Origin of the sequence: Microcoleus sp. FACHB-68, assembly GCF_014695715.1 — a bacterium.
Taxonomy (GTDB): domain Bacteria; phylum Cyanobacteriota; class Cyanobacteriia; order Cyanobacteriales; family Oscillatoriaceae; genus FACHB-68.
This window is the reverse complement of record NZ_JACJOT010000003.1, coordinates 173,015-230,685: the sequence shown is the minus strand read 5'-3', so window position 1 is coordinate 230,685 and position 57,671 is coordinate 173,015. Positions and strand designations below refer to the sequence as shown.

The following is a 57,671-nucleotide window of genomic DNA, read 5'->3' as shown; positions in this document are numbered from 1 at the left end:
TTAAACCGACATCTGACAGAGAAATTGCCTTCTCAATCGTGTTCAAGCTACCGCGATCATAGGGTTGAATCGTGATTGTGCTTGAATCTGGTGTGCTGATATTCGCCAATGATTTGAGCGAGGTTGGCGTGCCGTAATACTCTACCGTCACCCGATCAAGCAGCGACGCATTCGCGCGACCTGTGCGAATCGTATTAAACGAGCGTTGAGTTGACTCAACGGCCTTTTGCATATGGCTTTCAACGTCAGCTAACTTCACAAGAACCTCCCACAATTGTTCCGACAGATTCACCCATAACTGCTCGGCGGATATTACCTCCGACCGAAATATCAAAGACCATGATAGGAATGCTGTTTTCTTTACACAACGCGATGGCTGTACTGTCCATCACCCGCAGATCATGGGTCAAAACGTGGCTATACGTCAAGCTTTGAAACCGGCGAGCGCCCGGATTGAGATGAGGATCGGAATCATAAATCCCGTCTACCTTGGTCGCCTTAAAAATTACATTCGCATCAATTTCAGCAGCGCGTAAAGCGGCTGTTGTATCCGTGGTAAAGAAAGGATTTCCAGAGCCGGCACCAAAAATCACAGTCCGTCCCTTTTCTAAATGGCGAATCGCACGCCGCCGAATGTATGGCTCTGCCACTTCCTGCATCGCGATAGCTGTTTGCACTCGCGTTGGCACCCCTATTTTTTCTAGGGCATCTTGTAAAGTCATGGCATTCATGACGGTGGCAATCATGCCAATGTAGTCCGCTGTGGCCCGATCCATCCCCGCAGAAGCCCCTTTGACTCCCCGAAAGATATTACCGCCACCAACTACAATGGCCATTTGGACGCCACTAGCCACCACATCGGCCACCTGTTGAGCGATTTCATGAACCACTACTGGATCGATGCCATAGCCCAGGTCGCCCATTAGGGCTTCACCGCTCAGCTTCAGCAGAATCCGCCGATAAACTATCCCCATGCTGCGACTATGTTATTAACGTCAAATTCCTCCACCTTAAGATAGCAGTAGAGGGGCATTTTGCAACGTTTCTACTCAAAATCCCAAAGAAAAAATAGGGGCTAGAGGAGAAATCTCTCTAATCCTCAATGCCCCATGCCCCATTCCTCTAATTACTGTCTCCACTTTACAGAGCAACCAATGGCTTCGGTGAAGGCAACACTCACCGGCTCTCCCTGAAGCAATTGTGTCAGTGCGTTCCGTAAATAAGGCACCCCCACTGCTTCTGGGTCATTGGCATTATCATCAATTTGTCCCCGGTAACGCACGAGGCCGTTTGTGTCTAACAAAAATACCTCTGGGGTTTTCTGTGCTCCAAAGCAGTGAGCCACATCTTGCGTGACATCCCGAATATAGGGAAAATTCAGTTGATTGCTGGCTGCGAAAGTTTTCATGTTCTCAAAGCTATCTTCGGGATACTGGATCGCGTCATTGGCGTTAATCCCGATTAAAGTAAAGCCTTGAGCTTGAAAATCCGCTTGAATTTGTTTGAGCCGGCCAAGATACAGGCGCACATAAGGGCAGTGATTGCACATGAATATGACGCCTACAGCCCGAAAACTTTCAAGATATCGGGCTAAATGATGTACTGTATCGTCAATTCCAGGCAGTTCAAAATCGGGAGCGTAGCTGCCAATCGGAGTATCTGTCATTTCCATGAGAACTCACATTCCATAGCGCGTAAATCACAATAACTCATGTCACTGTCATCGGCCATCGTCGGTTTTACGCAATTGACCGATGACAAATGACAAGCTACCAGCCTTGAGCCATCGCTTGGTATCCAATAAGTTTATAGACCAGTTTGGCTGCGGTAAATTCCGAAACCACCGAATCGGTAACCGGCGCTAATTCCATCACGTCACAGCCAATCACTTCGTGAGACTCGCACACTCGCCGCAAAAAGGTTGTCAGGCTGTACCAATTTAACCCGCCCGGTTCAGGGGTGCCAACGCCTGGGATTAAGGTGGGATCAAGTCCGTCAAGATCAATGGTGAAAAACACCCGTTTCGTTGAGATGCTGGCAATCGCGCGTTCCATCCAATCGGGTTGGCTGACAATATCGCGTGCTCGGAACACCGGCAGCTGTTTTTCTTTGATCAAATCGGCTTCTTCTTTACAAATGCTGCGAATGCCGATTTGTACTGTCGGCAAACCCATGTCTACGATCCGACGCATTACACAGGCGTGGTTGTGAATCGAGCCGTGGTATTCATGGCGTAAATCCCCGTGAGCGTCGATTTGAATGACGGTAAACGGTTCATCTGGATAAGCCATCCGATAAGCTTCTACAACGCCGGTGGTGATGCTATGTTCGCCACCCAAGGCAATGACAAATTTACCTTCTTGAATCAGATGGTAAATGGTCTTACTGGTAACTTCTAACATCTCCTCAGAGGAAACGGATTGGCCATTGCGGGTATCTGCGATTGCGGAATGAGTAAAAATTCCTACTTCATAGCAGATTTCCCGATCTAATTCCTCGTCGTAGCATTCAAGCTGATCCGAGGCATTTAGAAGGTGAGCCGGCCCGTTTTCGCAACCTCGCCGATAGGTGGTTGTTGCTTCGTAGGGAATGGGCAAAATGACAACGCGGGACTCATCGTAGGCAACCTCGATCTCAGACCCAAGAAATGGCTGCAAAGCAGCAGGAGTTTGAACCGGCATGGCAGAAGTAATAAAAAGCGAGTTGCAACATTTTGATCCTTACATACTGTGCTGCGGTTGGCACACCCTCCTGATACCCCCAATACCCATGTGCGGTTGCCTAATCGCAATCAAAGGGGTGGGGCGGCTAATGGCATTCTTTTGGAATTTATTACAAAATCTTAAGAAGACGCCCGCTGACGATTGGCCATTAGCTTTTAGATAATTTTTCTCCCATGACTTTCTCTGCTGCAACCCCATCCACTCCTGCTGCCGGCACGACAGTAACCAATTACACCTGGACTTGGCGAGGCTTTCCCATCTGTTACCAAACCCAAGGCGAAGCCGGGCCGATTGTTGTGCTTATACATGGTTTTGGCGCTTCTTGTGGTCACTGGCGCAAAAACCTGCCGGTGTTGGCTGCCAATTGCCGTGTCTACGCCTTAGATTTAATTGGCTTTGGTGGTTCAGCTAAACCTACTCCAGGCGTTGATATTTCCTACACCTTTGAAACGTGGGGACAGCAAATTGCAGATTTCTGCCGCGAAGTTGCCGGCACTCCCGCTTTTTTAGTCGGCAATTCCATCGGCTGTATTGCCGCAATGCAAGCGGCTGTGGCTCATCCCGATATTGCCTTGGGGGTGGCGCTTTTAAACTGTTCCTTGCGGCTGCTGCATGATCGCAAACGCGCCCAACTTCCCTGGTATCGCAGCTTGGGCGCACCGATTGCACAAAAAATTCTAGCGATCAACTGGATAAGTCAACTATTTTTTAACCGGCTTGCCACACCGGCAACGGTGCGAAAGATTCTTTTACAAGCCTACAAGCGCCCTGAAGCCGTGACGGACGAACTCATTGAGATGCTCCTCGTGCCGGCCCGCGATCCGGGTGCGGTGGGCGTATTTGTGGCGTTTACCGCCTATTCTCAAGGGCCGTTGCCAGAGGATTTGCTGCCTCAGTTACCTTGTCCGGCGCTGATGTTATGGGGAACCGCAGATCCGTGGGAGCCGGTGGCGTTGGGGCGAGAGTTGGCCCAGTTTTCCACTGTCCAGAAGTTCATTCCCTTGGAGGGAGTGGGCCACTGTCCCCAGGATGAAGCACCAGAGCTGGTTAATCCTATTTTGCAGCAGTGGATTTTGGAGCAGTCAGAGTTGCTAGATGCGCGTAATTCAGGTCACTTTTGATTGATTAACCACTCTACTAACTAAAAAGATTTCGGAAGCCAGCTATCAATCCTGACATTGATGTTTCAGGATTGACGGATCGGTTCCCAAAAATTCATTTATGAAGCTTCAAATTACTTCTTATCAAGAATTCAATGAATTGAGCAAAATTAACAGATTATTTATTTAAATGTCTGTTTTTTTGTAATTTTACTTTTCATGACTAAAAAGAGCTTGTTATTAAACCCCTAAAAATTTTGCAAAATCAGAATAATTTAGCAATCTAAACTTGAAACGATTTACTTTGAAATGCAAGAATCTGCCGATTGGTAGACGGAGAGAGCCGGCAAAATAGAGTATCTTGTTGGGAACTTTATCATAGTGAGGAAAAGCAACTGTGGTTCCCTTACGCGATGTAAATCCAGTCCGCATCACCCCATACGTTACTTACGGGTTGATTATCGCCAATATCTTGGTATTTATTTATGAGATAACTTTGCCCCCGCCTGTGCTTGAGTCATTTTTCAGGACTTGGGCGGTTGTTCCTAGGGACTTAACAATGGTCTTGGAAGGAACAAGAGTGGGATCTTCCCCTTTTCCGGAATGGCTGACCTTGATTAGCTCACAATTTTTGCATGGTGGCTTTCTCCACATCGCCGGCAATATGCTATTCCTCTGGATTTTTGGCAACAACGTAGAGGAATCTTTAGGTCGTATTAAATACCTGATTTTTTACATCGGTTGCGGTGTACTTGCTGCCCTAACTCAATGGTTTTTTGCCAGTGGCTCTGACATTCCTTCCCTCGGGGCGAGTGGCGCAATTGCCGGCGTTATGGGAGCATATATTCTCAAATATCCCAAGGCTGAAATTGTCACCTTAATTCCCCTTGGTTTCTTCTTACCCGTGGCTCGCATTCCTGCTTACTTCTTTCTGGGTTTTTGGTTTGTGCAGCAAGCATTTAACGGGATTGTGGGTCTCAATGCGCCGGCAGATATCGGGATGCAAGGCGGCGGCATCGCTTATTGGGCACACGCCGGCGGCTTTGTTTTTGGAGCCATTTTAGGGCCGGTACTTGGCTTATTTAATGATTCAAAAGAGTCAAGGGTTGAACAACTTTAGATTTTAGATTTTAGATTTTGGATACGTTATCTAGAATCTAAAATCTATTATTTAAAATTCCTAACGTTATGCACTTCAGCTTGAGGGCGTTGTGGTTTGCGTCCATCTTGAGGAGACTGTGGCCCACTCATCGGCACATAATCAGCCGGCTCAGGGAACGCTGCAGTGCTGTAAACTTCCACTGTCGTATCCGCGCCGTTGATAATAGCTCCCAAAAGCTGAATTTCTTCCGATTCAGTTAATGAATCAACATACTCAGCCATTAAACCCGATTCTGTGTAAAGCGGTCGAGCCACCAACACCATGCCATCGGTGTGAGGTTCCAGCAATAGGGCATCATTGCACGCACTCAGCGCCGGCGTATCTATAATGACAAAATCAAACCGGCCCCGAACATCTTTGAGCAAGCGGTGCAACTCACTGGATTCTAAAATCGCACTCGGTTGCCGAACCGGCCCTGGTGACGGCACTACATAAAGGTTTTCTACTTCCGGAACCAAGCGAATGCAGCTATTTGGCTGGCCATAGTAGCGCAGAGGCTCAATCGAATTTTCAGGATCGGTAGCCACCTTCAAACATTGTGCCTGAGAAGGCGAACGCAAATCCGCCTCAATCAGCAGTGTGCGTTTGCCGGCTCTTGCTGAAGCAATTGCCAAATTATAAGCACAAAACGTCTTACCTTCCTTTCTGCCAACACTGGTTAGCAACAACACCTTCACAGGTTTCTCACTAACGCGGCGCAGATTCGTCCGCAACCGCTCGTAAAATTCCAGATAAGGAGAATCCAACTCCACCATCACCGGCATCTCGTGATGATCCAAGTCAAAAACCATCACTGCCGGTAAAATTCCCAAAAGCGGCACATCCCGTTCCTGCAAAGATCCGCGCACCTCTTCCATCGTGTAAAACTTGCCATCTAGCATAGACAGCAAAAAGATCAGCACGCCACCGCTGAAAATTCCCACCACAGCGCCGGCTGCCAGCGTCATCACAATCCCCATTCCCGGTTTATTGTGGCGAACCACCTTGATCCCTTGCGGCGCAATACTCAAACTGCTCACCGTTTCCGCCCCTGCGGTTCGCGTATCGGCTAACAGCGTTTGCATCTGATCGTAAAGCGCCTTTTGAATCGCTACCTGCTGCTGCCGGCGATCACGTTCTAGCTGCTTATTCGGAATACTCGCGTATTCATTCCTGAGTTCCTGTTCTGTACGAACTGACGCCTCCAATTGCTGTTGCAGCCGCTCTCGCTCGGTTTGCAAACCCATTAGTGACCCTGCCACCTGCTGCCGCGCCGGATCTAAACTGCTGTTTTGCCGGATTTCCGAACCGCTCATCAGGGGTGCCGCCGCTCCATTTCCGCCGATCACTTCAGCCGAGCGCTGGCTTAACAACTCCTCATAAGCTTGTAGCTTGCGGCGCAACTCCACCATCCTGGGGTGATCGTCGCGCAAATCTCGCTTCAAAATTTCCATTTCCGACTCAGTAGTGTGCATTTGCACGTGCAGGTTCGCCAGAATCGGATCGGCACTCAGCGCTTGAGAGACATAAGCCTGATCCGGCGTTAATCCCAGCCGGCTAGACAAGCTACGAATTTGCGCGTCAGTTCCCTCTATTGCAAGTCGTAGTTGCCGTTGCTGTTCTTGAGAAGTCGCAATCGCACTTGGCAAAGCCCCAATCCGGGCCACCGATAGCGCCGCCCCTTCAATGCGATCAAACTGTTCGAGTTCTTGTTCAGCCGCCTTCAGCGTCTCTGTTACCGGCACCAACCGTTTTTGAATTTCTTGAACAGTGACATCCACGCGGGTTGAGTTGACCTTGTTGCTATACTCAACCATTGCCTTCATCAGCGCAGCCACCATTGCTTTTGCTTTATCTTGATCAGGCCCGATGTACTGAATTTGAATAAACGGCGGTGCCCCTTCCTTCGGCAGCCAAATTTTGGCATTTTTTTGAATATTATTCGGAGGTTCCTTCATCTGAGCTGACACTGATTGGATCACCTCAGGAGATAACAGAAACCCCTCCGTAATTGTCGAGCCTTGCTCTTGAATTTGAGGGGTTGTTTTTGCAAAAGTCACCAGAGGCCGGTTAGAAGTCAGCAATCCTTCAGCGAGATAGATAGGAGCCGGCTCGGGCTGGATCGCCACGACCCCTGAAGCGCCGCACACCGCAACAAAAGCAGCCACTCCAAACCATTTGTATTTGCCTACGGCAATCAGATAACGCTTAACAATTGGTGGGGTCATAGCAGCCGGCTCCGGAAGATTTTAGATTTTAAATTTTGGATTTTAAATCGCTGATTTATTCAAACGTAAACCATTAATTAAATTATGACGCGAATGAGTATTTAACTTACCAATTTTTCCTTTAATTCCCGATTTCTTGATCTATCTCCCCCTCCCCCACTCTTCTACTCTCCCACTCTTCCCTCTCCCACTCAGGACTCAGCACTCAGGACTCAGAACTCATCGCCGGCTTCCCGGAGGGGCAAATATATTTCCAGCGCTATTTTGTAAAGAATCAAAAAATAGGAGAAAACCGAGAATATCGCGGAAAGGCTGAGTAAACGTATTGAGGGCGTAGGTAATTCGAGAAACAAAATTCCGACCAATAACAATTACATCATTATCTTGTAGGAGAGGATTTTGAGCCGGCTCGCCTCGAAGTGCCTCTTTGCCGTCAATTTCCAGGGTGACTGCTCTGCCTTGTTCTGGATCAAACCGAATCAGGGCGATTTTTCGCAGGTTGGCGGTGTCTAGAGGAACGTTGTTCAAGGCATCGACAAAGGTACTGCCACTGGGAAGCGTAACTGTACCCGCCGCACCACTAGCGTAACTTAAAACTCGAACGTTGATTGTGGGTTTGGCCAGAGTCGAGCGGCTAACGAGCTGCCGGTCATAGGCCCGATCTTGGCCCGGTTCCAGTCTGGGGACGATCACTGCATCGCCGGTTGCCAAGCGCAAATCGGGTAAAGCGGCTGAAGTTTGCAGGGGGGTAAAAAGGTCGAGGGTTTCCTCGCTGAAGCGCCCATCGCCGAGTGCCCGACGCACCCGCACCACCCGCAAGTCTGCATTTTGGGTAATGCCACCGGCGGTGAGTAAAGCGTCTGAAACCCGCGTTGCGCCGGCTTGTAGCGGGTAAAAACCGGGCTTTGCGATTTCGCCGGTGATGGTGACTTGAACGGGTGCCTGGGATGCTAATGTCGAATTGGCAACTAACTCGCTGACCTGATCGCTATCTGAGCTGATAGCCCGTTTGGGCACAATAATCGCATCGCCTTCTGCCAGAGGAAATGCCGGCAGAACGCCCCCTTGCAAAGCGCTGAGCAGGTCAATATTTTGCTCAATTACAGAACCATTTCCTAGGGCACGGCGCACCCGCACCTGTGCTAAATCTGAGGCGGCTGTAGCCCCACCGGCAGCCAGCAACGCGTCATACACGCGCGAGAATCCGGGCTGCAGGGCATACAAACCGGGTCGCCCCACTTCTCCGGTAACGCTGACGGCAACGGGTGTTTTAGCCGCCAAATTCGAGTTAGCGAGCGCCGCAGTGTCGTAATCCTGAGCTTGAGGAATTGTCTGTTTTGGCACGACGATTGCATCGCCGTCTTCTATCCGAATACTGGGGGGGGTGCTGCCGGTTTGCAAAGGCGTGAGCAAATCAATATTTTGCTCAACGACGGAACCGTTGGGTAAGGTTCGGCGCACCCGCACAAAGCGCAAATCTGCGGCGGAGGTAGTGCCGCCGGCTAGAAGGATCGCAGAAGATACCCTCGGTAAAATATTGGGTGGAATGACATAAAAACCCGGTTGGGCAACTTCACCAACGACTGTTACATCCACCGGACGCGGCACCACTAATGCCAGGGAAATCACCGGATCGACCACATACTGATTGAGCCGCCCGCGAATTTCTGCCTGGGCTTCTGCTAAGGTTAACCCGTCTAAAAATACGCTTCCTATTAAGGGCATGACAATGTTCCCTTCCGGGTTAATCGCGCCCCCAAAATTTAGGTCGGGAAAACGCTGCACTTGAATTTGAATTTGATCCCCCGGCCCTAAGCGATAGTTAGTATAGTCCTCTGCTCGACCGGCATCAAAGGTTGATCCTGGTAAAGGCGCGTTCTGGATCGGTTGGAGTGGTGGCTGCCGGGGAATTTCCAGGGGCGGTGGCGCTGGTTGGGGGTAGCTGGGAATCGGTGTTGGGGAAGCCGGAATATTCGGCCCGATTTGAGCCTGGATGCTGGCGGGGTAAGCTTGAGATGGGGCGATCCAAACAAGGCCGGTAAATAATAGAGTTGTGGTGCCGGCATATAGTCCGGCAAGGGAAAACGCGGTTAACTTCTGAGTGGAAACAGCGGACGGTTTCAACATAAATAGATGCAGACAATTAAAAGTTTATTTTTAGCTGAAATTATTAATAATTTATTTTTAATTTTGAGTCTATTTTGTACCAGATTCGTGTTAATTTTTCGACTTTTTAGAGAAGCCGTGAGCGTCAATCCACTTCACAAAACCCGACATCGCAAAGGAATTCAAGGCGCTAGGTTTAGGCATTTTACGGTTTATTATGCCCATTTTTTATAAATTCTCTAAAGGGCCGGCCATCAATGCCGCTTGAACCGTTTTACCTAAAGATTCAGCCAACTGTCGGGATCGCTCAATATTGCCAAAAGGTTCGATAGAAATCTGAATGCTCACTGCCACCCAAGGAACGCGCCGGTTCGATAACTGCGCCCTACGATCTGCCCAAAACCAATGACTCGGTGCCGGATGGCCACCGTTAGGCCAAGCGTACCATTGCAAGACTGCATAAGTTTGCCGCTCGTTCCTCGCTCGCAAAAAACGGGCTTGGACGGTTGCAACCTGTTGTGCTGTAAATTTAGCCTCCCCACGGCTGTCGGCATCGTGGGGAACTGCAACGGTAAACTGCATCTGACTATAAGAATCTAAGATCCAGCGCTGCAACCCGCTGACGTCTGTCCACTCAACTTGCGGCTGATCACTTGGATCAGATTGAGGTAGTAACAGAATCAATGCTTTAGTCTGGGGAGCGTGCTGAACTTCCAGCAGTAACCAATTGCGACCGCCAATTAAGACAGTATCTTGCTGTAGTGTCTGCCAACCGGCAATGGTTAAACCTGTTTTCCGCAACCCTTTTAGCTGTTCAAGAGTGGGGACTGGAGGGGGACTTGCCCAGCGCCAGTTTCCTGCAAAATAGCCAGGAACTGCCCCTATGCCGATCAGTCCTAGTAGGAATCCCAGCAAGATAATTTTAGACAGTGGATATCGATGCAGTAGTTTAGACAGGGGCATAGCTAGAATTTTAATTTTCACTTGACTGTAATCTGTCAGCTCTTTGCTAACAGCTAACGGTGGAGAACTGAACCCTAACAAAATGCCCACTGGTTAAGGTGATTCTGAGGATCAATCGGAATCTATATAAAAATTCTCTTTAAATTTTTCAATTCCATTGAGCAAGACCATTAACAGTGCTAGCATACCGGCAGAATAAAGATCGCCGCCCCATCCTTCGTGCAGCCAATCAAATGCCTGTTCTTGGCCGGTTCCATAAAATAAGGTAAGCAGGGTGTTGCGAAGAATATTGGCAGTGACGCTAACCACCACAGTTAGCCACAAAAATACGAGGGTCGTTCCACGGGATCGATAAGTGTCAGTCCAGTAAAGCAGCATTAAGCTGACATAAAGACTGGTGAACAACATTTTAAGACCGGCACAGTGGGGAGCGACTTCAACAATGCGTCCTCCTACAAATAGATTAATGTTCTGCACCGTAACATTCAGCCCAAATTGCGTCAAGATAAAGCCTGCGGTGCCGGCGATGAAGCTTTGTAGGGGCAAGGTATAAGGAGCAATTAAATAGGGAATTTCTGTGGGAGTGGCTAGCAAGACTAACAACAAGGGGAAGGCTTGCAGCCGGATGCCTTCCTTGCCTTTGATCCACAGACAAACGCCGGCAAGAACCGTTGGAAAAGACAAATTAACCAGATCCGGAAGCCCGCTGAGATAGAGGACACCCCCCAATCCCAGCAAGAAGCCACCCAAAGGATGGGTGTGATCGCTTAGTTTGACCCATCGCTCTCGGTTGATCCAGCTGATGTAAGCGGCAAAGGGCAACCCGATCAACCCGTGGCTGAAATATTCGTGTTCGAGGCTAATTTTAATGATTTTCAGCCAGCCAGAGTACCAGTGCATCAGCAAGGGTACATAGAGAATGGCCAGTAGGCTGAAGATCAGCCCGGTGAACAGGTATCGCTCAACAGCATCGGGAATTTTGCGCTCAATATGCATGATGTCAACTCAGGGAATTTTGGCTTGTCTTGTCCATTGCCAACAACTAAGGACAAAAGACAAGGGACTCTTGAACCCTCTAAAATCAGCGAAGGGCTGCAGGTTGGCGACTGGTGAAAGATTGAATACCGGCAGCGACTTGGGAAATTTGTGTCTCCTCCAGTCCGGGATACATTGGCAACGAGAGAATTTCCTGGCACAGGGCTTCTGCATGGGGAAAATCGCCGGGTTTGTAGCCCAAGTGTTGGTAAGCCGGCTGTAGGTGGCAAGGAATGGGGTAATGGATGCCGGTTTGGATGCCGACTTTGGCGAGTTCTTCTTGAAGCGCGTCGCGACTGACAGAACCGAGGGTGCGGATCGTGTAGAGATGGTAAACGTGGCCGGCACCGCTTTGGTTTTGGATAGGACTAATGCCCTCAAACTGGGAAAGTAACGCGTCATACCGCTGGGCAGCTTCGTTGCGGGCGCGGTTCCAGCCGGCTAAATAGGGCAGTTTGACCTTGAGTATAGCGGCCTGTAAGGTATCGAGCCGGCTGTTTGTCCCGACTTCGGTGTGTAAATATTTCTGCGGTGCGCCGTAGTTGCGAAGGGTTCGCATTTTTTTTGCCACGTCTGGATCGCCGGTGACAACTGCGCCGCCATCTCCAAAGGCACCCAAATTTTTACTGGGGTAGAAGCTAAACGCTGCCGCAGTGCCGATTGAGCCGGCGCGGTAGCGTTCTCGTTCCGCTAAATGAGCTTGGGCAGCATCTTCAAAAATCACTAGGTTGTAGGTGCCGGCGAAGTCTCGTAGTTGGCGCGGGGAAACCATTTGTCCGTAAAGATGGACGGGTAAGATCGCGCGTGTCTTCGGTGTGATGGCGGCTTCGGCGGCTGCCAGGTCTATCAGAGCAGTTTGCGGGTCACAATCGACTAAGATTGGCGTCGCGCCGGCACGTAGGACGCCGATTAAGGTGGCAATAAACGTGTTGGCCGGTAAGATGACTTCATCGCCGGTGTCGATGCCACAGGCTTGCAATCCTAGGGCAATGGCATCGGTTCCACAGGCAACCCCAATGCCATAAGGCACACCGCAGGCTGCTGCAAAGGCGGACTCAAATTCTGCCAGCGCCTCACCCAGAACGAAATCTCCCCGCCGCAACACAGTTTGGATCGCCTGTTCTATCTCAGCTTGAATGGGCTGGTGTTGCAGTGTGAGGTCAACAAACGGAACTTTGACAGAGGCGCTAGTCATAGGGGGAGAATCTAAAAATCAACGGTCTTGCTCATCTCAAGTAAAAGACCTGGATATTACTGTTATGCCGGATCGCCACGGTGTTCACCACATCTGAGTTATGAAGAATCTGTAAAGGTTTTCACTTTTTTTTAAAGATCAGCCCTGTTTAACCTTTGGTTAAGGCGATTCACGTTGAAGAAACTACGATTGTCAGGAAACATTTCTCGCGGCGATCAGATGAAAAGGCAAGCACTTCTGTTTTACGGTTAATGCTGCTAAGAACAAAGCGCAGATCCGCTTCAGGCATTAGACCCTGTGAATGTAACAGTTGCGTTGCCCTGGAAAAATAGCCGCACCCTAATTCTTGTAAAAATACGCAGTTGTTCCACTAGACATTGGGTAATCGGTTAAAATCCTTTCTGGTGTCTTAGAAGAGAACAGCAAATGCCTGATTTTACACGCCGGAAATTTATCATTACGAGTGCTTTGGCGGCTGGGTTTGCGTTGGCAGTTCGCCCAATTTCTGCTCAAGTGATCACGACAGATAGTGAAAGTTTGGTGGCGGGTGAGGTGATGATTCCTGTCACCGATGGTGAAATACCGGCTTATCGGGCAATGCCGGCAACGGGTGAGAATTTTCCCATTGTACTGGTGGTGCAAGAAATTTTTGGGGTGCATGAACACATTCAAGATGTTTGCCGCCGGTTTGCAAAGTTAGGATATTTAGCCATTGCGCCTGAAATGTTTGCCCGTCAAGGCGATGTTTCCCAACTTAGTGATGTTCAAGAAATTATTTCTCAAGTTGTTTCTAAGGTTCCAGATGAGCAAGCACTATCTGATTTAGATGCGGCGGTTGCTTGGGCAAAAACATCCAGCAAAGGCAATGCGGATAAACTTGCAATTACCGGCTTTTGTTGGGGGGGTCGAATGGTTTGGTTATATAGCGCTCATAATCCCAATGTTAAAGCTGGAGTGGCATGGTATGGGCGTTTAGTGGGGGAATCTAAGCCGTTAACGCCCCAGCATCCGATTGATATTGCTGCTGATTTGAAGGTGCCGGTTTTGGGGCTTTATGGCGGCAGTGATCAGGGAATTCCCAATGAATCTGTTGAGAAAATGGAGGAAGCGTTGAAAGCCGGCAACAGTGGTTCGGAAATTATTCTTTACCCGGATGCGCCCCACGCTTTCTTTGCTGACTACCGTCCTAGTTATCGCCAAGAGGCGGCTGAGGATGGCTGGCAGCGCTTACAGGCTTGGTTTAAGCAGCATGGCGTTGTTTGATTGGGTTTAATTGGGGTTGCCGGTTTAACCTCAATTCTTTCTCTTTTTTGACTTCTTAAGCGACTTCATAAACCCTTCAGCAAGCTGCTCTAAAAGAAAATAGTTATCAAAAAAGTTAGGGATAATTATCAAGCAACTATCGCTGTAGTGGCATAGCATTCGGTTCATATATGTTTAATTTAAGGCATACTTATTGAACCGAATGCTATGATCTCTGGGCTACTTTCCGAGAAAGGTTATCGGTGATTGCCGAGCATTCGATCTCGCAGATTTTTAATGCGATCTCGATACTTCGCCGCTTCCTCAAATTCCATTTTCTTCGCCGCTTCTTTCATCTGCGCTTCTAATTGGCCGATTAATTCAGGAATCTGCTCTAAAGAAAGCTCATCAGCCTGTTCGCAAGCGGTTTCCAACTGCTGGGAGTTGAGCCGGCGCGACAAATCCAAAAATGACAAAATGGCATTTCCTGATTTCTTGGCAATTGACTGCGGTGTAATTCCGTGCAGCTTATTATACGCGGTTTGAATTCCCCGCCGGCGATCCGTTTCGTCAATCGCTTTGATCATGCTGTCGGTGAGATTATCGGCATATAAAATCGCTTGTCCCTGCACATGACGCGCCGCCCGCCCGATGGTTTGAATGAGGGAACGCGCCGCCCGTAAAAATCCTTCTTTATCTGCATCCAAAATCGCCACGAGAGAAACTTCTGGCAAATCTAATCCTTCTCGCAGTAAATTGACGCCAATTAGCACGTCAAATTCACCCTCACGCAACGCTTGGAGAATCTCAATGCGCTCAATCGATTGAATTTCAGAATGCAGATACCGGACTTTAATTCCGCGCTCTTGGAGATATTCTGTCAAATCCTCCGCCATGCGCTTGGTTAAAGTTGTTACCAGCGTGCGTTCTTTCCGGTCAACTCGGTCTTTAATTTCTCCTAATAAATCATCTATTTGACCGGATGTTGGCCGCACAAAAATTTCTGGATCAATCACGCCGGTGGGCCGAATCACTTGCTCTGCTACATGACCTTCTGATTTTTCTATTTCCCAATCTCCGGGTGTAGCGGAAACAAAAATACACTGATTGACCTTTTCCCAAAATTCATCAGCTTTGAGGGGTCGATTATCGGCTGCGCTAGGAAGGCGAAATCCATGCTCAATTAACACTTTTTTACGCGCTTGGTCGCCATTATACATCGCCCGGATTTGTGGGACTGAAACGTGAGATTCATCAATCACGAGTAGCCAATCTTTCGGGAAATAATCAATTAAACATTCTGGGGGTTCACCGGCAATCCGCCCTGCTAAGTGACGAGAATAGTTTTCAACGCCATTGCAGTAACCCACTTCTCGCAACATCTCCAGATCGTAGCGGGCGCGTTGTTCTAAGCGCTGGGCTTCTAATAATTTCCCTTCTTTTTGCAATTCTTCCAGCCGTTCTTCTAGTTCCGACTCAATGGCTTGGCAAGCAATATCTAGGCGATCTTGTGGGGTAACAAAGTGACGCGCTGGGTAAATATTTAGGGCTTCTACGCTTTGCAAGATGTTGCCGGTTACGGGGTCAAGATAACGAATGGCGTCAATTTCATCGCCGAAAAACTCTACTCGAATAATTCGGTCTTCATAGGCAGGGCCAATTTCTAAAACATCGCCTTTAACCCGAAACCGCCCTCGACCTAAATCTAAATCGTTGCGCGTATATTGCACGCCGGCTAAGTCTCGCAGCAATTGACGTTGATTAACTTCATTTCCCACTTTTAAAGGGATAGAAGCTTTCAAATATTCAGAAGGGATTCCTAAGCCGTAAATGCAGCTAATTGAAGCAACGACAATCACATCCTGGCGCTCAAATAACGAACGAGTGGCTGAGTGCCTCAGCATATCAATTTCATCGTTAATTGAGGCGGTTTTTTCGATATAGGTGTCGGTGACAGGAATATAAGCTTCCGGTTGATAGTAGTCGTAGTAACTGACAAAGTATTCAACGGCATTGTTCGGGAAGAAATCCCGCAATTCGTTGCAGAGCTGGGCAGCCAGGGTTTTGTTGTGGGCGAGTACGAGGGTGGGTTTGCGGATTTGCTGAATCACTGAGGCGATCGAGAAGGTTTTGCCGGTGCCGGTGGCCCCTAGCAGGGTTTGATAGGGGTGGCCGGCTTGAATGCCCTTAACCAGTTGTGCGATGGCTTGCGGCTGGTCGCCGGTGGGTTGAAAGGGGGCTTGGAGATGAAATTGCACCATAACGTCTTTCGCAGTGGCTTCCAAATTGGATGTTAACACCGGCAGCCCGATACAGGGCCGGCTGGGAGAATGTTTTACTTAATATAGGCAAAGAAAGCATTTCAGGCCGGCAGACAAATTCAGATTCTGCTTTTATGAACTTTTTTAACAATTATCAAGCGTAAAAACTTTAATACAATCATTCTCTTATTTTAACAGAAAATTAATAAAAATTCCTGAATTTAATCAGCCTTCAGGTAGAGGGCTGGCTCAACTATATTGCTTAAGCTAAGAATAGACTTAATATTAAAGTTGCAACTTTCACTTAAGTTCAAAGCGCTCAAAAATAAGGAGAAAGCTTATGAGCATCCAAGAAAGAGCAAAAGTGGCTGGAGAGAACCTTGAAGGCAAAGCTCAAGAAGTGGTAGGTGAAATTACTTGCGATCCTCAAGATCGAGTTGAAGGTAAAGCCAAGGAACTTGATTTGCAAACTTGTCATGCTGCGGAAGAATTGAAAGAAGAGATCGACCACAAGCTGGACTAACTCTCATACTTTGACTGGAGGGTCTGGGTAACTCATTCGCTACCCAGACCCTTATTGTATTAAACAGAAGATTTAGAAGCTCAGCTAAAGCGCATTTGATTCGTGATTTATATCGGATGCAACCAAATCTCCCATTCCTCTCCCCTTATCCCGTTCAATCTGGACAAAAAAAATAAATGCGTAGCAGAGGAGGGCGGCTGCCGCTAAATCTCGAGCCTACAGCTTTAAAAAAACTTGATATCTTTAATTGATGGCTAACTTTAGCAGATGATTAGCAGAGATATTCTGCTTTTTCATTATCTTGTCCTGCAAACTCACAAGGAAACACGCGATCCCCAGCTATCCCCCAAGAGTCGGAGACAGCGTTTGTCTTGAATCCGCCTGCGGGTAGATGGCTTGATGAAGCTCAGCCAATACGATGAAAGTAGATAAAACAATATCAAACGAATACGGAGTAACAAAATGAGCTTAGAAGATAGAGCCAAAGCAACAGCCAGCAATCTTGAAGGCAAAGCTAAAGAAGCGCTGGGTGAAGTCACCGGCGATCCTCAAGATAAAGCTGAAGGCAAAATGAAACAAGCAGAAGGGCAAACCCGCCACGCTGGTGAAGATCTGAAAGATAAAGTCAAAGACACCATTGACAAGCTATAAGCCTTGCTGTCGAGGCCGGCTGGATAGCTCATTTCTTATCTAGCCCTTCGACTTTTTTTAGTGCTTTAAATACACGGTGGTCTAAAAGTCAATTTACAAACACAGTTTTAAGAGGAGGTTAATGTGGGTTTCTTTCAACAAATTCGGAAAGCTTTGATAGCGCTTGTTTTAGTATTAGTTCTCAGCACAGCAACAGCTTGTGGGGGAGCAACGACTGCCCAAAGTCCAACGAGTTTACCGGGCAACACCGGCAGCTTGGCTTATTCCCAATTAGAACGGGGTAATAGCGCAGCCGGTCAAGAGTTTGGTGCTTGGGTGGTGCAAACTGCCAAAGGACTGGTTCAAGATGCTTACGTGCGTGACGACAACAAGCTGGGTGTTGTAATTACACCGCAAGTAAATCCAAACGAAGTAAAAGATTTAGCGCGTTCCTTAGCCCAAGGCTTTCATCACAATTTCCCTAATCAGGATGTCAGCGTGTTAGTTTACGCCCCTGATAAGAAACTAATTTTGACAGCCAAGTACGATCAACAGTCAAACAAAATTGACTATAAAGCCGGCTAATGACAGGCAGTTTCAGACATTTTGAAAAGCGGATCAAGAAAGTTGCCGCAATTCATGGAAAGTTGATGTCTGAGCAAAAAACAATTGACTCAAAGCAGGAGAAAAATAAAATGAGTACAAGCGACCAATATAAACGCCATATCATGAGTGATTTGGCACAGGGCGATAGCGAAATGATGAGCGATGCCCCAACCCAAGATTACCAAAATTTTGACGATTTCGCTCAACGCTCAACGCCTAATGAGCGTCGCCAATTGTTCGGTAAGTCTCTTCAACACAGTAATATTCCTCCCAGCCAGTTGGAACCCGAACTGCAAAAAGCAATCGCACAAATTAAGCCCAACGAACGGGATGATGTTGCTCGCGAATTCTTCAAGCATTTGGAAAAGAGAGGTCTTAAGGACAAGCAGCTAGAGCAACAACTGGGACTTTCAACCCATCATGCCAGCCGCATGACTTCTGATGATGTTGCTAAACTAGCATCCTTTACCTATCACTCTCACCCCGATGTTTTCCAAGAAGTATTAGCGGATAAGCCAGATTTAATGAAATTCCTGGGCAATCCCCTCGTGGCTGCTATCGTGGGTGTAGTTGCCGCTAAGTGGTTGGGCAATCGTCACTAAGCTCAGCTTCCGAAGCGGTCAAAAAAAGTTGTTTTTCTGGGTATTTAAGGGAGATCATGAATGATCGCCCTTTTTTTATTGCCGGCATCCAATCCTCAAATTCATTTGCGTTTATCAGCGGTTAAAAAACAAATATTGTCGTGTCCGAAAAGCAGTAGAATTCTAACCACTGCGTGATGAACTTAAAGCATTGCGATCACTAATTTTGTTCAAAAGATCCGTAAAAGTTTTGTAATCAACCGGCTTGATCAAATATTCCGCCGCCCCCAGAGCAAATCCCTGATTTTTATCTTCCACAAACGTCAGCACAATCACCGGAATATCAGCCAGATTCGGATTGGCTTTAAGGGCTGAAAGTACCGCCCAGCCATCCATACGAGGCATCATCACATCCAGAATAATCGCATCTGGGCGCAATTCCTGTGCCAGTCGCAATCCCACCTCGCCACCTGCCGACGCCACCACGCGAAACCCTTGTTTAGTCAAGCAACGCGCAATCAGTTCTCGTGCGTCCGGATCATCATCAATCACCAGTACAGTAGTAGAAAGACTCAGAACACGGCTATCCCAAACTTGAGACTTCACTTCCGCATCACCCGGCTCAGTTTCTTCTTCAGTTTTCACTACCACCGGCAGGCGAATCGTAAAAGTAGAACCACAACCGGCTTCGCTTTTAACAGAAATTTCCCCGCCTTGCATTTGGCAAAATTTCTGAGTAATCGCAAGCCCTAAGCCGGTGCCTCCATAGGTGCGCGACATGGAGGCATCTGCTTGGGTGAATGGCTGGAAAAGATTCGCCATCTGTGCCGGCGTTATGCCAATGCCGGTGTCGCTGATAGAGAAAACAATGAACGATGAATCCTCAGTATCGCCCTCTTCTGCACTCACTGTCAGCGTAATTTTGCCCTGGTGAGTGAACTTAGCCGCATTACTAAGCAGATTGAAAAGTGATTGCCGCAGTTTCGTTAAGTCAGCATACATCGTGCCGAGGTTGTGGTCGCAATTGACCGTCAAAGTGTTACCATTTTTTGCAATCAAAGGCCGGAAACTCACCGCAATCTCATCAATTAAATCCGCTACATCAAACGTTTCTGGGCAAAGAATCATTCTGCCGGCTTCTATTTTCGAGATATCGAGAATATCGCCGATCATTGTTAGCAAGTGTTTTCCAGCGATGCAAATCCTATCGAGATCGGGTTGCATCTCCCCATAGCCTGAATCTATGGCTTCCTCTTGTAGCATCTCGCTGTAGCCAATAATGGCGTTGAGAGGCGTGCGTAACTCATGACTCATATTCGCCAAAAATGTGCTTTTGGCGCGGCTGGCAGCTTCGGCTGCGTCTTTAGCAGCTTGCAACTCAAGGCTACGTTCTTCAAGTTGCCGGCTTCGCACTTCTAAACCCTTAAGCAAGCTGCCTACTTGCTGAGCCATTGTATTTAAAGTTGAGGAAAGCAGCCCGATTTCATCCCCAGAAGTCACCGGCGATCGCACGTTCAAATCGCCACTCGACAGCAGTTGAGCCGTGTGCGTCACTTCAGCCAAGGCACGGGTAATCCGAGAGACGACAAGCAGCGCCACCGGCATCCCCACCACATTTAAAAGCAGCGCCAGCAGCAACAAAAACTGACTGTGATTTGCCGCTGCGCTCGCCTCTAGCACCAGCTTCCGCGCTGTCTCGTCATTTGCCACTGAGAGCGCTGCACTCGCGCTTTTGAGTTGCGTTGCGCTGATCCACCCAACCCACACCGCCAGCGAGGTGAGCATTCCCAGGGCGCTAAACAGCGCGATCAAGGAGGTGCGAATTCCTCCCCGGAACCTTCGGTTAGAAAATCCTGCCGCCCAGGGATAAAGTTTGAGGAACGGATCGGGGCACACCGGCTCTCCAGAATTCCAGATTTCCCCGATCAAACCATCTGCTCTCACCTTACCGACGCGCACAATTTTCCAAGTATGCTGGGTTTTGCCATCTATCTTAACAATGCCTCCCGGCGCGGCAAACTCGATATTTTTAGCAGCCGCCTTCACCTTCGCCACGTCTGTTGAACCCGCCTTCTCTACGGCTTGCTTCCACAGATAAACGCCCAAATATGCCGCCTCGATGGGGTCATCTGTGACGCGATTTTGACCGTATTTTTCCTTGTAAGCTTTGACAAACTGCCGGTTTTCTTCTGTCTCAATGGTTTGGAAATAGTTCCACACCACCAGATGTCCAGCAATATTTTCAGCCCCCATGTTTCGCACTTCTTCTTCTGCCAAACTCACAGACATCACCGGCAAGTCTTCGGCTGTGAAACCGGCTTCTCTCAACTTCTGGAAGAAAACGACATTACTATCGCCATTGAGACTGTTGACAATTGCATCGGGTTGTGAGGCTTGAATATGGGCGATTGTCGTGCTGAAATCTGTGCCGCCAAGGGGGATATAATCTTCTCCCGCCAACTCTCCCCCCTGTGCCGCCAATTGCGCTTTGATAACTTGGTTGGCGGTACGCGGAAAGATGTAATCTGAGCCAATCAGGTAAATTTTCCGCTTGCCCTGAGCGAATAAGTAATCCACCGCTGGAATAATTTGCTGGTTGGGCACAGCGCCGGTGTAGAAGACGTTTGGAGATTGCTCTAAACCTTCATACTGTACGGGGTAAAAGAGCAATCCATTCAACCCTTCAAACACCGGCAGCACGGCTTTGCGACTGGCAGAAGTCCAGCAGCCAAACACGACGGCTACCTGTTCCTGTTGCAGCAATTTCTTCGCCTTCTGGGCAAAGGTTTGCAAATCGCTCGCCCCATCCTCAATAATTGCTTCGAGCCGGCATCCTAAAACTCCGCCTGCGGCATTAATTTCATCAATTGCCAGCAAGGTAGCATCTTTCACGGAAATCTCACTGATCGACATGGTGCCGGTGAGGGAATGCAGCACGCCAATTTTAATCGGGGTAGTGCCGGTGTTCAGTTTCCGGGTAGGGTGAGTGCTGTTTGCTCCCATACGGTTTTCTATTAATTTTATGGCTCTAACCCTGAAATTTTAATTCAATCTCGCCAAATCTGGGTTTTAAAGCAATTTGCACAAATCTCTAAATCGAATATACAATCTAAAATTTAAAACCGAGAACTGACAGGTGAGCATTTATCGCTTACAGTCAATCCGTCAAACTGTTATGAAACGACTGCCGGCTCAGAGTAGACTTCTGATAAACGTAAATTTTTTGATTGCAAAGCTGTAGATGTTGGCCCAATCTGACGTGCCGGTATCCAAAAATAGAAAACTCGAATCAATATCCTTTCTAAGATAACGGCAAACCGGCAAGATGTCTGCACTCCACATTTAATCAAATGACTTAGGCTCGTCGGCTATCCTAAGATCGGTTAATTTACCCGGTTTCTATTCTATGACGAACCAATTATTTTACGGTGATAATCTTGAAATGCTGCGTCAGTTTATCCCAGATAACTCTGTAGATTTATGCTATATCGATCCGCCTTTTAACTCCAACCGCAGCTACTACCAACTTTATAACAACCAAGGAAATCAGTGGAAAACGCAAGCCTTTACAGATACTTGGGCTTGGGATGATTTCGCAGATGCCGGCTTTTCCCAGATCATTGATAATTATCAAAATAAATTTACAACTCAAACGATTGATTTAATGGCCGGCTTATCAAAAGTTCTAGGCAAAGGCAGCTTACTTGCTTATTTAGCCAGTATTACTCTGAGAGTTACTGAAATTCATCGTATTTTAAAGCCAACTGGGAGTTTTTACCTCCACTGCGATCCGACTGCCGGCCATTATCTTAAGCTACTGCTTGATGCCGTTTTTTGTCCTAGCGGTGGAGATTTTAAAAATGAAATCGTTTGGTGTTATTCAATTGGCGGTAAAAGCAATAAGAAATTTGCAAAAAAGCATGACATTATTTTTTTTTACACAAAAAGCGCTGAAAGATATACCTTTAATGAAAAAGCTGCATCAATTTGTAGAAAACCAAACTCTCACATGAAAGTTAGGACAGATGCAGCAGGCCGGCAATATCAACAAAAAACTGATAAAATCACAGGTAAATTATATAAATACTATTTAGATGAAGGAAAAATTGCTGAAGACTATTGGACAGACATCGAAACATTAAATCGGCAAGATAAAGAACGGTTAGGGTATCCAACCCAGAAACCAGAAGCGCTCTTAGAACGGATTATCAAAGTTAGCAGTAATGAAGGTGATGTTGTATTAGATGCTTACTGCGGTTGCGGGACAACTTTAGCCGTTGCTCAGCGCCTTAACCGGCAATGGATAGGAATCGATATTACCTATCAAAGCATTAGTCTGGTTCTTAAACGCCTTGAAAATTCTTTTGGCAGTCACATACTATCCCAAATTCAACTAATGGGTATTCCCAAAGATAGGGAATCGGCAATCGCACTGGCAAGCGATCAAAGCCATTGCCGGCGCAATGAATTTGACAAATGGGCGATTCTTACCTATTCAAATAACCAAGCGCTTATCCAAGAGAAAAAACGTTCCAACCAACGAATAGAAGGTGTTGTCTATTTTTTAGGAGAACATGGAGAATTTCATAAAATAATATTGCAATTTAAACAAAATAATATAAATTTTTCAGATATTGAAGAAATGCATGAAATTATAATAAGTCAAAAAGCTAGTCTGGTTATTTACATTGTCTTAAAAAAAAGTATTGCTCTTGTAGAAAAAGCTCAAACTTATGGATTTCATCATGATAAAACCAAGGGAAATAGTTACCCTCGCTTGCAACTTGTCACGATTCAAGAAATCTTGGAAGAAGGAAAGCGTCTTAAAATTCCTTAAAATGTCAGATTTATGAAATTTATCTAAAAAGTCGTCGAATAGGAATCGAATTAGATAAAATTGAATAGGTCAAATTGTAGTTGTACAATCTCTAAAATTATTCCAGGCCGGCTGCAAGATGCCAGTAAAGTATTAAGAATTGCCGCTCCCCAAGTCTAAAATCTAAAATCGATCCGAGGTTTTCTATGCGCCGGTTTTTCTTGAATAGCCTTGCTACCCTTCGCCTTACAGTTGGGCATTTATCCCGCCCTCAGCGCTCATTCTGGCTGGCTGGAGTGCTGGCAATCTCCCTATCCTTAATGAGTTGCACAGCCAACAAGCCGGCAGCCAAATCAACGCCGGCAGCAGATTCAGCGTTAAAAGCGCAAGTTTTACAGATCATTCGCGAAAACCCGCAAGTGGTTGTAGAGTCAGTTCAGGCGTACCAACAGCAACAACAGCAGCAGGTTCAGCAGGCACGCCAAACATTTTTGCAGCAAATGATCGTCAATCCTGCCTCAGTGATCGGGGATTCCCCCGCCACCGGCGCAGCGGATCGAAAAGTCGTACTCGTGGAGTTTTCAGACTTTCAATGTCCCTTTTGCTCCAAAGCTCACACAACTGTGAAGCAGTTTATGGACAAGCATAAGGATAAAGTCACGTTAACCTACAAGCATTTGCCCCTAACTCAGTTGCATCCAGAGGCGCTACCGGCTGCCAAAGCCGCATGGGCAGCACAGCAGCAGGGCAAATTTTGGGAGTATCACAGTGCCTTGTTTACCCAACAAGACAAGTTAGGCGAGCCGTTGTATGGAACAATTGCAAAAAACTTGAAACTTGATGAAGCTCGGTTCAACAAAGATCGTCAAAGCGCGGCTGCCGAGGCTGCCATTCAAAAAGATGTCCAACTCGCTGAAAGTTTGGGCATTTCTGGTACGCCTTTCTTTACCCTCAACGGCGAAACGCTTGCCGGTGCCATTGAGCTACCAGAATTAGAAAAAGCTTTAGAGCGCGTCGTCGGTGCAACTCCAGCACCGGCACAAACAGAGCAGCCGGCTGAACCCCAAACAGAAACCCCATAGAAAAGCATTCTCGTTCCCAGGTTTAGTCTGGGAACGAGACATTCAATTAAACTGCCGCCAATTCAGGGGTAGGACGCTTGCTATTGCGAATTCCCTCAATCGCTTCAGCATAATCCTTCGCTTTAAATACAGCAGAGCCGGCCACAATGGCATTGGCACCGGCTTCCAAAACCTGCCAAGTGTTATTGCCCTTCAAACCACCATCCACCTCAATCCACGGATCAAGTCCGCGCTCATTGCACATTTGGCGAAGCTTTTGAATCTTAGGCACCACAGCCGGGATAAAACTCTGACCCCCAAAGCCGGGGTTGACGCTCATAATCAGCACCAAATCGCAGACTTCGATCACATACTCAATCAACTCCAAAGGCGTAGAAGGATTGAGTACCACACCGGCTTGCTTGCCGAGTTCCCGAATTTGGCACAGCGTGCGGTGCAGGTGAGGCGAAGCGTTATGCTCTGCGTGAACCGAAATAATATCCGCGCCGGCTTTAGCAAAATCTTCAACGTACCTTTCTGGTTCCACAATCATCAAGTGGACATCCAGCGGCTTTGTAGTCACAGGACGAACGGCTTCCACAATCAGTGGCCCAATTGTAATATTAGGGACAAAGCGACCATCCATGACATCGATGTGAATCCAATCTGCCCCAGCCTTATCCACCGCTTGAATTTCTTCTCCTAGACGGCTGAAATCGGCTGATAAGATGGATGGAGCGATCACAATAGATTTGCTTGAGGGTGTTTGAGTCATGGCTGGCGGTGTCTCCTGCTTCCTGTGTGGTAATAAGTTTAACAAAATATTTATAGTTATCAGAATTGAGTGAATTACCTAACTTTAGAAATTTTTGGAAATGGCAGCCTTAAATCAGCGGCAGATTGTTAAAAAACTGGTGTGGACTGTTTGGAGTCTGGGCGCTGCCGGCTTATCTGTGCCGGTTTTAGCCCTAGAAACCTCAGTGGGAGAAGCCGGGATCGATGCCACTCGCTTACAGAACCCCCCCTATAACTTGCTCGGTCGCAAAATCGCCATTGGCCAAGTGGAAATAGGCCGGCCTGCCCAGTTTGGCATAGACAAAAAGATGTCCCAAAATACCGGGATTGCCGTGACGCGAGTTTTTCAAGGCAATAACCGGCCTAAATCAGATACCAATGTTGATCCCCACGCCCAAAGCGTTGCCGGTGTCATGATCGGCAATGCCAAAGCTCTGCGGGGAGTCGCGCCGGCAGCCAGACTTTACTCCTCATCTGCCATTAGTACGCGCACCAAAAACCGGCAGTTCCTCGAATGTTTAGCCACCCAGCACGTCGCCCAGCAAAATAGCGGTGACGTGCGAGCCATTAATTTTAGCTTTGGCGAACCCTTAACCCTTGATCCCCGACCTGATGCCGTCTTAGATGGCAATGCCCCACTCACTCAATGCATCGATTGGTCAGCCCGCGTCCACGATGTCCTTTATGTGATTGCCGGCAATCAAGGTAAAGGCGGAATTCCGATTCCCACGGATAACTTTAATGGCGTCAATGTTGCCTTTTCCAACCTCGATCAAGGAATATTTTCCAAAGTTGATGTCGCCAACTTGGGCAGCACATTTACAGGATTTGCCAGCCGGCTGGCCGGTTTAGAAGGAAATGTTGGAGATCGCCGGTCTATCAGTCTGGTGGCACCCGGTCGGGATATCTCCATGCTCAACCCAGACGGCAGTATCTCCCGCACCACCGGCACCAGTTTTGCGGCCCCTCACGTCACCGCTACGGTCGCTCTGCTGCAAGAATTCGGCGATCGTCAGCTCCGCAGCCGGCAGCCTCACTGGAGCCTAGATGCGCGACGCCAGGAAGTCATGAAAGTCGTGTTGCTCAACTCAGCAGAAAAAGTCAAAGACAGTGGCGACGGGCTGCTGCAAAATATGACCCGCACCGTCACAGACAAAGACAACCGCGACTGGTTAAACTCCGATGCCTACAAAGACCCAACGATTCCCCTGCACGCCCAAATCGGAACCGGACATCTTAACGCCTTCCGAGCTTACCAGCAGTTCAATCCGGGCCAGTGGAAGCCAGATGCTCCCGTACCAATAGTGGGATGGGATTATAACACAGTTAACGCAGTTTTAGACACTTCTGAGAACACTCAAAACTCGACACTCAAAACTGGGGATTCCTTCCGAGACTATAGGCTGAAGGAACCCTTAAAGCAGGGAAGTTTTGTCGCGATTACCTTAGCCTGGAACCGGCGGGTTGAGCTAGAGGATACCAACAAAAACGATCAGTATGATGAAGGGGAAGAATTTCGTGATCGCGGCTTGAACAACCTCGACCTTTACTTAATGCCAGAGGGTGAAAACGACATAGCAAAGAGCATCCGAGCCTCCATTAGTTCCGCAGACAGTGTGGAACACATTTTTTACCCCATTCCCCAAGCCGGTCGCTATAAGATCCGCGTGCAATTTCGCCAGCAAGTCAATGAAGCAACCCAACCCTATGCCCTCGCCTGGTGGACAGTGCCGGCACCCTAGTCATTTCTCATCGTCATTGACTCTTTGCTCACCACCGAAAATAAATGACAAAAAACAAAAAACCTAAAAGCCAAACGCAAGTTGAGAATATTTTTATGAAAAAAGACCCCGATCCATTTGACAATCCCCACACACAACATTTACATCTATATCTGTATTTAATTCCAGTGCTGGGCTTTTTTCCATCCCTCTGGACTTTGTCCCGGCGTCAGGGCAGCCGGGAACAGCTGGCAGCAAGTCGATTAGCCGTTACCTTAGCCCTAGTGTGGCTCTCGACTTACATTTTGTTAGAAACAGGAGCCAAATCTTCGGAAACCTTGACGCTTCCCCTGTTAATAATAAGTAGCGTCCTGACCTCTAGCTATTTTGTGGTCAGTATTGGCTTAATGATTCGTCTGTGGAAACGCCAGCCTGTATGGTTGCCGTGGTTCAGCCGGATGGGCGATCGTCTCCCTTAGAACCTAGAGGCTAGGAACTAGGAAGAGGGCGTGGGTACAGAGCATTTTTAAGAGAGTGGAAAGTCGGTCTACAAAAGTGCGGACTTGCCAAAGCGCCCCTCTCCCTCTCTCCCCCTATCCCCCTATCCCCTTCTCCCCCTAACCGCTAGCCCCTAGCCCCTAGCCCCTATTTTTGTGTGTGAGGAATAAGCGTGCCAGCTCAGAACATACCCAATCAGCATTCAACCGGGGAAGCCGCCTCTAATAGCCCCATGCCCAAATCCATTGAAGTAACCCGTGGACATTGGCTGTGGCTGGGGCTGGGCTTGACGGGTGTGGCCATGTTGTCGGCTACAGCAGGTGCACTGCTAGCTGTGTCGCTCTCAAGTACGCCGCTAATGCAAAGCCGGCTTAGTGCTGAGGATGCGGCAGTGTTTAGCCAAGGCGAACGCATCTCAACTTCAATGAGTATGCAGATGCCACAACTGACCCGCTCAGTCAATATTCTCATTCTCGGCACCAAAGTGCTGACTTCAGACCTCGAAGACGACAAGCAGCAGAATCAGCTGGGGTATCACGCCCTGGTGAACTCCTTGGACGGTCTTACAGATAGCAATCTGTTGGTGCGGTTTAGCCCAGAAAACCACAAGTTAGCTGTACTTTCAATTCCTCGCGATACGCGAACCTTTGTTGAGGGAGTTGGCCTCACCAAGATTAACGAAGCGAATTATTATGGTGGGCCGGCGCTGAGTGCGAAGACAATCAGTGACCTCTTGGGAGGCATCGGCATTGACCGCTATATCCGAGTGAATGTCCAGGCAGTCGAAAAATTAGTCGATGCTTTGGGGGGTGTGACGGTCTACGTTCCCAAGGACATGAAATATCAGGATGACAGCCAGCATTTATACATTAATCTGAAAGCCGGCAAACAAAAGCTCAACGGCAATCAAGCGCTGCAATTTATGCGCTTTCGCTACGATGACATGGGAGATATTGGTCGGATTCAGCGGCAGCAGATCCTGATGAGAGCTTTGATGGAACAGACTTTAAGCCCAGCCACGGTGGTTCGACTGCCCAAAATTCTCTCCGTGATCCAAGAATACATTGACACCAACTTGACGATTGAGGAGTTGGTGGCTTTAGTGGGTTTTGCCTCCCAAACTCAGCGGGCGAATGTCCAGATGTTGATGGTGCCCGGTGAATTCAGCGAGGCAAAAGACTTTCAAGCGAGTTACTGGTTGCCTAGCTATGAGGGGATCGATGCTCTGGTAACGCAGCACTTTGATATGAACCAGGACTCTGCCGGCTTCCAAGCCATTGAACCAAGCCGAATTAGGGTGGCAATTCAAGATAGCACCGGCCAAGATAGCGCAGTCGATGCGTTAATCACAAACCTGCGTGAGGCCGGCTATCGGAATGTGGATATAGCCAAGCCTTGGACTGAACCGCTACAAGTGACGCGCATCGTGGCTCAATCTGGAGATATGGAGAGTGCAAAATCCCTGCGCGACTCTCTCGGATTTGGAGAAGTGCGGGTGGAAAGCACCGGCAGTCTGCGTTCAGATATCACGATCCAACTGGGCCAGGATTGGCTGACCCAGCAAGATCAAATCAAACCCGGTCAAAATTGGTAAGTCAAGCGTCCTTTGTCAGTGTGCCAATGACAAAGGACGCCAAACCATTTAGCGGAAATTGTCCGGGTTCAGGCTGGGAGAGGGCCGGCTGGGCGTGCCAGAGCGTAATCTGGTGCCAGTGCCACCATCCTCACGATCAAGGAAAGGCCGCAAATTAATTCCGTCAGGTCTTAGCTGGGAATTGCTCCGTTCTCCTAGTTTAGAGGGGTCTACGCCTAAAACCTGTTCTAGTAGTTCGCCGGCCTCGCCACCATCTACGAAGGTGTTCACCGCATCAGTTTGCCCGCCACCGTCGGCAACTGTTAAGTTCTGGAATACGCGATCTCGCGTGATCTTGGGATCTTGGCCAGGAGGAACTGTCAGCACAATCCGACAGGCAGAATTATTCTGAGTCGTTACACAAATTGTGTTGTAGTTATTTTCAACCGCAGTCCGCAACTCCTGCAACCCATCAGGCCGGTAAGCCTCTAACCGGCGGCTAATTTCGTTGCATCGAGCTTCCGGTGTCCAGCCACCTCCCAAAGCAGTTGGGGTTGCCCAAGCGTAAGATTCACCATCTTGAGTCTGTGGGTGGTACATCACTGTGTATTCCCCATTAACTAACTCACAGGTAAACCGAGCGCCGTCAGCCGTTTGGCTACCAGCTTCCGGATTTGAAGGATCGCCGGCTTGTGGTTCTTCCGGAATTCGCACATTGGAGCGTGTAGACTGGGCGATAAATACGGGTGCAGTTGCGCTAAACGCAGCGCCGGCACCACCGGCAACCAGCAACATCCCTGCGCTCAACGATAAACTGATATTTCTAATAGCCGAGACCGAAAAACCATTACGGGATCTAAGCTGTGGGGACATAATAAAAAACCTCCAAGATTCGGGACATTAATCGCTACATCAAACCACTCGAAAAATCTGGAGATGCCCCTTTCTCTCACTTTAATAGCATTTACAGCACTGAGCCGGCATCGTTAAAAGCCTTAGAGCAACGGGGGAGCGGTACTCTTGAGAATAGTCCAATGCTGAGATTTCCGGCAGGAGCGATCTTTAAATGATGACGTAATTTTGGAAAAAAAGATTCTGCTGGCGCTGCCGGTGTCACCAACACCAGGCTACTCAGTGGTTCAGAGGTTCAGCCTGCCGGTTCTACATCTCGCAATGGAGAAACGTTAGTGACTTGACCGAAGAGGGCGTTTTCTTGGGACAAATCTAGCTGCTGTGCTACTGATTAAGGATCTAAAGTGTTGTTGGCTTTTTCAGAAACAAGCTATTGTTCTATTTTTTACTCTTCTTGAGCAATTGTTGTAAAAAAAAATTAGGAGCTGTTTCTGTATTTGCCGGCACCGTCTCTTAATTTATTTGCGGCTAAGATAATTCGGAAGCGTTTGTAGTCGTAAAACCTACAGCTTCTTGGTTTGGTAAAAAGGAATATGATTAAAAATTTTCTAAAGACGAGTCTTCTAGAAATGAATTCAACAAAGATAGGTTATAAAGGAATTTAAAATAGCGAGGTATGGGTTGCTGACAAAGTTAGTTGAGGGATTATCTGGGCTTGAAATTTATTCAAACTGATAAAATATCATTAATTAAATATTTTGTCAAGATAATTAAATTAAAATATCATTGAGCCGGCAAAACAAAGAGAGTGAAAAGTCAAAAGACAAAAGCCAGAAAACACTAACTCTTCCCCTTTAACCTTTCACCCTCAGCGTCACTGGTAACAGCGAAAGCGAGCGCGACTTACCAGCCTTTTTCTGTTTGTTCTAAAACGTAAGTGGCGACATCTTCAATTTGCTTCTCATTCAGACGTCCGCCAAAGGCCGGCATGGCATTTTTACCATTCTTCACCTGAGTGGTGATTGCTTCTAGAGAGTTCATGTTGTACTTCTCCAGAGCTTCCTTCTTCAGGGTTTTGTTGGCCATAACCACGTTACCGCCGCCCATGTGGCAAGCGGCACAGTTGGCGCTAAATACTTTGGCACCGCTGGCGGCGTCACCGGCAAGGGCGGGACGGCCTAGGAAAAAGGTTAGCGTTGCGAGGGCTAACACGACAACAGATAATAATCTTTTCAACGGAGTTCTCCTCTATTCAACAAATTTCGCACAAGCTTCATTTTATCTTGCTTGTTGACACCGAATGCGCTCTTAATTCGCCTAAGGGCAATCGCGGGGGATCAGAACAAGCACAGTGCTATTGAGTGCCGGCCTCATTTTCTCTTCTTAAGAGACGGTTTTGTGTTCTGCCGATTAGAGGCCAAACGTTTCCGTCCCCCATCCCGGAGCTTTTTGGGCAGCCCTGAGAACAAAAGCTGCTAAATTTTCCACCTGTTCCTGAGACATCCAACTTTCGGGCACCTCGCGACACCAAAAGGTTGGTTCGCTGCCATCATAAGTCATGGGCTGGCGAAAATAGGCAACCAAGGCGTTGATGTGGTCGCGCGGTGGCGTCGCTCCTTTAAGATCGCTCAAGGATAGAGACACTGTGGGATCGGGCAGAGTGACTCCCCCGACATGGCAGTTTAAGCAACTTTGCGTAAACAGACGTTTGCCGGCAGACAAATCTTCTGGAGAGAACAGACGCGTGTTGCCCTGATCATCCACCTCTAGCGGCACCGGCTCAGTTGCTTTTAGATACCGGCTCACGTAGGCATCGACACCGGCAGCCTGAGCCGGCAAGCAGCTCACCATCAATATAAGACTCGCAGCTAAAACCGTTAACAGCGTGCGAACTGAAAACCATCGGCGCAGCATGGGGGTGAACCTCTTTTCATGTTGGATGAGCAGAGCCAGGATGAGGGGCATGATTAAGGGAAAAGGGATAAGGGAGAAGGGAAAACACGTTTCCCACTTCACACTTCACACTTTCCCCAGTCGTCAATTGCTGACAGATCAAGTGTCAGCGGATAGCTTTACCGCCGCCCCATTGTTCGCCCACAATCTTCGGCTGTATGAGAATATGACCCGCGATTTCAAACAAGTCATTGTCTGTGAGATTTCTCATCTCTGGGAAGATGTCAGCGCTTTCGATGCTGGGGTGGTATTCAGAAATGTCCTGAAACCCATCGTAGGTGGTGGGCTTTTTGATGTAGTCTACCAGCGCTTCAATGTTATCGCGCGGCGGTGTAGCGCCGGCTAGGGCATTTGGCCCCAGTCCCACGTTGGGATCTGTCTTCGTAGCGCCTCCTATGTGACATTGAGCGCAAGTATCGTTAAACAGGCGTTTGCCCTTCTCTACTTGTTTGACGCTCAGCACAACCGTTTCACCGTTGTCGTTCAGGGGGATGGTGCGAGTTGCTTTGTCCAATTCGACAGCACCGGCTTCACTAACAAATATTTGAAACGTGAAGAATACAGTGGCCACAACAAGCCAGATGTACCTTTTCAGCATGGTTTTCCTCAAAAAATTCGGCGAGAGTTTTGGATGCTCAACACAGCTATGATTCAAAATTCGCTCAACCGCTGTTATGGAAACGCCTTGCATCTGCTCACGTCTCCAGAACAGTTTTGAAAGCCGGCCCATCGTTGCAGCAGGGACAAGGATTTTACCGGAGAAACTCAGCGGTAGAACGTCCCAGCAAGGCATCGCTCAGGCTTCCCCATCAGAACCGGCATCTTGGCGTTGAGCCATGATGTTAGCCATAATTGCCTTGGCATCCTCCAAAGCAAGACGGGTCTGAGGGTTTTTATAAGCAATACCCAACTGGTCGCACAGACTACAAACGTCCTCGACAGGTAGGTTGTAATCCTCTGCAATTTCTGCAATTGACAGGTCTGCAAACCCCATAACAATGATGGTTGGCTAAAAGGTTAAGTAAGATTGAGCCACGTTAATATCAATATCATGCCACCGAGCGGCACCTTTCTTAAAACAACCTGTATCAGAAGTTACGAGAGGGTGGGGAATGGGGCATGGGGGATTGGGCATGGGGGATTGGGCATGGGGCATGGGGGATTGGGCATTGGGCATGGGGCATTGGGCATTGGGCATTGGGCATGGGGCATTGGGCATCGGGCATTGGGCATTTTGTCCCCACTCTTTTAGCCCCTAGTCCCTAGTCCCATGCCCCTAGTTCCTAGATCCTATTCACTTCTGACTCTTCGGGCACCGTCATACTCAAGCAGATGGGTGTGTGGAAGTGGTACGAGGTGGGATGCGGGTGGCAGGGGAGTTGAATGCAGGCGAAGTAGCTGGGCGAGGGTGTTTTTCAACTGGGTGCGGGGCACAATTGCGTCAACAAAACCGTGCTGCAAGAGATCCTCGGCACTTTGAAAATTTTCGGGCAGCTTTTCACGCAGGGTTTGCTCGATCACTCGGCGACCGGCAAATCCGATGGTGGCTTTGGGTTCTGCTAGGATCATGTCTCCCAACATGGCAAAGCTTGCGGTGACGCCGCCGGTGGTGGGGTCAGTTAAAACCGGGATGTAAAGCAGTCGCGCTTGCCGGTGTTGCTCTAAAGCGCCGGAGATTTTGGCCATTTGCATCAGGCTTAACATCCCCTCCTGCATTCTGGCACCACCGGAGGAGCAGACAATCACCACCGGCAAGCGTTCTCGCGTGGCGCATTCTATTAAACGGGTGAGTTTTTCCCCCACTACTGAACCCATACTGCCGCCCATAAACCGAAAGTCCATGACGCCCAGTGCGACTGGAAGGCCATCGAGTTGACCGATGCCGGTTTGCACGCCATCTTTCAGGCGGGTTTTTTCTTGGTACTCTCGCAAACGATCCGCGTAGGATTTGCGGTCGAAAAACTTCAGGGGATCAGTCGGGGAAAGTCCCTCGTCTAAAGGCATCCAACTGTTGGCATCAATGAGCTGCCGGATGCGTTCATCACTAAATACTCGTGTGTGATGGCCACACTCTAAACAGACTTTTTGGTTGGCCCGTAAGTCTTTGGTGTAGGTAAGTACGCCACACGCTTCACATTTGTTCCACAGCCCGTCGGCTATTTCACGTTCGTGCCGGTCGTTACTAATAGGGCCGGCTTTTCGTCGATTTGCAAACCAATCAAATAGAGACATGAAAACGCCTAATTCCTCACTAAATCCTTATACCTTTTTGGTTTTTATGCGTGATCGCTCGTTCCACCTATCGTTCCCCTTAAAAAAGCTGAAATAAGGCTTTTCCCTTTTTAAGGCGATCAGGTCGGATCTTTTACTGACCAAAGAGAAAATGGGATTCGCACTGCCACTATCCATTCAGCCTTTAGACTTTCTATCCTATAGCTGTTAGGGGCATCTGGTTAAAAGGATTGTTTTTAACGGCTTATGGGGGTTTTGGGCGCTACTGTCTTGTGCTATGCCGCTAGAGATAGGGCAGTGTGACGCCCCGAAGGAAGCGACAATACACAACGTTTAGCTAACTCAACCGGCACTCCACCCGCACAGAAAGCGCCGGCAAGGATATTACTCTTCTGTCTCAATTGGACTCAGCAGGAGTAGCGCTGTCCATTGATCTTGTGAGCGAACTTGCAAGGCGGCAGGACTTCCCATTCCTAGATAAGATACCGCCCCCAAATCAATAATGCGGCTGGGAATTTGATGCGCGGCGAGGACTTGCTGCATTAATTCAGCTTCCCATCGGTGAAGTGTGGTTTTTAGGGTAATCCAAGACACAACGGCATCCTGAAAAGAGGAACTGGGGAAATGCGGGCAAGTTGGATAAAAGATTGCGTTTTGAAACTTAGGTAATTGGGAAAAACAGCCGCAGGTAGGTACTCAAAATCGCTTCGCCCCAAAGTGCTGTGACACCGGCACCAATGGCGAGGAATGGGCCAAATGGCATGGGTTTATTCCGTTCTAGCCAACCTAGAGCAATTGCGCCGCCACCGGCAAAGGCACCGACGGTACAGGCGAGGAAGCCGGCGATGAGCAAATACTTCCAGCCCAACCAAGCGCCCATCATGGCGGCTAGTTTAGCATCACCGGCACCCATTGCTTCTTTGTTGAAAATTCGGGAACCGACTAAGCGGATAATGTCTAAGAGCCAGACTCCCACGACTGCGCCGATGATGCCCGCCATGAGTTGTTTGATCGTATCCGTTGGGGAGTTCGCCGGCAGAAAACCGGCAATTGCTTGAAAGGCTAAGCCGGCAACGACTCCCGACTGGGTGAGGGGGTTGGGTAGCGTCATTGTGTCGAGATCGATGAGTGACAGCGCTAGCAACCAGCTAAAAAAAGCCCAGTAACCCACGGTTTGCCAAGAGGCGTCAAATGTCCAGAAAACGAGTAAAAATAAGATGCCGGTGGCGGCTTCTACGATCGGATAGCGCGGGGAAATTGGGCTGCGGCAATGGCTACAGCGCCCTCGCAGCCGCAACCAACCGAAAACCGGCACGTTTTCCGAGGCTTTGAGCCGGTTCAGGCAGTGGGGACAGCGAGAAGGTGGCCAAAGCAGTGATAAGCCTGCCGGCAGCCGGTAAACGACGACATTTAAGAAGCTGCCAATCGAAGATCCCAACAGGAAGACAATCAGACCCGATGCAACCGCAACGAATGTATCAATAAACACACAAATTTTAAATGTAAATGATCAAAATGCGACGGTAAGATTTTTTGTCAAGACCTAGCTTAAGCGCTCCTAATAGATTTCTGATTCCATTTGCTCAAAAGGCACAAAACATTCATCGGGCAGCAGGATCGGCTTGCCGGCGAAAATGAGCTGTCCCCGATAAGTAAATCGATCAAGTGCGACTCCGAGGGGACGCTGGCTGTATTCGGGATGAACTTCCAGGTAAGCGCGATAGATTTTTCTCGCTGCTTTAAGTATGGAAGGATCGAGCAACTTGGGAACATCCAAAGTCGCTAATGGAGGTTGTGACCATTGCTGTGAAGCGTACACTACCCCTACCTCTAATTTTTTAGTTTGTACTTAAACCATATATATGAAAATATAGCAAGACTTTACCAAAGTTTTGAGGGGTGATACCCACCGCCGGTTGCGAGATCAAGTAACAGTAGTTTTACCCATCAACCAGATTTTTCTTACTTTCGCAGAGGTTTCACCTCAATCGGTTTGCGAGTGGGAAGGAGTTGGAGGCGCTTGGGTGGGTTGTGGGATTGAGGCGCAGAGGTTGCGGGAAATCTCGCCTCTGCAGGGAGTTGGGATGAAGTGCGATCCGATTCGGTGGATAGAGTGGCAGTTTTAGCCAACATAGGGGTGTGATCGCCAGATGTGATCGCAAATATTTTATGCTCGCGGATTTGTATTTGAAGCTTTTGAAAAATTCTTGAACAAGAATCGCAGGGGTTACGTTTTTAGGTCATGTGCTAAGATTGGCACATTTTCTTATCAGAATTTATCGCTTTGCGTATTCTAAATCTATGGCCAAGCCGTCTAAACAGGGTTTATTAGCTTTGCTGAAATTAGCCCTCTTGGGTGTTTCTTTTCCCTTAGTGATAACAAGCTTTTCCCTGGTAAACGCCGGCACTAAGCTGGATAATAGTCTGGACTACGCTCAAGCAACGACCAAGTCTACGCCTCAACCGAGTCAAAGCGCTACACCGGCATTAGTTAAACCCGCTACACCTAAACCAAGTGCTTCTGCTGAGTTAAAAGAGAAAAGTCAACCGGCTGAAGAGAAAGTAGAGGAGAAATCGGAAGAATCTGATGAGGAGAAAGAGCCGGCACCGTCGTTAATTTTAACTTTGTCAGTGCTTGCGGTTGTCACAGGTTTCTACTTGGGAGTTCTTCGGTTTCGTCCCCTGTGGCTGCTTTGGCTGCCGGCAGAATTAAACCTACCTAAAACACCCATAACCCCAGAGGTTAAACTACCTGTTGGGATTTTACGGCGTTTTAAGTATCGCCCCAGGGTATTAGATGCTTGGGTTGAGAAACATCTTGAGACTTTTCAGAGAAAGTTTTTGGAGAATGAAACGGTTGAGGAGCGAAAGGATTACGTTTCTCTGCCAGTGTTATTAAATGGTAAGGAAATTGATGAAATAACTGCCGAAACCTTAAGTGAAACTTTTAAAAAAGACAAGCGAGTGCGAGTGCTGATTAGGGGCGAGGGAGGTTCGGGGAAAACAACGATTGCCTGTCAAATCGCTCAATGGGCAATGGAAAATCAGGATAAGTCAAAACGCTTAGCCGAACATTTGATGTTACCTGTTTTAATAGAGGAAGAACTTGACGCAAACACTGAGGAAGGCATCAAGCCTTTAATGGAAGCAGTTGTGGCAGAAATCCAGGAATTAATCGACAGTGAACAAAAGATTGTGGATGAATTCTTGGTTGAACAACTTCTTCTACAGCGACGGGTTCTATTGATTGTGGATCATTATTCGGAGATGAGTGAAAAGACTCAAAAGAGAATTGATCCTAACCGCAGAGATTTTCCAGCAAATGCTTTAATCGTTACTTCAAGAATTGAGGAAACATTCAATAGAATTGACATCAACATTAAGACTCTCCCCATTATTGAGGAGAAAAAATTAGAGGAGTTTATCAGTAAATACTTGAATAAATGCAAAGAGTTAAATTTATTTGAGGCGGAGCCGCAGGAATTTCTTTCGCAAGAATGCGCCCAACTAACAAGCATTGTAGGTAACAAGAAAACGATTACCGTTTTGTTAGCAAAGCTTTATGCCCAGCAGATAATTAATACCAAGCAGGATTCCTTCGCATCTGGGCGTTCTCTGGACAACATCCCTGACTTGATACTGGCGCACTTAGAAAAGCTTAATCAGCAAGGCGAAAGATATACTAAAAATGAATATCCTACCGTTAAACAGGATGCCAAGATAATTGCTTGGAAATGCCTGGAGCAAAGCTATAGACCCTCTCCTGTGGATCGCGAAGCAGTGGTTAAAGCCTTGGGGAGCAATAATGCAGCATCATGCCTTGAGTATTTTGAGAAGCATCTCCGTCTGCTCAAGTCAATTGGATACGCTGAAGAGAGAAAAGACAGAGACAAAATCCGCTTCGCCCTTGATCCGCTGGCTGAGTATCTGGCTGCACTATATCTGATACAAGACGACTGCAAAGACGATGGGGAAAAGTGGCGCACATTCCTAGCAGAAATAGAGAAAAAATCAGGTAATCTAGAAGAAATTAAAGGCTTTTTGCTGGCAGTAAGGGATTGTTGTTTGGCTAAAGGTTCAGAAGTCAGAGTACCCAGTTTCGTAGCAGACGAACTTGGTAAATTGGCAGGATTAGATTTAGAAGCTTTGGAACAAGAAAGACAGCAGCAACGGATTCAACGTCTTCTCCGCAACTTGTTTGATCCAGGGGCAACCGTAAAAGATCGGCAGGACGATCTTAAAAAAATCGGAGAAAGTGGTTCAGTCGCTAAATTTGCCGCTCCTGCTCTTGTCCAATTTCTAACAGATGAAGATTTAGACGTGCGCTCCTCAGCCAAACAGACGTTGCTTGATTTAGGCAATGCTTCAGAATCTGTGCTGCAAGGGCTATTAGCGCTACTTCAAGATGACGATTGGCACGTGCGTTCCGCAGCCGCAGAGGCGTTGAGCAAGTTAGGCAATGCTTCAGAACTTGTGGTGCAAGGGCTATTGGCGCTACTTCAAGATGACCGTTCATACGTGCGTTTGGTAGCGGCACAGGCGTTGAGCAAGTTAGGCAATGCTTCAGAACCTGTGCTGCAAGGGCTATTGGCGCTACTTCAAGATGACCATTCATACGTGCGTTCCGTAGCCGCACAGGCGTTGGTCAAGTTAGGCAATGCTTCAGAAGCTTTGGTGCAATCGCTATTGGCGCTGCTTCAAGATGACAAGTCATACGTGCGTCTCGCAGCGGCAGAGGTGTTGGGCGAGTTAGACAATGCTTCAGAACCTGTGCTGCAAGGGCTATTGGCGCTACTTCAAGATGACTGTTCATACGTGCGTTTGGTAGCGGCACAGGCGTTGGTCAAGTTAGGCAATACTTCAGAAGCTTTGGTGCAATCGCTATTGGCACTACTTCAAGATGACGACTGGAAAGTGCATTTGGTAGCGGCAGAGGCGTTGGGCGAGTTAGGCAATGCTTCACAACCCGTGGTGCAAGGGCTATTGGCGCTACTTCAAGATGACAATTCATACGTGCGTAGGGCTGCCGCAGAGGCGTTGGCAAAATTGGGTTATCCTTCTGAGCCTGTTAGTTAAGCACTTTACAATTGAGTTGCCTCTGTAGAACCTACTTCTTCTAAAGCTGCGATCACACAAATCTTTAGGGGCATTAATTTACTAAGAGACGACATCAATGTATCATCGACAACATTTAATGTGTCCCTATAAAACTTTTTAAATGGGCGATACAGGATTTGAACCTGTGACCCCTTCCGTGTGAAGGAAGTGCGCTACCACTGTGCTAATCGCCCGTGAAAAATTAATATAACACAGACAGCATGAATCAATCAACTATTTGAATAAATTTTGTGCTGTAAATTTTTCCTACGGGTAAAGGGAAACTCCCCGAATGCCGGCTTTATTCTACTCAATCTGCCTGGGGACACTCATCCCACAAACTTGTCGTTTGGCGCAAGCTTTTGTGGTTGCCATTACCCAAGATTAAATGATCCAGCAGGGGAATGCTGAGAAGTTGCGCCCCAGCCAGCAGTTGGCGGGTGAGAGTGATGTCTTCGGGACTGGGATCGACGCTGCCGGTGGGGTGGTTATGGGCGATAATCGCACGGGTGGCACCTTGGCGGATGACTTCCCGGAAAATGTCGCGGGGATGGGCGAGAGTTTCCGTTGCTGTGCCAATCGTAATCACTTTAGTGCCTAGCAAGCGATTTTTCACATCTAACAGCAGTACCGCAAATTTCTCCTGATTTTGCCACATGAGTTCGTGACTGAGGGCGGCGGCGGCGGCGGCGGGACTGTCAATTTCGGTGCGATCTGAGGGGCGAGATTGAAAGGCGCGTTTGCCGAGTTCGACGGCGGCTAAAATGGTGGTTGCTTTTGCCGGCCCGATTCCATGAATTTGCGTTAATTCTTGGACGCTGATATCTCTTAATACTTCCAGAGGATCGCGCTGGTGTTCGCTTAATTTTTGCAAGATGTATTGCCCAAGTCCGACGGCAGAGAGTTTTCCCGCCCCTTGGCCGGTTCCTAATAAAATGGCAATCAGTTCGGCTGTGGCTAGATTTTTAGGGCCATGAGACATTAATCGCTCACGAGGCCGTTCGCTTAGGGGGATATCTGCAATTCTTAGGCTGTAGGTCATTGATGCACCGGCATCCTCTGAGGATCATCTTTCATTAAATCGCTAAAGCTGTCTGTCCCCAACCGAGAAAATGCTGAGTTGGCAGGTTTAACAAGATAAGTGACGCGAGGATTAGAAAGTCTGTGTTGTTCTCGATGCCTCTATTGAGAGGCAACACCTTCTAAAATTAATTCAACAGTTTAAATGGTAGGGGCATCGCTTGTGAAGTTACCTTCTAAGAATATTTATAAAGTTCAGAAGCAAGCTGAGGCTGAAGTCGTTTCTGAAAATGCCAGTTACTCTCAAAATTTATATGAAATTGGGGTGCCGGCGCAGGATGATAACAATTCTATCAATAAGCTTTTAGCACTGGCGGAAGCAAAGGGCAGTTATTATATCAATCCTGCTGATGGTGATGTGCCGGCAGGATGTCCGAGAATGCCGGCTTTTATTGAATTGCGACAATATCAAAAGCAAGCGGTTGCGAATTGGTTGGCAAACCAAGGGCGAGGAACTTTAAAAATGGCAACCGGCAGCGGTAAGACAATTACGGCGCTGGCAATTGTCACAGAATTATATCGAAAAATCGGTTTGCAAGTGTTATTGGTGGTTTGTCCTTACCGGCATTTGGTTACACAGTGGGCATCTGAATGTGAAAAGTTTGGATTACAGCCGATTTTAGCATTTGAAAGTGTGCGTAATTGGCAGAGTCAACTTTCAACTCAACTTTATAATGTTCGTGCCGGCAGTCAACCATTTCTCACGGTGATTACAACCAATGCTACGTTGATGGGCGACGGCTTGCAATCGCAATTAAAATATCTGCCGGTTAAAACCCTCATTGTCGGAGATGAAGCGCATAATTTAGGTGCGCCAAAGTTAGAGGAAAGCTTGCCTCGCAACATTGGGTTACGGTTAGCACTGTCTGCCACACCCGAACGATATTTTGATGAATTGGGGACGGATGCAGTGTTTGATTATTTCGGGCCGGTTTTGCAACCTGAACTAACCTTAGCAGATGCAATTCGTCAAGGTGCATTAGTTCGTTATCTTTACCATCCCATTCTCGTTGATTTAACCGAGTCAGAAAGCCGGACGTATTCCCGGTTAACCACAAGAATTGGTTGGGCATTAAGTGAAGAGACAAATTTTGAGGCGAATGAAACAGTGACGGCGTTGCTGATGCAGCGAGCACGGTTAATTGGGGCGGCGGCAAATAAGTTAAAAGCGTTGCGGGAGTTAATGGAAAAACGCCGGGATACAACCCATACCTTATTTTATTGTGGCGATGGTTCTGTTGAGGGGGCGCTGAGTCAGAGAAGTAGCCGGCAATTGGCAGAAGTAGTGCGAATTTTAGGGGGAGAATTGGGCTATCGGATCAATACTTATACCGCAGAAACGCCTTTAGCAGAACGGGAGAATTTGCGCCGGCAGTTTGAATCGGGAGAATTGCAAGGATTGGTGGCAATTCGCTGTTTGGATGAAGGAGTAGATATTCCAGCAATTCAAACGGCTGTTATTTTGGCAAGTAGTAATAATCCCCGCCAATTTATTCAGCGTCGCGGGCGGGTTTTGCGTCCCCATCCTGGGAAAGAACGGGCAACTTTATTTGACATGATTGTGATGCCTCCAGATTTGGGGCGAGACACGTTGGAGGTGGAACGCAATTTGTTAAGAAAAGAGTTAGGCCGGTTTTTAGAGTTTGCAGATTTAGCAGATAATGCGGGAGAAGCAAGAGTGAAATTACTGAGTCTTCAAAACCGATATGGGTTGTTAGATATTTGAGGGAATCAGGTTGCCGTGAGGAATAAAGCTGTTGCTGCGAAGTTGAAGAAAAAGGGGGGTGCCGGCGGTAAAAATTTGTAAATACTTGTAGAATAGTTAGCTATTTTAATGGTACTATAATCATAATGGGATAGTAGCAAAAATTTTAAATTAGCATGGATTTCTATTATGAAGTAAGCTTTTTATTTGATTTCATTTTATTCTAGCACACAACTCTGCTCAAAAATCACTCAAGTTAAAATCATTTTTTCTCAAGTTGGAACAATGAATCAAGATTCAAGTATAGAAGATATTCAAGAGCCAATTCTAAACGCACCGCCGGAAATTCGCCAAATTATTGAGCGGGTATTGGCAGCGGAAAAAGACAAACTTTATATGAAAAATCCCCGCAATATTAACGACGATATTTTAAGGATTATTAAGGAATCAATTCGATGAAGCTGATTTCAATCACGCTGTGTAACTTTCGCCAGTTTTATGGAAAAACGCCAGAAATTTTGCTGGAGTGCAGGGATCAGCGAAATACTACGATCATTCACGGAAATAATGGTGCCGGGAAAACGACGCTGATGAATGCCTTTACCTGGACGCTTTATGAAAAATTCAGTGCAGCATTTGCGGCGGAAACTCAACTGGTCAATAAACGCGCCATTACAGAAGCTGAAGTCGGAAAAGCTGTTGTGTGTTCTGTAGAAGTTATTTTTGAACATGATAGCAAACGCTACCAAGCCAAGCGTATTTGTCGTGCCTACCGCAATGAAACCGGCAACGTTGAGCAGGGCGAGAGTAAGTTACAAATGCTAGTTGCTGGAAATGAAGGCCGGTGGATGCTACCGCCGCAGCCGGCAGATGATATTATTAATCGAATTTTACCTATAAGCTTACATCAATACTTCTTTTTTGATGGTGAAAGAATTGAGCAAATTGTTCGATCTGATAAAAAAGAAGAAATTGCGGAAGCAACGAAAGAATTGCTAGGGATTGAGGTATTAAATCGGGCGATTCGGCATTTGGGAGAAGCGAGAAAATCCTTAGAAACTGATTTAAGAGGAATTGGCGATCCTCAAACACAAAATTTGTTACGCACCAAGCAAAGGTTAGAAAAAGAAGTTGAGCGTTTGCAAAACCGGCAAGCAGAAATTGAGGGAGAGGTTCAAAACCAAGGGGAGTTAAAAACAACCCTAAGCAGCCGACTGCTAGAATTAGGCGGTGCTGAGGATTTACAGCGCCTGCGGACTGAATTAGAAACTCAAAAAGAGTCGCTACAGCAACAACTGAAGCAAGCGACTGAAGGACTCAAAAAAGCCATTTCAACGCGAGGCTTTACGGTTTTGTTGCCAGATATAACGGCTGAATATCATGCCATTGTTGAAGGGCTGCGGGAACGAGGCGAGTTACCCACCGGCATCAAGCGTCCATTTGTAGAAGAGTTACTGCACCGGGAACAATGTATCTGCGGTGCAGAGTTGAAAGACGGCACCCACGCACATCATTTGGTGCAAGCTTGGATGGATAAAGCGGGAGTTGCGGATGTGGAAGAAACGGCAATTCGCTTGAGTGAACAGGTGAGCGAAATTGACAAACAAGTACCTGATTTTTGGGAGGAAGTGGATCGGCAGCAAGCAAATGTTGAGCGATATCGCACCGAAATTTCTCGCATTGAAACGCAGTTGGATGATACGAAGAAAAAATTGCGAGACTTTCCAGATGAAGATGTGAGTCAGTTGCAAAAGCGTTTAGATGAAATTGATAAAAAAATCAGCGAACTCAATAAAGAGACAGGTTCTAATGAGCAACAGCTTAATAGCCTGAAATTGGAAATTAAAGAATTAGCTAAGCAAATTGAAAAACAGCAAATGAATGAAAGCCGGCAATTACTCGCACAGCGACGCATTGCAGCAACTCAAGATGCGATGGATCGTTTAACAGAGGTGAAAACTCGCCTCGAACAACAGTTTCGGTTGCAGCTAGAAAAACGGGTGCGAGAAATTTTTTCCTCGATTTCGTTTACTCCCTATATTCCAAAGCTGACAGAGAAATATGCCCTGAAATTAGTGGAGAATACAGCAGGAGAAGAGGCAGATGTCGCCGCTTCGACGGGAGAAAATCAAATTCTCAGTTTATCGTTTATTGGAGGAATTATTGATCGGGTGCGGGAATGGAGTAAAAAAAATACTCTAATGGGGCCAGATAGCAGCACATTTCCTATCGTCATGGATTCTCCCTTTGGAAGTTTAGATGAAATTTCGCGCCGGCGTGTGGCAAGTTCAATTCCAAAATTAGCCAATCAGTTAATTGTTTTGGTAACAAAAACTCAGTGGCGGGGTGAAGTTGCTGAGGAAATGGCAAATTGTATTGGTAACGAATATGTTCTTTCTTACAATTCTCCCAAACCCGATTGTGAGGAAGATGCAATTGAGTTAAATGGGGTGCGTTATCCACTGGTGCGACAAAGTCCAAATGAGTTTGAATATACGGAAATTCTTGAAGTAGAACGCAAGTTTTAAAAGCTTTTTGTAAGACAAGTTTTTCACTGCTGATAGAAGGTTGCCGACAAGATGCCGGCGCTACAATATAATTAAAAACAAATGATGCAGGAGGGAATCTCAATGGTTGCTCCAACGCTGCGGGATTTTGTAACAGATGCCTGGGTAAAGGCAAGCTGGGAAGAATTTTTAGCCATTGCTGACGATCCAAAATATGAAACTAGCCGGTTTTATTATCATCGCGGATACATGAGGATTGAAATGTCACCAGTAGGCTTTCGGCATGGACGCAAGAATTCAATTATTTCTAAGGTAGTGAGTCTTTTTGCTACCCTTAAGAATATCCGAATTGTTGAGGCAACGAATAGCAGTTTTAGAAAAGTAGGGGTAGATGAATTTCAACCGGATTTGGCTTTCTACATCGGTTTAGATTTGAAAGTGCCGGCAGATACAGATTCACCTGTTGATTTAAATGAATATGATTCACCTACCTTAGTCGTAGAAATTGCTTCAACCTCTCTCAATGACGATTTGGGAGAAAAACGGTTACTTTATGAACGGTTAAACGTGCGAGAGTATTGGGTTGTTGATGTAAAAGCCGGCAATGTCATTGCTTTGGAAATTGCCGATGCACGCAGCGGTCAAATTCAGGAGTCGCGGGTTCTCCCAGGATTAGAAATCGCAGTCGTTGAGGAAGCTTTAGAACGCAGTCAGACTCAGGATGATGGAGAAATCAATCGCTGGTTGATTCAGAAATTCAGTTAAACAAATAATCAGGTAAAAAATAATCAGATGGGTGCGAATCGAATTAGAATTGCCAAGGATAAGGCGGATTTAGTCAAAGCATTGGTAGATGCCAAAGAAACAACCGGCCCTTTTCAAACTTATGCCGATGTCGTCGTATTTGCGGCAGCATTAGGGGCAAAGCGGAAAAAACGAGTGCCGCTAGAGGAAATTTCCACAAAAGAGCCGGCACCCATTGCCCTAGAAATATTTGATTCCAGAGGCTATGATCGCACCATCAAGTTACTGGCAGTAACCGAGACAAAAGATCCAAAAATTCTTTCCCTTTTTGATGAAAAAGCTGAAGAGAAACGCACCCATATTTTTGAGGAATATGCGAATGGGGGGTTAGAAATCTTGCGAGAAGAACTTCGGGGAGCAGTAGACTATTCAGAAAGAATCTTATTAATGTTAATCTCTGACCGGCAGAAACAAGAGCAGCCAACAGAAGAATTTGATCTCAGCCGGTTTCTCAGTTAAAAAATTAGCTGCCTAACTGGCAAATATTAAGAATTTTTAACCACAAATAAACACAGATAGCTTGATTTTATCCGTGTTCATCTGCGTTCATCTGCGTGCATCTGCGGTTAAAAATAAAAACCATGCTTCTAACTCAATACAGGTGGAAGTCCCACCTTTTTCAAATCAACAAACTTACCCTCAAAACTCATCGCTTGATTCGCCCCCACTCTCCTCGCTTCCGCTAACTCCAAGCGAAGTTCTGCGCGTTCCATATCATCTTTAATTCCCCCCATCATATACACAATTAACCTCGCCGCTAAATCACGACCGGCAACGACGATTCGCTTCTTATTCGGGTCATACAAAACCCCATACCACGGAGATTGGGGAAACTCCATCCCACTGAATCCGCCGTCTATATCATACCGCTGGAGTTTTTTAAAGATTTCATCTAGAGAAAAACCCTTTTTAAAAACCAGAATTCCTAAAGCTTGAGCCACCGCAATTTGACCGACGGGACGGAATAAAATATTTCCTTCTCCTCCATCTTTTTCAAAACTAAATCGGCGTAATTGTGGCGTTTCTGCACCATCTTCGAGTCTTTGATAGCTGACTAAACTCGATAACGAATCGAAAAGCATTTTAAACTCTTTCAGTCCCTCCTCAAGTTCCTCATCCTCTGGACGCATGGGAATTAAACCTTTTTTATCCACCGGCTTCCAGTGAGGGAATTTATGGCCCAAGTAGCGCTCAGACATATCTTTCATTGCCTGAAGCGTTGTTAAAACAGTAGATTTGGTAGCAACCGTGGCGCTATCCCAATTCACGCGAGGATTGCGACCTTTCTTTTCTTTAAATAGCGGATGTGTGACAGCAACTTTTCGAGCAATAATGGAAAATCCATCATCTTCGTTTAATAATGCAAGCTGACCCTGACTTAAATTCACAGCCATTAAATTGACGTGAACAAAGATTGATCGCACTCGCCGCCGTGCTTCCTCACGGGTTTCCCCCGCGATAACTGCGGGAATAAATTCGATCCCGATTTTTTCCTTCGCTAACCGCTGTAAATCTGCCGGCTCAACTTGATATTGCTGGGAAAGATCGTCTATTGTAATCGCATTCCCCACCGGCTTTTTTGTTTTGTTATAAGGTTGCAATCTGCCGGTTTTGAGTAATATCATTAAACCTTGCACACCCATGAGCCGGTGTTGTCCGTCTAATGCGAAAATTGCCACAGTTTCAGAAACATCTAAAAGTCCAATCGTACTGTCTTTATCTAAGGGTGTGAAAATTGCAGCCGGCTTGAGTGCGCGTCCATTTTTATCCCATTCAGGAGCTTTTGGATCGTCCACCCAGGAAGGACTTTGCACCACCAAAACCGCCGGAAATTTGTGCGCCTTTCGTCCCGCGAGATACTGAGTCAAAGATGCCTGACGCGACCAGTCAAGGGGACGTTGCAAAATTTCATCAACAGTCTGCTCATCCCTAATCACATTGTCTGTTTTTGCGTCGAACTTCTTCTGAAATAGCGGCAGTTGCGAGGCGAAGCGAACCCGACTGTCGAGCCATTCCAGCGTTACAGACCCAATAAACGCCTCTGTGCTCCCCATCTGGGTTTTCTGAACCAAAAGCTGGTCACTTCGGGAGAGGTGCCGGTCTAGCAGCAGTGCGAGTGCCTCTCGTTCTTGGTTTTGCTGTTCTAAAATCCGGCTGGCAATGTCTGACGGTGGGTTGCTGGCGCTGCTCATGAAAGCGTTTGATGAAACTCAAGGTTGCTTTTTTAAAACTAGCTGCTAGTATAATTAATGTCAATCTGTGTTTTTAAAAACTTGCTAATCAGAATCGGGTGCAATTCTCGTACAGCCTAAAGCCTTTTATGTCAACCCATTTATAGCCATTTGTACAAAATTTTTACATTGTACAACGATAAACTTATGAAAACCGATCCAATTTTCTATCGATTATTTAAAGAATTGCCGAGCAGTTTTTTTGAACTGATAGGTCGCCCAACTGATGAAGCCAACATCTATCGTTTTGAATCATTTGAGCTGAAGCAAACAGCGTTTCGGATTGATGGTTTATTTCTGCCAATTGAGGAAAATTCCTCGCAGCCGCTTTATTTCTTAGAAGTTCAATTTCGCAGAGATCCAAAGATTTATGCGAATCTGTTTGCTGAAGTGTTTATCTACTTAAACAAAAATGAGCCAGCTCAAGATTGGAGAGCTGTTGTTATTTATGAAACGAGGAATCAGGAACCCACCCAACTGAAACCTTATCAAGAGTTATTAAATTCACCGAAAGTGACGCGGGTATATTTGGATGAACTGCCTAAGGAGACTTTCAACTCGCTCGGCACCGGCATCATTCAGTTAGTCGTCTGTGAGGAAAATACGGCCCCAGACATGGCGAGACAATTGTTGGAGCGAACTCAGCAAGAGGTAGAGGATGAACAAACTCGGATAGATGTTCTAAACTTAATAGAAACAGTCGTTTTTTACAAATTTCCGAATAAAAGTAGGGAGGAGTTAGCAGCTATGTTTGGAATCGATGATTTAAAACAAGTTCGAGTGATTCAAGAAGTATTAGCTGAAGGACGGACTGAAGGGCGCGTTGAAGGTAGGATTGAGGCCAAGATAGAGGTTGTGATTGCCATGCTACAGCGGGGTTTTAGCATAGAAGAAGTTGCCGAAATCGTCAATTTAGAAGTTGAGCGAGTGCGACAGGTTGCTCAACAATTAGCCAGGGGAAATGATGAAAGTTAAGTTGAGCTTAAAAGATTTGCCGGCTCGCAATTGACGGCAGATGAATTAATCTATCAAAATCCACAATTGATGTTATGCCGGCACCTTCTTTTGAATACATTTTGCCTGTAATTCGAGGAATCCAGTCAGGGCGCGAATACTACGTTTCCATGTGTCCCGTGCGACTCATTCCCAAACTATTTGCGGTTGAAGATGAAGAAATTCCCCCAGAAATGCGGGCACAGCGCACGCTGAATAGCAGCCGTGTAGCGGAAATTGGCAAATATATTCTTAACAATCCCAAGAACTATACGTTCTCGGCAATTACGGCTTCAATTGACGCGGATATCACCTTTGAACCGATAGGATCAGAGGCAGAAGCGCGGAAAATGGGGCGATTGAGAGTGCCAATGGATGCGAAATTTACAATTAATGATGGAAATCACCGGCGCGCGGCATTTGAATTAGCTTTGAAAGAAAATCCTGAACTTGGATATGAAACAGTCGCAGTGGTGTTTTTTCTAGATATTGGGTTAAAGCGTTCTCAACAGATATTTAGCGATCTCAACCGCTATGCAGTTCCTGCCGATCCTTCGTTAAATATTCTTTATGATCAGCGCGATCAAAATGCTGAATTGGTGAGAGAAGTGATTAAGCAAGTCAAGGTTTTGCGAACCCTGACGGATACTGAACACAGTACACTGCCGGCCCGATCGGGTAAGCTATTTACGCTCACGAGCATTTATAATGCTACTCTTGCCCTGCTGGCGAATGATCTGGACACTGAGTTGCGCCGGCAAATTGAACTGGCTGCCAGTTACTGGAATGCTGTCAGCAGTTATCTCCCAGATTGGGAGTTGGTTTTGCAGCGCAAGATCAATGCCGGTGAGGTGCGGCGGGATTATATCCACACTCATCCGACTGCTTTGGTGGCGTTGGGAGATGCCGGCAGTGTTTTGATGTCACTTTTCCCGGATAATTGGGAGAAACATTTGGCAGGACTAGCACAAATAGATTGGTCACGTTCCAATCCTGATTGGGAAGGGCGAATTTTATCTAAAGGTGGGGTTTCTCACTCTCGTGCTAGTGTTCGTTGGATGAGTGCTTATATTAAGGCGCGTTTGGGGATGCCTGTTACACTAGCAGAGTAAGGCAAAAAAGTTCGTATTTCAGGAGGAAGCAAAAAATGAGTCAAGTACAACAGCACGAGTTTAAGTACAAAGCAGTTCGTATTCGACAAACTGGTTCTGGTGACTGGCTAGTGCTTTTTGCTGCTTCTGCAATAGAGATTGATATGTGGGCAGGAGTACCCCAAAAAAAGAAAATTGGAACTCAAGAAACTACAGGTTTCCAGCGAGAAGAGAATAGGAAACGTATTAAGGAAATTACTGATTTTTATCGAAACGAAAAGAATATAATCCAAAATCCTTTGCTTTGTGCATTGCGCCAACCCGATCAGGCAAATGTGAAATTTGAATTGAGTGAAGATGAAAATAGTTCTAGTGATGCTATTCAACATGGATTTTTAACCCTAATTACTGAATCGCTAGAAGAACTCAGTTTACTAGAACTCCTAAAAAGGGTAAAAACAAATTTAGAGCGCCGGGTTCCCGGACTTGCTGAAAACCAAGTTCCCGATAGCTTCATTAGGGAACTAAAGCAACGTGCGGAAATTAAAGATAGTGTTCAGGAAAATCTAAGCGAATCATCTGAGGAGCAGGAAATCGCTGACAATGACAATTCAGGCAGCGACGAGGATATGGAAGTAGTAGTTAGTGATGAATCTCATATTGAAGATTTTTGGAAAGAGGTTGCAGCTTATATTTCTGTTTTAGAGGAAATAAATGACACCTTTAAGGGAGATAAGTTTCTTGACTATTCTAAAAATGCACTAATTTCCTTTCTGCGTCCAATAGTGGTTGTTGATGGACAACACAGATTGCGTGCAGCTATTTCATCAGCTAAAGAATTGGTGAGAGAAGATCGTTACAAAGATTACATAGAGGAAGCCATCCTGCATGAGGGAATTGATCCAGGAGAAGCTCAACGAAAGATTGAAACTGAAGCGGCTCGCAAGCTTCCAATTTCACTGCTCATGAATACTGATCCAGCCGAGCAAGTTTTTCAGTTTGTTGTTGTAAATCAGAAAGCAACTCCTATCAAACCTGCACTTCTTGGAACCATTGTATCCACTAGCCTTTCTAATGAAGAACTAGAGAGAGTGGCAGATCGACTTGAAAATGCTGGTATTAAGCTAGAAGAATCACGAGCTGTGACATTTCTTGCAAGATATCCAGCCAGTCCTTTCTACAATTTAGTTGAAAGAGGAATGACCTCTGATACTAAAGACCGTCTTAAGTGGAATGTTCTTGCATCCATAGTTACAATCTTCCGTGATTTGAAAGGAGGTAAACTTTTTCATGAAACTGTTGATTATGCCGATAAGTGGAAACGTGATTATTTGTCGGAATCAAAACTTGTATGGGATACTGAAGAATCTAAAGATGCTTTTGAATATTGGCACAAGCTTGATGGCCCTTGGCGAGATGTGTTTATTTCATTTTGGAGTAAAGTTCGCGACAACCTAGCAGATAAGGATAACGATCAAGCATGGCATTACTGGGGTAATCCTAAAAAATCAAATATTTTTAATAAAACATCTCTAACAATTCTTGCAGCAGATTTCTTTCAATATCTCTGTGGACGTGGTAAAGGAATAGATAGTATACAGGAAGTTTCTTTACTTGTTGATGACTGGCTGAAAGGTGTGAATAAAGATTACTTCTATCGAGATTGGAATCTGCACGGAGTAAAAAAAGATATGCCCGGTATTCGTAAAAGATGGTCAACAGAGTGGGTACAGTATAGAAAAGATCCGCAGAAACTCCCTAAAGAAAGCCAGTATCGGATTCCCCTAAACTAAGTAGCTTGTTATGATTCATGGAATTTGAAGAAATTCATTCTTTCTTTAACACTACGGCAGATAAGCTGGAAGCCTGTTGGGACATACAGATTCTTAGCAATATTGCTAATCAGAGAGTTCCTGACTTTATTATGAGTGGTCGGGGTTCTCTACTTAGAGCAGACATACACATACTTTGGACACAATGGTTTATTGAATCGATCTGTGATCCAGAAAAATTTACTGACTCTACTCAAAGCTATGGTCATATTTTGGTGGCTGTTCAAAAAACAGTTCCTATCATTTTTTCTGGAATTTCTGAGGAGGAGCGCAAAACGCTTACAAGGTATATCTCAAGATTGATAGATAAAGAAGTCCAGCGCCGAAGTCCGAGGAAGCGCAGTTTTATTAGCCTAGAGGATAAAAAGCTTTTATGGGATATTTACGGCCCAGAACCCCGTTGTTGGATTTGTGGATATAAATTTACAAAGTGGGCCGAGAATAAGTTTTTAGGATACGAGAACTATACAGAAACGCCGCTATTTCAGTTTATTGATTACATGACCTTGCATGGTTTGTCTCAACGTGATATTTGCGTTGAAGTTGATCACGCTATACCTTTTTCAAAAGGTGGCAAAGAGGAAGATAACCTTCGTTTAGCCTGTGGATGGTGCAATTCTCACAAAAGTGATCGTATATCTGTATATGACGTTGCAATCAAGCCGCGTACAGTCGAGCATCCGAAACTTGGGAAACAAAGCGTACCTCATCCATTTTGGGTTGTTCGGCTTTTGTCTGTGCGTAGACGCTGTGAGTACGAGAATGGCTGCGATAATACAGTAGATCATGCTCAACTTACAGTAGTTCATAAGCATCCTGAAGGTGCTATGAATCCTACAAATTTGCGTGTTATATGCTCGGAACACGATCCTCTAGGCTCAACCCGTCTAGTAAGCAGGGAAGTTGCGGAACAAATGCGTAAATAAAGAGGGAAAAATGGCTAGAGAACAAGAATCAGGAAAAAACCAAGAGAGAAGTATAGTTGCAGATCTAGTTGAAGATATTCAATCTTTAACTACTGAAATTCAAGAACTTTACTGCTCAGATGAGATACCTTGGGTGATTGGATATTCGGGAGGTAAAGACAGTACGGCAGTTGTGCAGTTAATTTGGAATGCAATATCTGCTCTCCCCTCAGAAAAGCGCAACAAGACAATTCATGTTATTACCACAGATACGCTGGTAGAGAATCCCATAGTTTCTGCTTGGGTTAACAATTCTCTAAAACAGATGAAGGTTGCTGCTCAAGAACAAGAAATGCCAATACAACCCCACTTGCTCTATCCAGAAATCAAAGAAAGTTTCTGGGTCTGCTTAATAGGGAAGGGATATCCAGCACCTCGTATGCGATTTCGTTGGTGTACAGAACGCTTAAAAATACAACCTGCTAACCGCTTCATTCGTGATATGGTTCGTGCGAGCGGAGAGGTAATTCTTGTCTTGGGTATGCGTAAAGCTGAAAGTAACAAACGCGCTACCGTAATGGCAAAACATGAAAAAGGACGAGTTCGTGATCGCCTCAGTCCTAGATCGAGTTTAGTTAACGCTCTTGCATATACTCCTATTGAAGACTGGCGCAATGATGATGTGTGGATTTATTTGAATCAATGGCAAAACCCTTGGGGATACAGCAATAAAGACTTATTCGCTATGTATCGAGGTGCAACAGCAGATAATGAATGTCCTCTAGTCGTTGATACTTCTACCCCTAGCTGTGGCGATTCTCGCTTTGGCTGCTGGGTTTGCACGATGGTTAGTCAAGATAAATCGATGCAGGCGATGATCCAGAATGATGAGGAAAAAGAGTGGTTACAGCCTCTATTAGATATTCGTCAGGAATTAGATATTGAGAATGATCGCGACAAGAGAGACTTCCGCCGTATCTGGGGTCAGGTACAACTTTTTGAGCGCAATTTAGAGGGAGAAATCTCTATTGAGCCAATTCCTGGGCCTTATACTAAGTTTTGGCGTGAGCATTGGGTGCGGCGAGTATTAGAAGCGCAAACCCAAGTTCGGAAAACCGGCCCTGAAGAAATGCGCGATATCACCTTAATTACCCAAGAAGAATTAATCGAAATTCGCCGCATTTGGTTAGAAGAAAAACACGAATTTGATGATAGCTTGCCTAGAATTTATCAAGAAGTCACCGGCACACCCTTTGAAGACACCCGTCAAGGTGTCGATAAAAAACTGCTAGGCAGCGATGAATGGACAGTCCTTACCGAAGTCTGTGAAGAAGACGAAATGCACCTGGAATTAATGGCAAGATTGCTGGATACCGAACGCCAGCATTTCACAAAACCACGTCGCACCGGCATCTATGGAGATTTAGAAAAATGCTTCGACAGCAGTTCTCGTGACAAAGAAAAAGCCATCGACAACGCCCACTACCAGCGCAACATTAAAACTGCGGTTCAAGCTGTTAGAGAAAGTGACCCTGAAAGCCTCCAGCAAGTCAGGCAAGCCCTCGAACAAACCGGCAATCCCCAAAAAGACCATCCTGGAAGTGCCGGCAAAGCAAAAAACACCGTTGAAAGCGACGCTAACCAACCGAAGCAGCTATCTTGGGCAGATGTAAAATTCGCACCCACAAATGCCGGTGATCAAGACACCCAAGACTAGCCCATTCCTAACAGAAAATCCTGCAACCTTCACCCAATGATCTTTCGCGAACTCATCCTAGAAAATTTTGGCCCCTATCAGGGCAAACAAATTATCGATCTCACCCCCGAAACCGGCAGCACAACCCGCCCAATTATTCTGTTTGGCGGCATGAATGGGGGTGGCAAAACAACCCTCATGGATGCCCTTCGTCTTTCCCTCTATGGCATTCGCGCCCAGTGTTCCACCAGAGGCAATTTGAGCTACCCAGACTTTCTCTCCCAATGCGTTAACCGCAACACTCCACCGACAGAAAAAGCCCGCATTGAATTAACATTTGAACAAGTTCAAGAAGACGGGTTAGCGCAATATAAAATCGTCCGCTATTGGGAAAAAGAACCCAAAGAGGGAAAAGATACATTAGGCATTCTCACTAAAAGCGAATTTCAGAAAGAATGGTGGAAAGATGATGCCCTAACAAATACTTGGGATGAGTATATCGAAACCCTGCTCCCGCTTGGGATTTCTAACTTGTTTCTCTTTGACGGTGAACAGGTGAAAGAACTGGCAGAAGTCGAAACTCCCCCGGATTTTGTTGTCGGTGCGATTAAATCTCTTTTAGGGTTAGAACTTGCGGAACGCTTATCTGTTGATTTAGATATTTTACTCACTCGCAAACGCAAAGAAGCGGCTGCGGCAAAAGATATCGCCACGCTGGATAAAATCGAACAAAAATTTCAGCAAATTGCCGCAGAAAAAGAAATTGCCGCAGAACAGCAAGGCAGCTACGGGGATAAGTTAAAATGGACTGAAGAAACCCTGAAAAAAGCTACCGATAAATTTATTTTAGAAGGGGGAAAAATTGCCGGGGATCGCAGCCGGCTGGATGCAGAAAAAAAGGATTTGACAACACAGGCAGAAACAACCCGTCAGTCCCTAATTGATCTCGCTGCCGGTGCTTTACCCCTCACCCTGATTACTCCCCTGTTAGAGGAAGCAAAAATTCAAGCGGAAACAGAAGCCGGTCAACAGCAAGCAAAAATTGCAGCCGCTGCTATCAAACAGCGAAGTAATCGTCTGCTTAATTATATCAATGAGTTATCAATAAAGCCTGATTTATTTGAGAAAATTCAAACGTTTATTGCTCAAGAAAATCAAGAATTAGAAGCCCAAGCCGTTGCAGAACCCTGGCTAGATGTCGATATCGAAAGCCTCAGCCAACTGGAAAACTTACTGCGATACGAACTGCCGGCATTCTCAACCGCTGTCGGCAAACAATTACAGTATCTTAAACGCATTGAAACCGATATTGATTTTAAAGACAGAGAACTCGCCGCCGCCGCCTCACCGGAAGCCTATGAAAAATTAGAAACTGCGGTGAGAGAAGCCCACAAAGAAGTCGCCTACGCCAAAGCCGGCAGCGAAATCGCCAGCCGGCGCATCGAAGAATTAAACCGAGAACTCGCTAAAACTCAAAAAGAATTAGAAAAATACAGCGATGAATATATCCAGCAAAAAAATAGTCAGCACATCATCACATCAATTGCTAAAGCCCAAAACACCCTGAAACAGTTTCGGGAAAAATTAACGATTCAAAAACTCACAAAATTAGAAAACGCCGTCACCGATTGCTTCCGCTATCTCCTGCACAAATCAGATTTAGTGCATCGCGTCGCCATAGACACCAACACCTTCAGCCTTTCCCTCTTTGATCCGCAAGGACAGCCGGTGCCCAAACACCGCTTATCTGCCGGCGAAAAACAACTGCTTGCCATTGCACTTTTGTGGGGATTAGCCCGCGTTTCCGGGCGTCACTTGCCGGTTGCTATTGACACTCCTTTAGGACGTTTAGATTCATCCCACCGGCAGAATTTAGTTGAGCGTTATTTTCCCTCTGCCAGTCATCAAGTTATTCTGCTTTCTACGGATACTGAAGTGAGAAAAGTAGAAGTAGAAAAACTGAGGGAATTGGATGCAGTTGCTCGTGAATATCTGTTGAAATATGATGGAAGTGAGCGTCAGACAAAAGTGGAAAGTGGGTATTTTTGGTAAAGTTAAAAAACTCCCCCAAATTCCTAATATTAAGCCTAAATCATGGAATCACCAATCGACCGAATTAAACTCTCCCAAACCGGCAAAGATCAACTCACCAAACTCAAACGCCTCACCAAAATCGACCAATGGAATATCCTCTGCCGGTGGGCATTTTGCCGTTCCCTCGCCGAACCCAGCATCCCCTCACCCGTCCCCATCCCCGCCGATAGCAACGTCGAACTCACCTGGCGCGTCTTCGGCGGAGAAATCTCCGATATCCTCTTAATTGCCCTCAAACAACGCTGCCACAACGACGGATTAGGAACCGACAAAGAAACCCTCGCTAACCAATTTCGCCTCCACCTGCATCGCGGCATCGGTTACTTAGCCGGCGATCCAAATATCAAAAAAATCGAAGACTTAATAGAAATCCCCCTAAAATCCCAAACCTAACCCCAATGCCCCATGCCCCATGCCCCATGCCCCATGCCCCATGCCCAATCCCCTCATTGTTAACTTTTAATGAGTCCCGTAGCCAAACCAATCATCCCCCGCTATATTAACCAAAACGCTCCCGATTGAGAGTTATGGTCGCTTTAGTCCCGGAAGCTTTAGAAATTGAGCGTCACAGAGCCGCAATGGTTCGTACAGACCTCTCTAAACCCGTGCGATTGGCAATCGAATCGGCAATCTTTACAGAACATACCAGCTTTTTTGACTATGGCTGCGGACACGGCGGCGACGTTACTCGACTGGCAAACCTAGGCTGTGCCAGCACCGGCTGGGACCCCTACTACTGCCCTGACGCCCCCATAACTCCCGCAGATATTGTTAATATTGGCTACGTGATCAACGTTATCGAAGATCCAGAGGAACGCCGGCACGCCTTGCAGCAAGCCTGGGATCTCACCGGCCAAGTTTTGATTGTAGCCGCCCAAGTTTTAATCAGTAACCGTAGCAGCGATCAAATCGCCTACGGAGATGGCATCGTCACCCGCCGCAACACTTTCCAAAAATATTACGAACAAGCAGAACTGAAAACCTACATCGACACAGTTCTCAATGTTGATGCGGTGCCGGTGGATTTAGGGATCTATTTCGTTTTCCGAGATGCCGCGCAAGCTCAAAGCTTTCGGGTTTCCTGCTTCCGATCTTTCGCCTCAACACCCAGAATTCGCATCCCCAGCAAACGCTTTGAGGATTATCAAGAACAACTCGCACCCCTGATGGCATTTGTCACCCATCGCGGCAGACTGCCGGTAAAGGGAGAATTACCCGAAGAAATCGAACTCAATAAAGAATTTGGCAGTATCCGCCGCGCCTTCCAAGTCATTCTCCTCGCCACCGACGAAGAAGATTGGGATGCCATCGCGTACCGGCGCAGTCTCGACCTCTTAGTTTATCTCGCGCTCACCCATTTTGGCCACCGGCCCAGCGCCAGAAAACTTGCCCCAGAAATCAAACACGATATCAAAGCCTTCTTCGGCACTTATGACGAAGCCTGTGAAACTGCTGACAGAATGCTCTTTAGCCTCGGAAATCCAGGCGTCGTTGCCGGCTGTTGTCAGCGCAGCCAAATTGGTAAAAAACTCCGTAATGCTCTCTACGTCCACGTTAGCGCCCTGGAACAGCTCGATCCCCTCCTCAGAATCTATGAAGGCTGTGCCAGCCGTACCATCGGGTGTTTAGAGGGTGCAACCTTAATTAAATTTCACACCGATAAGCCCAAAATTTCCTATCTCTTCTATCCAGATTTCGACACCGAACCCCATCCCGCCTTGCACACCAGTATGCAAATCGATCTGCGGGATCTCGATGTCAAATATAGCGACTACGACACCTCCGACAACCCCCCAATCCT

51 protein-coding genes and 1 tRNA gene (2 of these 52 running past the window's edge) are annotated in these 57,671 nt (G+C 46.7%); 27 read left to right on the top strand and 25 right to left on the bottom strand.

Annotation, left to right across the window (positions count from 1 at the left end):
- The 4 genes from frr to speB all read right to left on the bottom strand — a co-directional run.
- Window positions 1-259, bottom strand: partial view of a ribosome recycling factor gene (gene frr, locus H6F73_RS03400; RefSeq protein WP_190757404.1) — the 5' end (the start) only. It extends 290 nt beyond the left edge of the window; 259 of the gene's 549 nt are visible here — the first part of the coding sequence; the start codon lies at window positions 257-259; its stop codon lies off the left edge, out of view.
- The gene (gene pyrH / locus H6F73_RS03395; protein WP_190757403.1) at window positions 246-974 is read right to left on the bottom strand and encodes a UMP kinase; all 729 of its coding nucleotides are present in this window, start codon (window positions 972-974) and stop codon (window positions 246-248) included. The genes frr and pyrH overlap by 14 nt, the downstream gene beginning before the upstream one ends.
- Window positions 975-1,126: 152 nt before the next feature.
- Entirely contained in the window at window positions 1,127-1,666 is a 540-nt protein-coding gene (locus H6F73_RS03390) for a thioredoxin family protein (protein ID WP_190757498.1), read from the bottom strand.
- A gap of 103 nt (window positions 1,667-1,769) precedes the next feature.
- Complete coding sequence (gene speB / locus H6F73_RS03385; protein WP_190757402.1) at window positions 1,770-2,681, bottom strand: agmatinase; 912 nt, start codon at window positions 2,679-2,681, stop codon at window positions 1,770-1,772.
- A 215-nt stretch (window positions 2,682-2,896) separates the two neighbouring features.
- Between speB and H6F73_RS03380 the strand changes: the two genes are divergently transcribed.
- Both H6F73_RS03380 and H6F73_RS03375 read left to right on the top strand, forming a co-directional pair.
- Window positions 2,897-3,844 carry an alpha/beta fold hydrolase gene (locus H6F73_RS03380; protein WP_190757401.1) on the top strand — a complete coding sequence of 316 codons (948 nt, stop codon included), beginning with the start codon at window positions 2,897-2,899 and terminating at the stop codon, window positions 3,842-3,844.
- A 376-nt stretch (window positions 3,845-4,220) separates the two neighbouring features.
- The gene (locus H6F73_RS03375; RefSeq protein WP_190757400.1) at window positions 4,221-4,943 is read left to right on the top strand and encodes a rhomboid family intramembrane serine protease; all 723 of its coding nucleotides are present in this window, start codon (window positions 4,221-4,223) and stop codon (window positions 4,941-4,943) included.
- 47 nt (window positions 4,944-4,990) lie between these two features.
- Here the strand turns inward: H6F73_RS03375 and H6F73_RS03370 are convergent, their stop codons facing one another.
- The 5 genes from H6F73_RS03370 to H6F73_RS03350 form a co-directional block, all read right to left on the bottom strand.
- Entirely contained in the window at window positions 4,991-7,192 is a 2,202-nt protein-coding gene (locus H6F73_RS03370; protein WP_190757399.1) for a tyrosine-protein kinase domain-containing protein, read from the bottom strand.
- 219 nt (window positions 7,193-7,411) lie between these two features.
- Window positions 7,412-9,319 (bottom strand): SLBB domain-containing protein, encoded by a 1,908-nt coding sequence (locus H6F73_RS03365; protein ID WP_190757398.1) that lies wholly within the window; start codon window positions 9,317-9,319, stop codon window positions 7,412-7,414.
- Window positions 9,320-9,526: 207 nt separating this feature from the next.
- Window positions 9,527-10,261: a cyanoexosortase B system-associated protein gene (locus H6F73_RS03360; protein WP_190757397.1), complete on the bottom strand. Its 735-nt coding sequence runs from the start codon at window positions 10,259-10,261 to the stop codon at window positions 9,527-9,529.
- A 111-nt stretch (window positions 10,262-10,372) separates the two neighbouring features.
- Window positions 10,373-11,257 (bottom strand): cyanoexosortase B, encoded by an 885-nt coding sequence (gene crtB / locus H6F73_RS03355; RefSeq protein ID WP_190757396.1) that lies wholly within the window; start codon window positions 11,255-11,257, stop codon window positions 10,373-10,375.
- A gap of 85 nt (window positions 11,258-11,342) precedes the next feature.
- Entirely contained in the window at window positions 11,343-12,491 is a 1,149-nt protein-coding gene (locus H6F73_RS03350) for a DegT/DnrJ/EryC1/StrS aminotransferase family protein (RefSeq protein ID WP_190757395.1), read from the bottom strand.
- Window positions 12,492-12,917: 426 nt separating this feature from the next.
- On the opposite strand from H6F73_RS03350, the gene H6F73_RS03345 reads away from it, so the two are divergent.
- Window positions 12,918-13,754 (top strand): dienelactone hydrolase family protein, encoded by an 837-nt coding sequence (locus H6F73_RS03345; RefSeq protein ID WP_190757394.1) that lies wholly within the window; start codon window positions 12,918-12,920, stop codon window positions 13,752-13,754.
- 236 nt (window positions 13,755-13,990) lie between these two features.
- On the opposite strand, the gene uvrB is transcribed toward H6F73_RS03345, so the two are convergent.
- Window positions 13,991-15,994 (bottom strand): excinuclease ABC subunit UvrB, encoded by a 2,004-nt coding sequence (gene uvrB, locus H6F73_RS03340; RefSeq protein ID WP_190757497.1) that lies wholly within the window; start codon window positions 15,992-15,994, stop codon window positions 13,991-13,993.
- A 340-nt stretch (window positions 15,995-16,334) separates the two neighbouring features.
- Here uvrB and H6F73_RS03335 point away from each other — a divergent pair, with 340 nt between their 5' ends.
- The 4 genes from H6F73_RS03335 to H6F73_RS03320 all read left to right on the top strand — a co-directional run bounded on the left by H6F73_RS03335 (window position 16,335) and on the right by H6F73_RS03320 (window position 18,355).
- On the top strand, window positions 16,335-16,517 hold the full coding sequence (locus tag H6F73_RS03335; RefSeq protein WP_190757393.1) for a CsbD family protein: 183 nt from the start codon (window positions 16,335-16,337) through the stop codon (window positions 16,515-16,517).
- Window positions 16,518-16,979: 462 nt separating this feature from the next.
- Window positions 16,980-17,168: a CsbD family protein gene (locus H6F73_RS03330; RefSeq protein ID WP_190757392.1), complete on the top strand. Its 189-nt coding sequence runs from the start codon at window positions 16,980-16,982 to the stop codon at window positions 17,166-17,168.
- 123 nt (window positions 17,169-17,291) lie between these two features.
- A complete protein-coding gene (locus H6F73_RS03325; RefSeq protein ID WP_190757391.1) occupies window positions 17,292-17,732 on the top strand; it encodes a hypothetical protein in 441 nt (146 codons plus the stop codon).
- 110 nt (window positions 17,733-17,842) lie between these two features.
- A complete protein-coding gene (locus H6F73_RS03320; protein WP_190757390.1) occupies window positions 17,843-18,355 on the top strand; it encodes a hypothetical protein in 513 nt (170 codons plus the stop codon).
- Between the two features lie 162 nt (window positions 18,356-18,517).
- Here the strand turns inward: H6F73_RS03320 and urtA are convergent, their stop codons facing one another.
- Window positions 18,518-21,337 carry an urea ABC transporter substrate-binding protein gene (gene urtA, locus H6F73_RS03315; RefSeq protein ID WP_190757389.1) on the bottom strand — a complete coding sequence of 940 codons (2,820 nt, stop codon included), beginning with the start codon at window positions 21,335-21,337 and terminating at the stop codon, window positions 18,518-18,520.
- A gap of 403 nt (window positions 21,338-21,740) precedes the next feature.
- Here urtA and H6F73_RS03310 point away from each other — a divergent pair, with 403 nt between their 5' ends.
- Window positions 21,741-23,171, top strand: coding sequence for a site-specific DNA-methyltransferase (locus H6F73_RS03310; protein WP_190757388.1), 1,431 nt, complete (start codon window positions 21,741-21,743; stop codon window positions 23,169-23,171).
- Window positions 23,172-23,470: 299 nt separating this feature from the next.
- Window positions 23,471-24,232 carry a thioredoxin domain-containing protein gene (locus H6F73_RS03305; protein ID WP_190757496.1) on the top strand — a complete coding sequence of 254 codons (762 nt, stop codon included), beginning with the start codon at window positions 23,471-23,473 and terminating at the stop codon, window positions 24,230-24,232.
- A gap of 46 nt (window positions 24,233-24,278) precedes the next feature.
- On the opposite strand, the gene rpe is transcribed toward H6F73_RS03305, so the two are convergent.
- A complete protein-coding gene (rpe, locus tag H6F73_RS03300) occupies window positions 24,279-24,986 on the bottom strand; it encodes a ribulose-phosphate 3-epimerase (protein ID WP_190757387.1) in 708 nt (235 codons plus the stop codon).
- A 100-nt stretch (window positions 24,987-25,086) separates the two neighbouring features.
- On the opposite strand from rpe, the gene H6F73_RS03295 reads away from it, so the two are divergent.
- The 3 genes from H6F73_RS03295 (at window position 25,087) to H6F73_RS03285 (ending at window position 28,819) form a co-directional block, all read left to right on the top strand.
- Entirely contained in the window at window positions 25,087-26,748 is a 1,662-nt protein-coding gene (locus H6F73_RS03295; protein WP_199330387.1) for a S8 family serine peptidase, read from the top strand.
- Between the two features lie 44 nt (window positions 26,749-26,792).
- Window positions 26,793-27,206, top strand: a complete 414-nt coding sequence (locus tag H6F73_RS03290) for a hypothetical protein (RefSeq protein WP_347239464.1) — start codon at window positions 26,793-26,795, stop codon at window positions 27,204-27,206.
- A 251-nt stretch (window positions 27,207-27,457) separates the two neighbouring features.
- Window positions 27,458-28,819: an LCP family protein gene (locus H6F73_RS03285; protein WP_190757494.1), complete on the top strand. Its 1,362-nt coding sequence runs from the start codon at window positions 27,458-27,460 to the stop codon at window positions 28,817-28,819.
- 48 nt (window positions 28,820-28,867) lie between these two features.
- On the opposite strand, the gene H6F73_RS03280 is transcribed toward H6F73_RS03285, so the two are convergent.
- The 5 genes from H6F73_RS03280 to H6F73_RS03260 all read right to left on the bottom strand — a co-directional run bounded on the left by H6F73_RS03280 (window position 28,868) and on the right by H6F73_RS03260 (window position 32,597).
- On the bottom strand, window positions 28,868-29,605 hold the full coding sequence (locus H6F73_RS03280; RefSeq protein ID WP_347239463.1) for a COP23 domain-containing protein: 738 nt from the start codon (window positions 29,603-29,605) through the stop codon (window positions 28,868-28,870).
- A gap of 948 nt (window positions 29,606-30,553) precedes the next feature.
- Window positions 30,554-30,886 (bottom strand): cytochrome c6 PetJ, encoded by a 333-nt coding sequence (petJ, locus tag H6F73_RS03275; RefSeq protein ID WP_190672049.1) that lies wholly within the window; start codon window positions 30,884-30,886, stop codon window positions 30,554-30,556.
- A gap of 174 nt (window positions 30,887-31,060) precedes the next feature.
- Window positions 31,061-31,564 (bottom strand): photosystem II cytochrome PsbV2, encoded by a 504-nt coding sequence (gene psbV2, locus H6F73_RS03270; protein WP_190757384.1) that lies wholly within the window; start codon window positions 31,562-31,564, stop codon window positions 31,061-31,063.
- Between the two features lie 145 nt (window positions 31,565-31,709).
- Complete coding sequence (psbV, locus tag H6F73_RS03265; RefSeq protein WP_190757493.1) at window positions 31,710-32,201, bottom strand: photosystem II cytochrome c-550; 492 nt, start codon at window positions 32,199-32,201, stop codon at window positions 31,710-31,712.
- A 198-nt stretch (window positions 32,202-32,399) separates the two neighbouring features.
- Window positions 32,400-32,597: a translation initiation factor IF-2 gene (locus H6F73_RS03260; protein ID WP_190757383.1), complete on the bottom strand. Its 198-nt coding sequence runs from the start codon at window positions 32,595-32,597 to the stop codon at window positions 32,400-32,402.
- Window positions 32,598-32,715: 118 nt separating this feature from the next.
- Here H6F73_RS03260 and H6F73_RS03255 point away from each other — a divergent pair, with 118 nt between their 5' ends.
- On the top strand, window positions 32,716-32,862 hold the full coding sequence (locus H6F73_RS03255; RefSeq protein WP_190757382.1) for a hypothetical protein: 147 nt from the start codon (window positions 32,716-32,718) through the stop codon (window positions 32,860-32,862).
- A 31-nt stretch (window positions 32,863-32,893) separates the two neighbouring features.
- Here the strand turns inward: H6F73_RS03255 and accD are convergent, their stop codons facing one another.
- The 5 genes from accD to H6F73_RS03230 form a co-directional block, all read right to left on the bottom strand.
- The gene (gene accD, locus H6F73_RS03250) at window positions 32,894-33,835 is read right to left on the bottom strand and encodes an acetyl-CoA carboxylase, carboxyltransferase subunit beta (RefSeq protein WP_190757381.1); all 942 of its coding nucleotides are present in this window, start codon (window positions 33,833-33,835) and stop codon (window positions 32,894-32,896) included.
- A gap of 384 nt (window positions 33,836-34,219) precedes the next feature.
- A complete protein-coding gene (locus H6F73_RS03245; protein WP_190672068.1) occupies window positions 34,220-34,429 on the bottom strand; it encodes a hypothetical protein in 210 nt (69 codons plus the stop codon).
- Window positions 34,430-34,496: 67 nt separating this feature from the next.
- Window positions 34,497-35,318: a prepilin peptidase gene (locus tag H6F73_RS03240; protein ID WP_190757492.1), complete on the bottom strand. Its 822-nt coding sequence runs from the start codon at window positions 35,316-35,318 to the stop codon at window positions 34,497-34,499.
- Between the two features lie 75 nt (window positions 35,319-35,393).
- Window positions 35,394-35,654, bottom strand: a complete 261-nt coding sequence (locus H6F73_RS03235; RefSeq protein ID WP_190757380.1) for a hypothetical protein — start codon at window positions 35,652-35,654, stop codon at window positions 35,394-35,396.
- Window positions 35,655-35,797: 143 nt separating this feature from the next.
- The gene (locus H6F73_RS03230) at window positions 35,798-35,968 is read right to left on the bottom strand and encodes a hypothetical protein (RefSeq protein WP_190757379.1); all 171 of its coding nucleotides are present in this window, start codon (window positions 35,966-35,968) and stop codon (window positions 35,798-35,800) included.
- Between the two features lie 168 nt (window positions 35,969-36,136).
- On the opposite strand from H6F73_RS03230, the gene H6F73_RS03225 reads away from it, so the two are divergent.
- A complete protein-coding gene (locus tag H6F73_RS03225) occupies window positions 36,137-38,911 on the top strand; it encodes a HEAT repeat domain-containing protein (protein ID WP_190757378.1) in 2,775 nt (924 codons plus the stop codon).
- 143 nt (window positions 38,912-39,054) lie between these two features.
- On the opposite strand, the gene H6F73_RS03220 is transcribed toward H6F73_RS03225, so the two are convergent.
- A tRNA-Val gene (locus H6F73_RS03220) sits at window positions 39,055-39,126 on the bottom strand.
- A 116-nt stretch (window positions 39,127-39,242) separates the two neighbouring features.
- A complete protein-coding gene (gene radC / locus H6F73_RS03215) occupies window positions 39,243-39,974 on the bottom strand; it encodes a DNA repair protein RadC (protein ID WP_190672081.1) in 732 nt (243 codons plus the stop codon).
- A 417-nt stretch (window positions 39,975-40,391) separates the two neighbouring features.
- On the opposite strand from radC, the gene H6F73_RS03210 reads away from it, so the two are divergent.
- The 5 genes from H6F73_RS03210 to H6F73_RS03190 all read left to right on the top strand — a co-directional run bounded on the left by H6F73_RS03210 (window position 40,392) and on the right by H6F73_RS03190 (window position 45,487).
- A complete protein-coding gene (locus H6F73_RS03210) occupies window positions 40,392-41,738 on the top strand; it encodes a DNA phosphorothioation system restriction enzyme (RefSeq protein WP_190757491.1) in 1,347 nt (448 codons plus the stop codon).
- A gap of 264 nt (window positions 41,739-42,002) precedes the next feature.
- The gene (locus H6F73_RS03205) at window positions 42,003-42,176 is read left to right on the top strand and encodes a hypothetical protein (protein ID WP_190757377.1); all 174 of its coding nucleotides are present in this window, start codon (window positions 42,003-42,005) and stop codon (window positions 42,174-42,176) included.
- A complete protein-coding gene (locus H6F73_RS03200; protein WP_190757376.1) occupies window positions 42,173-44,245 on the top strand; it encodes an AAA family ATPase in 2,073 nt (690 codons plus the stop codon). The genes H6F73_RS03205 and H6F73_RS03200 overlap by 4 nt, the downstream gene beginning before the upstream one ends.
- 102 nt (window positions 44,246-44,347) lie before the next feature.
- Entirely contained in the window at window positions 44,348-44,989 is a 642-nt protein-coding gene (locus H6F73_RS03195) for a Uma2 family endonuclease (protein WP_190757375.1), read from the top strand.
- 27 nt (window positions 44,990-45,016) lie between these two features.
- Window positions 45,017-45,487, top strand: coding sequence for a DNA phosphorothioation-associated protein 4 (locus tag H6F73_RS03190; protein ID WP_190757374.1), 471 nt, complete (start codon window positions 45,017-45,019; stop codon window positions 45,485-45,487).
- A gap of 128 nt (window positions 45,488-45,615) precedes the next feature.
- Here H6F73_RS03190 and H6F73_RS03185 read toward each other — a convergent pair whose 3' ends face one another.
- Entirely contained in the window at window positions 45,616-47,220 is a 1,605-nt protein-coding gene (locus H6F73_RS03185; protein WP_190757373.1) for a DGQHR domain-containing protein, read from the bottom strand.
- A 186-nt stretch (window positions 47,221-47,406) separates the two neighbouring features.
- On the opposite strand from H6F73_RS03185, the gene H6F73_RS03180 reads away from it, so the two are divergent.
- The 8 genes from H6F73_RS03180 to H6F73_RS03145 all read left to right on the top strand — a co-directional run.
- On the top strand, window positions 47,407-48,234 hold the full coding sequence (locus H6F73_RS03180) for an Rpn family recombination-promoting nuclease/putative transposase (RefSeq protein ID WP_190757372.1): 828 nt from the start codon (window positions 47,407-47,409) through the stop codon (window positions 48,232-48,234).
- 74 nt (window positions 48,235-48,308) lie between these two features.
- Window positions 48,309-49,364, top strand: coding sequence for a DNA sulfur modification protein DndB (gene dndB, locus H6F73_RS03175; RefSeq protein WP_190757371.1), 1,056 nt, complete (start codon window positions 48,309-48,311; stop codon window positions 49,362-49,364).
- A gap of 35 nt (window positions 49,365-49,399) precedes the next feature.
- Window positions 49,400-51,136, top strand: a complete 1,737-nt coding sequence (locus tag H6F73_RS03170; RefSeq protein WP_190757370.1) for a hypothetical protein — start codon at window positions 49,400-49,402, stop codon at window positions 51,134-51,136.
- A gap of 17 nt (window positions 51,137-51,153) precedes the next feature.
- A complete protein-coding gene (locus H6F73_RS03165) occupies window positions 51,154-52,101 on the top strand; it encodes an HNH endonuclease signature motif containing protein (RefSeq protein WP_190757369.1) in 948 nt (315 codons plus the stop codon).
- A gap of 10 nt (window positions 52,102-52,111) precedes the next feature.
- Window positions 52,112-53,797: a DNA phosphorothioation system sulfurtransferase DndC gene (gene dndC, locus H6F73_RS03160; protein ID WP_190757368.1), complete on the top strand. Its 1,686-nt coding sequence runs from the start codon at window positions 52,112-52,114 to the stop codon at window positions 53,795-53,797.
- A 36-nt stretch (window positions 53,798-53,833) separates the two neighbouring features.
- Window positions 53,834-55,828: a DNA sulfur modification protein DndD gene (gene dndD / locus H6F73_RS03155; RefSeq protein WP_190757367.1), complete on the top strand. Its 1,995-nt coding sequence runs from the start codon at window positions 53,834-53,836 to the stop codon at window positions 55,826-55,828.
- A 42-nt stretch (window positions 55,829-55,870) separates the two neighbouring features.
- Window positions 55,871-56,263 carry a DNA sulfur modification protein DndE gene (gene dndE, locus H6F73_RS03150; RefSeq protein WP_190757366.1) on the top strand — a complete coding sequence of 131 codons (393 nt, stop codon included), beginning with the start codon at window positions 55,871-55,873 and terminating at the stop codon, window positions 56,261-56,263.
- Window positions 56,264-56,397: 134 nt separating this feature from the next.
- Window positions 56,398-57,671, top strand: partial view of a DNA phosphorothioation-associated putative methyltransferase gene (locus H6F73_RS03145; RefSeq protein ID WP_190757365.1) — the 5' portion only. 331 nt of this gene lie beyond the right edge of the window; 1,274 of the gene's 1,605 nt are visible here — the first part of the coding sequence; the start codon lies at window positions 56,398-56,400; the stop codon falls past the right edge of the window.

Bases quoted from the DNA above. Each gene is read 5' to 3' on its own strand.
- pyrH (WP_190757403.1), bottom strand. From the start codon at position 974: ATGGGGATAGTTTATCGGCGGATTCTGCTGAAGCTGAGCGGTGAAGCC.
- H6F73_RS03390 (WP_190757498.1), bottom strand. From the start codon at position 1,666: ATGACAGATACTCCGATTGGCAGCTACGCTCCCGATTTTGAACTGCCT.
- speB (WP_190757402.1), bottom strand. From the start codon at position 2,681: ATGCCGGTTCAAACTCCTGCTGCTTTGCAGCCATTTCTTGGGTCTGAG.
- H6F73_RS03380 (WP_190757401.1), top strand. From the start codon at position 2,897: ATGACTTTCTCTGCTGCAACCCCATCCACTCCTGCTGCCGGCACGACA.
- H6F73_RS03370 (WP_190757399.1), bottom strand. From the start codon at position 7,192: ATGACCCCACCAATTGTTAAGCGTTATCTGATTGCCGTAGGCAAATAC.
- H6F73_RS03365 (WP_190757398.1), bottom strand. From the start codon at position 9,319: ATGTTGAAACCGTCCGCTGTTTCCACTCAGAAGTTAACCGCGTTTTCC.
- H6F73_RS03360 (WP_190757397.1), bottom strand. From the start codon at position 10,261: ATGCCCCTGTCTAAACTACTGCATCGATATCCACTGTCTAAAATTATC.
- crtB (WP_190757396.1), bottom strand. From the start codon at position 11,257: ATGCATATTGAGCGCAAAATTCCCGATGCTGTTGAGCGATACCTGTTC.
- H6F73_RS03350 (WP_190757395.1), bottom strand. From the start codon at position 12,491: ATGACTAGCGCCTCTGTCAAAGTTCCGTTTGTTGACCTCACACTGCAA.
- H6F73_RS03345 (WP_190757394.1), top strand. From the start codon at position 12,918: ATGCCTGATTTTACACGCCGGAAATTTATCATTACGAGTGCTTTGGCG.
- uvrB (WP_190757497.1), bottom strand. From the start codon at position 15,994: ATGGTGCAATTTCATCTCCAAGCCCCCTTTCAACCCACCGGCGACCAG.
- H6F73_RS03335 (WP_190757393.1), top strand. From the start codon at position 16,335: ATGAGCATCCAAGAAAGAGCAAAAGTGGCTGGAGAGAACCTTGAAGGC.
- H6F73_RS03330 (WP_190757392.1), top strand. From the start codon at position 16,980: ATGAGCTTAGAAGATAGAGCCAAAGCAACAGCCAGCAATCTTGAAGGC.
- H6F73_RS03320 (WP_190757390.1), top strand. From the start codon at position 17,843: ATGAGTACAAGCGACCAATATAAACGCCATATCATGAGTGATTTGGCA.
- urtA (WP_190757389.1), bottom strand. From the start codon at position 21,337: ATGGGAGCAAACAGCACTCACCCTACCCGGAAACTGAACACCGGCACT.
- H6F73_RS03310 (WP_190757388.1), top strand. From the start codon at position 21,741: ATGACGAACCAATTATTTTACGGTGATAATCTTGAAATGCTGCGTCAG.
- H6F73_RS03305 (WP_190757496.1), top strand. From the start codon at position 23,471: ATGAGTTGCACAGCCAACAAGCCGGCAGCCAAATCAACGCCGGCAGCA.
- rpe (WP_190757387.1), bottom strand. From the start codon at position 24,986: ATGACTCAAACACCCTCAAGCAAATCTATTGTGATCGCTCCATCCATC.
- H6F73_RS03295 (WP_199330387.1), top strand. From the start codon at position 25,087: ATGGCAGCCTTAAATCAGCGGCAGATTGTTAAAAAACTGGTGTGGACT.
- H6F73_RS03290 (WP_347239464.1), top strand. From the start codon at position 26,793: ATGACAAAAAACAAAAAACCTAAAAGCCAAACGCAAGTTGAGAATATT.
- H6F73_RS03285 (WP_190757494.1), top strand. From the start codon at position 27,458: ATGCCCAAATCCATTGAAGTAACCCGTGGACATTGGCTGTGGCTGGGG.
- psbV2 (WP_190757384.1), bottom strand. From the start codon at position 31,564: ATGCTGCGCCGATGGTTTTCAGTTCGCACGCTGTTAACGGTTTTAGCT.
- psbV (WP_190757493.1), bottom strand. From the start codon at position 32,201: ATGCTGAAAAGGTACATCTGGCTTGTTGTGGCCACTGTATTCTTCACG.
- H6F73_RS03260 (WP_190757383.1), bottom strand. From the start codon at position 32,597: ATGGGGTTTGCAGACCTGTCAATTGCAGAAATTGCAGAGGATTACAAC.
- H6F73_RS03255 (WP_190757382.1), top strand. From the start codon at position 32,716: ATGGGGCATGGGGGATTGGGCATGGGGGATTGGGCATGGGGCATGGGG.
- accD (WP_190757381.1), bottom strand. From the start codon at position 33,835: ATGTCTCTATTTGATTGGTTTGCAAATCGACGAAAAGCCGGCCCTATT.
- H6F73_RS03230 (WP_190757379.1), bottom strand. From the start codon at position 35,968: ATGTTGGCTAAAACTGCCACTCTATCCACCGAATCGGATCGCACTTCA.
- H6F73_RS03225 (WP_190757378.1), top strand. From the start codon at position 36,137: ATGGCCAAGCCGTCTAAACAGGGTTTATTAGCTTTGCTGAAATTAGCC.
- radC (WP_190672081.1), bottom strand. From the start codon at position 39,974: ATGACCTACAGCCTAAGAATTGCAGATATCCCCCTAAGCGAACGGCCT.
- H6F73_RS03210 (WP_190757491.1), top strand. From the start codon at position 40,392: ATGCCGGCTTTTATTGAATTGCGACAATATCAAAAGCAAGCGGTTGCG.
- H6F73_RS03205 (WP_190757377.1), top strand. From the start codon at position 42,003: ATGAATCAAGATTCAAGTATAGAAGATATTCAAGAGCCAATTCTAAAC.
- H6F73_RS03200 (WP_190757376.1), top strand. From the start codon at position 42,173: ATGAAGCTGATTTCAATCACGCTGTGTAACTTTCGCCAGTTTTATGGA.
- H6F73_RS03195 (WP_190757375.1), top strand. From the start codon at position 44,348: ATGGTTGCTCCAACGCTGCGGGATTTTGTAACAGATGCCTGGGTAAAG.
- H6F73_RS03190 (WP_190757374.1), top strand. From the start codon at position 45,017: ATGGGTGCGAATCGAATTAGAATTGCCAAGGATAAGGCGGATTTAGTC.
- H6F73_RS03185 (WP_190757373.1), bottom strand. From the start codon at position 47,220: ATGAGCAGCGCCAGCAACCCACCGTCAGACATTGCCAGCCGGATTTTA.
- H6F73_RS03180 (WP_190757372.1), top strand. From the start codon at position 47,407: ATGAAAACCGATCCAATTTTCTATCGATTATTTAAAGAATTGCCGAGC.
- dndB (WP_190757371.1), top strand. From the start codon at position 48,309: ATGCCGGCACCTTCTTTTGAATACATTTTGCCTGTAATTCGAGGAATC.
- H6F73_RS03170 (WP_190757370.1), top strand. From the start codon at position 49,400: ATGAGTCAAGTACAACAGCACGAGTTTAAGTACAAAGCAGTTCGTATT.
- H6F73_RS03165 (WP_190757369.1), top strand. From the start codon at position 51,154: ATGGAATTTGAAGAAATTCATTCTTTCTTTAACACTACGGCAGATAAG.
- dndC (WP_190757368.1), top strand. From the start codon at position 52,112: ATGGCTAGAGAACAAGAATCAGGAAAAAACCAAGAGAGAAGTATAGTT.
- dndD (WP_190757367.1), top strand. From the start codon at position 53,834: ATGATCTTTCGCGAACTCATCCTAGAAAATTTTGGCCCCTATCAGGGC.
- dndE (WP_190757366.1), top strand. From the start codon at position 55,871: ATGGAATCACCAATCGACCGAATTAAACTCTCCCAAACCGGCAAAGAT.